We start from the raw sequence: 55,052 nt of genomic DNA on the forward strand, positions 1-55,052 counted from the left end.
AATCATCTTAATTTTATACTTCTTTTTTCAAATCTACAATACGGTAGATTTATTAAGGTTACCCTTTTTTCATCTGAAAAAAATTCAAAAAATGGTTGACAAACATTAGCAAGATTTTTCTTTCACTTTAACCGTTTTTAAAGAACCCTCTCTTCCCACGCCCGTGACCACCCAGAAGATGCAGACTCCTGTGAGGATCAGGCAGTAAAAGGAAGAACAGAAAATCTGAAACGGTGACACAGTGGGCAGATAACTGTGTTTCTGCACCATCTCATTAATGATCGTCACACTTCCCATAACGAATGCGCTGTTAATGGGAATGATGGAGCTGAAGTTCGTCGCATTGGCTGTCAGCAGGATACTCCGTCGTTCCGGAGAAATACTGCTCTCCTGTCCGATCCTGTCCGCTATGTCACCGAACAGCAGGATTGACGGCAGCACACAGCCGGCAAGAAGAATGTTAACTATAACTATTCCTAAAGCCAGAACTGTCTCAGCGCCCCGTTTTGTCTTTGTAAATTTCCCTGACAGGATAATGCTGCAGCATCTTTCCAGCATTCCTCCGTCCACTGCCACTGCGATCAGTCCGTAAAGCAGGATGGTGGACACTGTCACGTCAATAATCCCATAAATACCTTCAAATATAATTCCGTTCAGCCCTGCCGTTTCATAATCAATGCTCACAATATCGGAAAATGTGAACAGACCGGTGATCAGCCCTAATACAAAGCCCGTAATAATTGCAAAAGAAACTCCTTCAAATAAGTTTCCTGTCTTAAAGCAGATACACAGAAGGACCACAACAGGTACCAGCATCCAAAGTCCTCTTGCATCCGAGAACTGGGAAAGCTGTGTCATGTCTCCCACACTGCCCTCCCCGGCACCGAATATTAAGTACAGAACCGTTGTGACCGCTCCCGCAGCCAAAATATAAGGAGTTCTCTGTTTCAAAACAGTCAGAAGCTTGGCCGGTCTTCCCGTTCCCCGTTCATGTTGTATCATCACTGTGGTGTTGATCACCTGTGAACTGGGAGACAGCGCATCCCCGAAAAAGATTCCGCTGATCAGCGCTCCGCTCAGCATAGAGGGACTGGCCCCCAAAAGTATTCCCGGAGGATAAAAAATGGGAATCACCGCAAACAATGCCGCGATCGGAGCACCTGCTCCCATAGAAATCACTGCTGAAGCCAGGAATGCAAAGACCACAAACCCGCTTTTTGTAATTCCAAGCTGAAGGCTCAGCCAGATAAATCCGCCCCCTATATTTCCCGTCATCATAAGCTTGGAAAAAATCCCTATGACCAGGAAAATAAAAATAAGCCTTGAATTTCCGTACTGCGCCAATCCATGCACAACAGAATCCCAGTATTTCCCTTTGTTCCTGCAAAGGAAAAACCCTGTCAGAAGAGAAATCACTGCAGCAAAAATCAGCCCTTTCATTGAATAATAATGTAACCCCACCGAAAATATTCCGCCTATCAGTATGTACAGCACAAAGGGCATCATGGCAAATGCCTGTGTCCCCCAAAAAACCAGCTTGGGTTTTTCTGTTTCCATGCCGCCACCCCCGTTTCCTTTAGATAGTTAAAAGTATAACACACCTGGAAAACAATACCTGTTTGCGCGCCAACACTTACACAATTTTTTTTAAATTCTCACAGTTTTTTTGACATAACCGACAAAAAACCGGCGATATCAGGTTCTTTTATCCTGTTATCATCGGTCTTTAATTTAACAAGAAAATTTTCTGCATCCCATTCCATTCACTGGTATAAATAGACAATTTTATTGTACTTTATTATACATATATATACATTGACATATATTTAAATATGTTATATGATGAAGATAGTATTTATGTAACTATTGTGTACGTATTCAGTTGACTGAATAGGTGCACTATTGTCAAGTAATCTTCTGATCACTGAGATAAGGAGGGGATCTGATGAAGAACATGGAAGGCAGCAGTTACAACGACAAACTGGACAGGCTCGACAGATGCGCCGGTCTAAAGAAGGTTGACCGGGTGCCCATCGGCGCGGCCACCTTGTATTTCCCCGCAAAATACTCGCATATTTCCTACGAAGACATGTATTACGACCAGGAAAAATACAAAAATGCTTCTGTCAGATTTGCAAAAGATTTCAACTGGGACGCAGCATGTATGCTCAGAACTTTTGAAACAGTCACACTTGGCTTATCCCTGGCAGGGACTGATCCGCAAAACGCAGTAAACACAGCAGTAGCCTCTGTTCTAGGAGGCGGATTCGCACACGATATTCTAAAAGACAATTATTCATCACATCCAGGAAGAGAAATTCCCTCAGACACAGAATCCCAGTTCAAAATCAAAAATCCGGTCATGACCTCCGAAGAGTATGATGAGTTTATTGACGACCCCTTCGGTTTTCTGAACCGCAAAGTGGTTCCCAGGGTATATGGTGCTCTTGAAGAACCCGGCAGCTCTCAGTCTATATGTGCGCTCATGAAGTTTGGCATGAAACTCGGAACAGCGCTTGATGACCTGCAGGTATTTACACAGGAAATGAAAACAGCGGACTGTCCGCCATGGTATATGGCCATCTGTCCCAATCCCCTGGACGTGCTGGGGGCATTTCTGCGAGATTTTGATAAAGTCATTCTGGATATCCACCGGGTACCGGACAAAGTCCACAAAGCCTGTGAGGCTCTGCTTCCCATTCTTCTGGCCGTAGGAAAAGCCACAGGTGAAATATCTTATCAGCTCACCGGATCCAGAAGAGTATTTTTCCCTGTCTGGTATAACAGTTTTCTGTCGGAAAAACAATATAGAGAATTTCACTGGCCCTATCTCAAATACCTCTGCGAAGAACTGATCAAAGCCGGGTACACACCCCTCCTGTCCTTACAGGGTACATATGATCATCTGCTGGAAACACTTCTGGAGCTTCCCGCAGGTAAAGCGATTGCCTGGTTCGACAGGACAGACCCGGTCAAAGCCAGAGACATCATAGGAGACCACATGTGCATTGCGGGAGGAATCTCGCCCTCACTGCTGATCGGGGGCAGCGTTCAGGAAATTGACCTGCAGGTCAAGAAACTGCTGATCGAGATGAAAAAAGCCGCCGGCTTTATATTTACTCTGCCGTTTAATGCCATAGGTCCGGCGAAAATTGAAAATGTACTGGCAATGACAGAGGCAGTACACAGATATGGCGGTTATACCCAACCGTGAAAGGAGGTCCATTATGATTGATTTAACATCACTCACAAGTGCAGTCGGCGAACTTGACGAAAAAAAGGTTATGTCCATGCTGCAGGAATTTGTTGCAGGTGCTCCTGAAACAGAGGAAGCAGCCCAGGCCATCACTGCATGTCAGAAAGGCATGGAGAAAGTCGGCCAGCGTTTTGAAACAGGAGAATATTTCGTAGGAGATCTGATATTTGCCGGAGAACTCCTCACAGAGGCAATGGAAGTCTTAAAACCAATAATCGGCTCTGCCGCAAGACAAAAGGTCGGCAAAATTGTATTGGGAACTGTCCAGGGCGATCTGCATAACATTGGCAAAAATATTTTCAAGAGCATGGCGGAAGCAGCCGGATTCACTGTATATGACCTGGGTATCAACGTATCGCCGGAAGTTTTTCTCGACAAGATAAAAGAAGTGCAGCCCGATATTCTAGGTCTCAGCGGTGTCCTCACCATGGCTGTGGAATCTATGAAAAAAACTGTTGACCTTGTAAAAGAAGCCGGACTGAGAGAACATATCAAAATCACGATCGGAGGCGCATGTGCAAGCTATGAAGCCATGCAGGTCTCAGGCGCTGATGCCTGGTCCACCAACGCCGCAGAGACTGTGAACGTATGTCTTGGCTGGGTCGGTCAGCACCAGGAGTGAAATCATATGATAATTATCGGTGAAAAAATAAATGGTTCCATCCCCGGCATCAAACAATATATCACCACTCAAAACAGCCGGCGCATCAGGGAACTGGCCATCAGACAGACCGAAGCAGGTGCGGATTATCTGGATATCTGTGCAGGGACCGCCGCTGCCCATGAAGCCGGAACTCTGAAATGGCTGATTGCCCAAGTGCAGGATGCCGTGGATACTCCTCTGTGCATTGACAGTCCGGACGCAGAGGTTCTGGAAAAAATGCTTACCCTTACAAAGAAACCCGGGCTGCTCAATTCAGCAGCTCTGGAAAAGGGAAAATGTGACCTGCTGTTTCCCCTGATATCAGACACACAGTGGCAGATCATCGTACAGACAACGGATGATGACGGGGTTCCCGAAGATGCAGAAAACCGGATCAAAATTGCAGATGCCATACTTGATAAAGCAGCCAGGTACGGCGTGAAACCGGAACAAATACATATAGATCCTCTGCTCACTGCAATCTCTGCGAATAACCAGTCCATGGTGGTTTTTACAGAGGCCGTCCGGGGTATAAGAAAACTATCTCCGAAGCTTAAGATAACTGCAGCCATCAGCAACCTTTCCTTTGGTATGCCGCTCAGGCAGGTGATCAACCAGCATTTCTACGCAGTGGCCGCTTTTCTGGGGCTGGATTCAGCAATTCTGGACCCATGCAGCCGGGAGCTGTATACATCCAGACTTGTCATGGATGCGCTTCTGGGAAAGGACCGTCTGTGCCGCAGGTTTACCAATGCCTACAGAAAAGGCATGACCGGCCACAAAAAACCCGACTGTTAATATGCAAAACCAACGCCCGCATAAGTATCAGCCCCATAATAAAAGGAGTCCCCAAATGGCAAAACTGTCATTTGAGGACTCCTTCTATTATATTCATTGTCTCAACAATTTACACTGATTTTTCCCGTAAAATACCACACCACTATGGCAGTCCATGAGGGATATCAATTTACTAAAATTCTTATAGTTACCAGGATTTTCAAGGGAATATGGACATATCCCGATAACCGGCATATCCTGTATTGCCTGGTTCAGCCTGGCCTCAAAAGAAAGCAGGGCTTCCGCATTACCGCCTATGCAGTCCATTGCAGGAGAACCGGATGCCCACAGCCGGGTATGCCCCTTTGCAACGGCACTTTCAATGCCGGCGCTCCAGGCCCGGAGTGGTCCTTCTACTCCCTCCTTGCGATACAAAGACTGAAAATCAATCACATTAAGCAGACCTTCTTTTTCCAGCGTCTTCGCATCCAGCCCGTTTCTCTCATACTGCTCACAAACCTTATCCGTCTCCTGCCACCAACATCCTTTCATGATACCGGCCCCCTCACTGAGAGCCCGGCGGAAAAATGAGACTTCAAATTCTGTAATTTCAGAATCTTTCTCTGTAATAAGAAGCAGGTGTTCCTTTTTATTCAGTTTATCCCACAGAGAATTGGATATCTTGCTGCCGCTGCTCATGACAGATTTTAACTGTTCCTCACTGATTCTCCATTCTTTTCCAATCTTAACAGCAGACAGCCTCCCCTGCTTCAGCCATCTGTATATCGTAGTCGTAGTGGTCCTCAGATACGCTGCCACTTCAGTCACCGTCAAGAGTTTCTCCATGATTTCTGCTCCTCCTGTGAAACAAATATATCTGCTTCTATCATATCACAGATGAATTTTCTTGTCGACGACAAAGCTCCCATTGGCAAAGGATAAGCATTCCCGTCCACGCACTCGCTGCATAGACGGAAATCTCTGTATTTTATCTTGGCCAGCGTTCTTTTCTTGCCGGAAACTTCGGGAATTTTCCATGCGGCTCTGCCTGATACCAGTAGGCTACAGTTGCCACATCATCCTGACGCTCAAACAATCCACCATAGTACACGCCAATCTGCTGTATCGTAACTTTAAGATCTTCTTTAAAAAGAATGGGATCTGCGATATGCCATCTGTAGAAGCTTCTCTGCGGCATCTGGTCATCATTATGGTAATCATTATGTATGAATGTGTCATGGCGGGAATAATAAGGATAGCCCAGATAAGGTGTACAGAACATCTGCTCTACTGTCTTTCCTTCTTCCTGCCCGGCAAAACTCCAGGCTCCGCCAAAGTAATCTTCTGTTCCTGTCCCGCAGATTGTAGGATATTCCTTATCTCCGTCAATGTAGAATTTCACTTCACCTTCTCCGTACCAGTAACGTTCCAGCGTAGTCAGTGCCATATATGTACCCACATACTGACCTTTCCCCTGTACATTATCCAGAATCACATAATCTTTTCCCTTCTCCGTAATGTGCTGTCTTTTCCACTGTGCATGGAAATATCCTGCGTCATCTGTAACCTCATCTGTTAGGCAGTAATCCACCTGATAAAAAAATGCAGGAATATCTTCATCACACTGATTTTCCACTGTTATTCTTGCCTTTTTCCTAAAAGGCATAGGAAAATACATATTAAATCCTCGGGTAGGATTTACTGCTATGGGCTGTGAATTCACCTGATACGATACACCGAATCCGCAGCAGAACAAATCCCCCAGAGGACTTTCCACAGACGGAGTCTCCTCGTCATCCCAATACATACGGACTACAAGGTCCCGCAGTACATATCTGTTTCTCTCACTGGTACGGTCCGTCACAGTCATCCAGATATGCTGAATAATGCCCGGACCTATTATCTCAGCCAGTGTCACCGTTTCTCCCGCTGCTATCTCAGGCACACAGGGAGAGCCTTTTCTTGACGGTCCCAGCTCGCTTTCCGCCATACCGCCTTTTCCTTTTTCTCCTGTCCGGTTCTCCCATGTAATTGCACGGGAAGAACCGTTTCTAAGCCTGAAAATATTCTCAAGTTCTCCAAGGATCATATTTTTACCCTTTTCATTATACATACTGAAGCCAAATGTCAATATTTCTGTACCAACAGTCTTGTTCCCTTTGCCCTGATTTCTCCGTATTCTGTAAAAATTCCCACGGAACCGGAAGCAATCTCATAGCATCTGGAAACCAATGCCACATCATTTACATAAACCAGCATGATATTTCCGCTTACCACCAGTTTGACCTTAGCAGAGTTTTCCGTAAATCGAACCGGCCGTTCATCCAGATAATACTGATCTCCGTCTACTCTGTTGTAACGATCCATAAGGATTCTGCCATTCTTTATTTCAAGACGTAACTGACACCATTCTTTAAGATCCGGCTGTGCGTGAATCATAATTCCTACTGCCTCTGTTCCTTCACTCCATGAAAGTTCTGTGTCAAACAGTGCAGTCTCAGGCAGTTCTGACAATTCTGCCCAGGCAAAGCCGTCTGATGCACTTCCTGTAAAGCAGGCATCTTCACCGGAAAACTCGCCCTGGCGTAATGTCAGTTTCAATGGAATTTCTTCCGTAAAAGACTGTTCGATCGTGTCCGGCATCTTCACTCCAAGTGTACCGTCTTCTCGCTGAACCAGTTCGTGAACCAGAATGTTTCCTCCCCAGAGGTGTCTGCCGCTGTCCCTGCAGTTTTCTCGAATAGATTCCCAGCCTACCATGTAGCGTTTCTTTCCGTCTGTCACAGACTTTGCTGCATAATATTCCCTGCCGTCAAACATATCGTCATGCTCCGGTACTCTATAAGGTCCCTGGAAACAATCCGCCACTCTGTATCTCGTTTCCCACCAACGGGAATAATTTGAGAATGTAAGATACCATTTATCTCCCATCTTAAAACAGTCATGACATTCATGTGTAATAAAGGTTCTCGGTGCATATAATGTTTTAAAATGCTCCCATGTATTCATATCTTCTGATACATACACGGCCGTACATCCCGTACGTTTATATGCCCCTTCCTTTTGGGTAGCTGTAATCAGCATGAAAAATTTTCCCAGTTCGTCATTCCGAATCACATGAGGATCTCTCCAGTGAAGGTTTCCATAATACCTAGTATCCGGTCGGAAGAAAAAGTCACGGTCTTTCTCCCAATGTACCATATCTGTACTGCGTGCTCTTAAAATCACCTGCTCATTTTTACCCTCAAGTCCATGATTTCCTTCACAAAAACCGGTATAATGAAAATAAAATATTCCGTCATACTCAAAAACACTGCCTGTGCCGATATGCCAGTCCTGATCATCCGGTGAACCGTTCTGAAGAACCAGTGTCGGTTCTTTGTAGTGTACAAAATCCTCTGTTTCCACTTTATAAACACAGCATTTATAGAGATAAAACAGATGGTACACTCCCTTCCAGAAGAAAGGCATAAAGTCTCCGCACATTTCGCCATGCGGCATTCCCGGATACTGTTTTTCCGGTGTATAAAAAATATTATAGTTTCCTTTCACGATGTCTCCTCCAATTGTAATTTTGTTCGTAACTATTCAGCAGGTCTGCGCATTTACTGCGCTGACCGTAAGAAAACGTTCAGCAGCTCTGCTTTTCTATTCTGCCACATCTGCCAAAGTCTTCTCGTACCATTCATTTACTTCATCTGTAATGGTGTCTCCGCCCATTTCTTTCCATTGTTTTACAAAATCATCAAATGTTTCCGGCTTCTGTGTTCCCATGATGATGTTTACAAAAGTTTCTGACTGCAGCTTGTCCATGGATACCAGATTTGTACTCATGGTCGGTGTAGGTGCACCAAAGAATGCAGACTGAACCAGCTTGTCATTTGCTTTATAATCGTTGATAATCGTGTTCCAGCTTCCTTCCGGTCCGATAAATTTATAGTAGTTCCATCCAAGTGAATTGGAGGCTTTATCCATTCCTCCATCTATGTATGTTTTGATTACATTATAGTATCTTGCTGCTTCCGGATGGATATCTTCTATTTTGCTGTTTCCTTCCAGTGTGTCCTTGATTTCTTTATAATATGTGTTACATTTCTGAATTGCAGGGTCCATTCCGAATGCTGCATATTCAGCAAAGTTGATGCCTGTTTCAGGGTCTACACCAAACGTATTGAGTGTCTCCTCTGTTGAATCAAGGGAATTAATCTTATCCTGGAATACATTTGCGATTTTCACAAGTGCTTCCGGATGTTCACATTTTGCATTCGCTGCATAATAACGGCTGATTCTTACATAAGTAATCGGTTTTGCCGGTTCGTCTGTTGCAGATACAATCGGATAACACTGCCATTCTGCTTCCGGGTTATTTTCGATGTTACTCTTGCATGCTCCCCACGGCATTCCTTCCAGTCCGTAGAACATACCTACTTTTCCGGCCGAAATATCCTCACCGAGTTTGACTGTGTCTTTAACACCGAATTCAGGGTCAATCAGGCCGTCTTCGTACATCTGATTCAACTGCGTCAGTGCATCCTTGATGCCATTATTGATTCCGGAATATGTAATCTTTCCGTCATCTCCTTTTACCCATGCCTTTGCATACGCACCATATGCAGCAAAGAATCCCTCATAACTTCCCGGACTTGCTCCATCCTCAGACACAATCGCCTTCTGGAATCCGATTCCCCAGGTATCATCCTGACCGTTTCCATCCGGGTCATTATAGCGGAAAGCTTTTGCTACTTCAATCAATTCGTCCATTGTCGTCGGCGCCTTAAGCCCCAGATTTTCCAGCCAGTCTGTACGGATCCAAAGAAGGTCACAAGTTCCGTCTGCTGCGGAAAGCTGAGGAAGTCCGTACAGCTTACCATCAACCTTTGCAGATGCAAGCTGTATTCCTCCATCCACCTCAATCGTCTGTTTCAGCAGATCAGACGCATCTTTTTCATAGGAATCTGTAATATCTGCCAGCATTCCGGCATTTGCAAGTTCTGAAAATTCCTCAGGCGGAAGATCCATTAAATCCGGAAGCTCATTGGATGCGATTGCCATCGTAAGTTTCTGTGTATAGTCATCTCCTGCAGCGGCAATCGTGTAATTCAGTTTAATTCCCAAATCATCCTGATAGCAGCGTGTCCAGACATTGTTGTTGATATCATCGTCTCCGACATATTTTTCTGTGCCATTCAATTTGTGCATATAGGTCAGCTCGACCATCCCGTCCTCAGTACTGCCTTCTGAAGCACCTCCCTTTGAAGTACCTTTCGATGAGTCTCCTCCTCCGCAAGCAGCAAGTGAACCTGCCATAGACACTGCCATCATCAGAGCCAAAATTTTTTTCTTTTTCATAAAAAGCCTCCTTATTCTCTTCTTTTTTATATTAAACGTATTCTCCGTTTAACATCGCTTTTTCTTATTCCTTAACGCTTCCCATAACTACACCTGCAACGAAATATTTCTGCAGGAACGGATAAATCATCAGGATTGGTACTGTACACAGGAGAATCAGTGCACCCTTGATCCCTCGTCCTGTCACATCTACAAGGTGTGGATTGAGCATCAGCTGTTCAGATGTAATCTTAGTAATATCAAATTTGAGCACAACTGACTGCAGATATGTCATCAATGGATATTTTTCCGGAAGGTTCATATAGATCAATCCATCAAACCATGCATTCCAGTGATTGACAATCAGAAACAGTGATACGGTTGCCAGGGAAGCTTTTGACAGCGGCAGATAGATTTTCCACATAGTCACAAACCAGTTTGCACCATCCACCAGGGCAGCCTCCTCAATTGCTTTTGGAATACCACGGAAAAAATTCATCATAATCAGTACGCAGAACATAGGGAGTGCTTCCGGCAAAATCAGTGCCCAGAAGGAGTTCACCATATGCATCTTGCTTACTACGAGATATGTAGGAATCAATCCTCCGTTAAAAACCATAGGAACCAGAAAAAACCACGTATAATATTTCCTGCTTCTGAAGATTCTGGGGTTATCCTTTGACAGCGGATAAGCCACAAGGATAATCAATGCCAGATTGATGGCCCATCCAAAGACTACCCTGAGTACAGTGATCGCGAAGGACTGAAAAAACTGCTTGTTCGACAAAATGTACTCATAAGCTGCTGTATTAAAACCTTTCGGCCAGAAGCTAACCGCATTTGCATCCACCATAGACCTTGCACTGAAGGAAATAGCGAACAGATTAATCAGCGGCAGAAGGCAGGACACTGCCAGTATACCGAGAAATATGTAATTCAGTACCATAAAAACTTTTCTTGACGGTGATTCTTTTATCTTCATTTTTCTTTCAGCCTCCTCTAGTTAGAATACCTTATATCCGGCCAGTTTATCTGCCATCTTATATCCCACCATGATGAGGGCAAAAGAGATTGCTGATTTGAATAAACCGACTGCAGTTGCCAAATCAAATTTTGCTTCTATCACACCGATCCGATATACGTAGGTATCTATAATATCTCCGGTAGCATAAACCTGCGGACTGTATAGGTTAAAAACCTGCTCAAATCCCGCCTGAAGCACATTGCCGACACTCAATACCATCATCAGAAGAATCATCGGCAGAATACTTGGAATCGTAACATGCAGAATCTGTTTAAACCGTCCTGCACCATCCATTCTTGCAGCCTCATAATAAGTCGGGTCAATTCCCGTGATCGCCGCCAGGTAAACAATCATTCCCCAGCCAAGCTCTTTCCATACATCAGTAAATACCATAGTATAAGGGAATACGTCTGCATTTCCCAGAAAGAACACCTCTTTCACTCCCATACTGTTCAGAAGATTGTTAACCATTCCTCCCGATGGTGAAAGAATATCAATAAAAATACCCGCCAATGCTGCCCATGAGATAAAATGCGGCAGATAAAGTACCGTCTGTACAGTCTTCTTGTATTTTTTTGCCCTCACTTCGTTAAGCAGCAGTGCAATTACGACAGGAAAAATCAGATTACCTACCATTTTCAAAACTGCAATAAAAACAGTATTCCAGATTACGCTTCCGAATCCCGGAAGTGAAAACAAATATCTGAAATTTTCAAATCCTACCCACTTCTGATCGAACAGCCCCCGCAGCGGTGTGTAATCTTCAAATGCCATACTGATTCCTGCAAACGGCACATACTTGAAAATAATGGTAATAATAACCGCCGGCAGCAGCATTACATGGAACGGCAGTTCCTTCTTAAACCATCCCTTTTTTCTCTTTTTCGTAACAGTTTTCATAGCAGCTCTCCCTTCCTTTTCTTGTTACAGTTTATCAATTCCATGGAAAGGCGTATATAAAACAATTTTTACTTTTACAACAAAAAAGTTAGTATTTTTGTATGATTACATTTTATTTTTCCTGCATTCCTGAGGTGTTATGCCATAATGTTCCTTAAAAATCTTAATAAAATACGCCGGATTCTGATAGCCGCAGACTTCAGCCACTTCATAGATTTTCAACCGTGAATTTTTAATCAGCCGCATTCCAAGCTCTATTCTCTGCTTTTCAATATAATCCCGAATACTGATATGCTCATACTGCTTAAACACTCTTGACAAATAAACCGGATTAAATCCCATTACCTGTCCGATCACTGTCAAAGATAACTCTTCCGAAAGGTGCGAAAGAATATAGGCCTTAATTTTCTCGTTAATTGTAATCTGGGTATTCTGATCTGTAATCTCATGTAACTCTTTCATTACCTGTACAAGCTTCCTAATGTAATCCGCTGCTTCTTTCCATGTCTCAAATGCCCCCGGGTCAAACAGCTCCACCAGCTGAATCCTGGATGCAAGCTCCATACGGATATTTTTTCTGTTGATATACGATACAAGCATATTTCCCAGAGAATAATACAGCTCCAATGCATACATGGAATGACGTCTGGAATTTTCCAGTACCTGAAGAATTTCCTCCTGTACTGTGCAGAAATCTTCAAAGTTTTCCTGAGAAAGTATTTTTTCCAGCAGGCTGATTTTTTCCGTCAAGGCACAAAATATCCGTTCAACCTCCACACTCTCTCCATTGAACTTTTCAGCAGCATCTTCCTTCCTGTTCTCCATTACAACACTATTGTCTTCATTGAGTACCTGCCCCTGCATTTCATACCAGAGATCATTATACTTCCGATTCAATTCTTTCCACAAAACTCCGTTTTCTGCAATTACAAACCGCATCTGAAGACTGAGCTTCTGCTGTATTATCTTCTGTATATCAAGAACTGTCACAAACAGAAGTCCCGAAAGTTCTTCTTCCCCTGTTTCCAGAATCCAGACAAAAGAATCCCTGTACATAACTTTATGGATATATCCGATTTTTTTCTCATCCCATGCCTTGTACAGCATTTGTTCAACTGTTTCCAGAATATTTTCCTGCAGCTTCTGGGATACCTTTTCCTTCAGGCTTCCGATGAGCAGAAGAAGCTGCCCTTTTGCAGGCAGCGGATTCTCCAAATCCGCCATCACTTTGTCAAAATCCTCTGTGGACACAATACTTCCATCCAGTATATGAACCAAAGCCTGCTGTTTAAACACAGGTTCCATATATGTGATTTTATTCTGCGAGCTTTCGTATTCCTCCATAAACAGATTTTCATGTCTAATCAGTTCTGCCATTTTCCTGACTGCCGCAAGAATAGTAGCATCTCCTTCTGTTTTCAGAATATAATCGTCTGCATTCTGTTTGATGGCCGAATATACAAGTTCAAATTCATCATATCCGGACAAAAACAAAACATGCACGTCCGGCTTTATTTTTCTCATTTTTTCTGCCATCTCAATCCCTGTCATTTTCGGCATTTTAACATCACTGACCACCAGATTCGGAAGTCTGTACTCAAAAATCTGAAGTGCCTTCTTGGGATGATAGCAGTTGAACACTTCAAAAATATCTCCCAGCTCCGTTTCAAACAGTTCTTTCATGCTGTCGGATATGAATGGCTCGTCATCTACCACCAGAAGCTTGTATTTTCTGTTTTGCGTTTCCTTTTCCCTCATCTTTTCCCTCATAATCTGACTCTGATTTCCACCTTCAGTCCTCCAAGATTTGATTTTAAAACACGGACGGACTGATCCTCCTTAAAGTACGCGTTTAACCGCAGATTAATATTCACTAATGCTGTAATATTTTCTTCTTTTTCCGGCTCCTGAAGCTTTTGCCTGATGCGGCAAAGCTCTTCTTCATGTATATTTCCTGAATTTTCCACAGAGATCACCAGATGTTCCCCTTCTTCATGGTATCCCACCCGCAGGATGATTTTCTCATCGTCATCCATTTCGTCAATCACATACTTGAATACATTTTCAAGCAGAGGCTGTATCACAAGTCTCGGAACCATGATATAATTATATTTTTCAGGGAGTTCCTGAAAATCAATGCTGATGAGTCCCCTGTAACGATAACCCTGTATCACTGCATAGGCTCTCGCATGACTAACCTCATCAGACAGTCTTTTATCATCTCCCGAATCTCTGTTAATATATTTAAAAAAGTGCCCGAGGTTTTCACACAGGTATAGGCTGCTCTCTCGGTCACCGCTCTTAATCATACGATAAAGCAGAAAGTAACTGTTGTACATAAAATGAGGATTAATCTGTGCCTGAAGATGCTTGAAATTAGCCTTATTGACAAGAATCTGCTGTTTCAGTTCTTTTGAAACCAGACTGTCTATGCGTTCCGCCATATAATTAAACTTCCTGTAAAGATCCGAAAACACACCGTCCTTGTTGGTAAGCGGAATACGGTAGGACAGATTTGATTTTTCAATCTCCCCGAACGCTTTCACAAGCAGTACCTCCAGCGGGTGGAGAATATAACGAAAACCCAGCAGCATAACAAGTACAATATTCAGAATACTGATTCCGATAAATACCAGAATACTGTTCTTCATATTTTTCTGCAAAAGCTGCAGCAAACTCTGGTCCTGAAGATAATATATCTTGAAAAAGCTTCCCTCCTCCTCATAGGAATCCACAAAGTACTGATTATCTCCTATTGCCATGTTCCTGCTGTCTTGAAGTTCCGTAAGCGGCGGCAGCTTTTCTGTTCCGTCTGTAAAATATAGTTCGGAACAGTCCATGTTTGTCATTAGAAGAATATCCTGGGGTGACATTTTTGCAAAATTCAGTTCCTTCATGATTCGTTTCGTATCCACTTCCATTACAAAGACTCCGAGCACATTCCCCTGTTCCCAATAATCTTCAATATAATCTTTCTTCAGAACTTCCACCATATAAGCTCTGTCATCTGTCACTAAAAATACTTTTCCTGTCTGACGCTCTGTAATAAACTGGCGAAACTCTTCTGAATCATCATCATGGTAACCAAAACGGTCTATTTTCAGATTTTTATCCGGAAAATACAGTGTGCTGGACAGCGTAAGTTCATTCATATTATCCAGTTCCATACACCGTTCTTTTATGGCATCAAAAAGTTTTCCCCTTTCAAAGCTGTTCACCATGTCATACTTGCAATAGAGTTCCAGAACCACATCATCCCCTATTACCATCTCCGACATTCTCTTCAATTTTGTAAAGGACTCGTTCATATTTCTTGCCAGATATTCAATCCTGTCCTTTTTTTCTTTTTTGTTTAAATTTGTATAGTGATCTTTTTCTGTTTGGTAAATATAGATATTAAAAGCAACGCTGATAGCTGCAAATCCCAGAACCAGAACAAGCAGCCACCGAAACAGATATTTGCCGAATGCCCGTTTGTGACCTTTCTTTTTTTTCATCTTACTCCTATCTGCATATTATTTCTGCCTGGTTTATGATCTGATTTACCTGTTCCCTCGAAACCAGAAATTCTGCTTTTTTGTCCCTGCTGAGCAGGTAATTTGCATCATCATATGGATAGTAGGCAATCTCAATATCCATCAGACCTTCCTGATTCCGTTTGTATTTCAGTGATAAAACAGGTTTTTCTGAATTCAGGACCTTCTCTGCCTGTTCCCGGTCCGCTTCTTTTGTGATCAGGACAGAGATCAATGAGGAATATAGCTTTGTAAATTGATCTTTGTCTGCTTTTTTTCCTTCTTTCATAAATTCCTGGTCATTGCTGCTGTCTGTCTTTATCTCAAAGACAGCCTTTGTGTCTCCCGTGTCTATTTCAAGTGTATCTATAGTTGTCAGATAGACGAGATTTGCGATTCCCATAATGAAATCATATGGTTCAACACCGGTCAGCACTTCCAGCATCTCTTTATCAACCTTGTATACATTCCCGGAATAATCCGCACGGACATAAGAATTACCTTCCTCATCCTCTTCCCCTATCTGAATCTTCACGCTCCCTGTATCCGAAAATTCTTCTTCCACCCAATCGCCTGAATCAATGAATCTTTCTTCCTCTGCCTTTTCCAGATAGCCCCATGCTGCATAATTATCCAAAAATGTATAAATGTCGGAAACATTGACAAGCTGCTTTGTATGATATGGTGCAGTCACCTGCCACTCACTGAAATCCACCTGATTTTCTGATGCTTCTTTACTGATTTCAAACACTTTCTCCCCGTTTTTCACAACTGCTATCCTTGTCATGGTTTTGCGGTTTCCCACCGGAAAACGCTTTCCATCCTGCGGCAGTTCAAGAACAGCATTCTTAGTGGTTTTTTCCGTCTCAGTATCCCGTTCTTCTTCTGCCCCCTCATTTTCCTGCACAACTGTTTTCTCTTCCGCTGTTTCTTTCTGGCTTTTCTCAATTTTTACAGATTTATCACTTTTCCCACATCCTGCAAATGCGACAGCAGCAGCCATAATTACCGCTGCTCCTGCCAGTAGCATCCATCTTCCGTTTTTCTTTTTCATAGCCGTGCCTCCCAAATTCTTTTCTTCACGTTATTTTAACAGCTTAAGTATATCTCATATATATAAAGAACTATACTTCCATACAAAAATCTTCACTCGAACCACCTCCCAGTCTGCAGTGTTTGCTGCCGCATGTATCTCTTTCTGATTTCTTCTGGAAATGATATCAGAATGCCGGTAGAGTGGGTATGGTTTCCCGCCTGGATCTTGAATTGCATCGACTCTCACTTACGCGCATAAAAAAAGCCGCCCTGCTCTGGTAAAGCAGACGGCCTATAACTCCATGATTATTATAAATTCAAGACAAAAAACCCCGAAAATGCCTGAAACAAAGGCATTTCCGGGGTCCTTATATAAATCAGATTATTTAAGTGTAACTTTAGCGCCTTCGCCCTCAAGTTTAGTTTTGATCTCCTCAGCCTCAGCTTTGGAAGCAGCCTCTTTAAGAACTTTCGGAGCACCGTCAACAACTTCTTTAGCTTCTTTTAAGCCTAAGCCGGTAACTTCACGAACAACTTTGATAACTTTAACTTTGTTAGGACCAACCTCTGTCAGTTCTACGTCAAACTCATCTTTCTCTTCTGCTGCTGCTGCACCATCACCTGCTGCTGCAACTACAACGCCTGCTGCTGCGGATACACCGAATTCTTCTTCGCAAGCTTTTACTAATTCATTTAACTCTAATACAGATAACTCTTTGATAGCTTCAATAAACTCAGCTGTTGTTAATTTTGCCATTTTTATTTACCTCCAATTTTTTGTTTTATTTTCGTTTGATTGTACGTCTGACTTTGTCAGCGTATTAAATTACTCTGCTGCTGCTCCACCCTGCTGTTCAGCAATCTGGTTAAGCACACGAGCGAAGTTTGTGATAGGAGACTGGATACTTCCAAGCAGTTTTCCAAGCAGTTCTTCTCTTGAAGGAACTTTGGAAAGTGCCTCGATTCCTGCCTTGTCGTAGTAAGCGTCTTCAACAACACCTGCTACTAATTCCAGAGTCGGAACATCCTTTGCGTATTTTGCAAGGATTCTTGCCGGAGCAGTTGCATCTTCCATACATACTGCCAAAGCGTTTGTTCCCTCTAAATGCTGGCATAATTCTTCACAAGGAGTTCCTTTGAAAGCAAAGTTCATCATTGTGTTTTTGTATACTTTGTAAGTAACACCAGCTTCTCTTAATTCCTTACGCATTTTTGTATCCTGCTCAACAGTGATACCTTTGTAGCTTACTAACACTACAGATGCGGCATCTTTAATACTGCTGGCAATCTCGTCTACGACCGGTTTTTTGAGTTCTACTTTTGCCATGAATTAGTGCACCTCCTTATTTTTTTAGGCTGCGCTGCTCATATATCGAAAGGTACTTCAACGATTAGTACGAAAAAAACCTCTCTGCATAGACAGAGAGGCTTCATCAATCCTAATAATTGCAAGAATGAATCTTTCCTCGGCAGGCGTTTTGTCCTTATGCCTAACGGCACCTGCTGTCTTCGGCAGCTATTCCTGTATTAAAATACCATGCAGGACAAGTATTGTCAAGCATTTTTTCAACTTTTTTCATCTGTATCCTCATGTATCCTTCTCCATGAGAACTTCTTTTGCTGCTGCTTCCAATTTGCTGTCTTTTTTCTTTACCTCTGCTTTTTGTACTTCTGTCCGGATTTCCTGTTTTGCCGCTTCTGTTTTGATCTGGCTCTCCAGTACACCTTTTACATCCTTCAGCGGCAGATATCCGTCCTCCTCCCTCTCAAGGCATTTCATGACCAGCATATTCTGCCCGGCTGCAAAAGGCTCACTTATCTCACCTGCCTGCATGCCGGCTGCCAGCATCCAGCGCAGACCGTACACGCCGCTTTTTCCCTCCTGGGTATCAAGGGAATTCATCTCCAGCTCATAAAAGCTGATATCAGGGAATGTTTCTGCCAGCTCTTCCTTCTCCATGCCGCTCTCCATAGCTTCGGCCGCATGCCGGAGTATTTCTGTGTTCTCTGCCTTTGTCTCTGCTGCCAGCACATTCACTTTATTTTCATACCGATAGCTTTCCAGGTTCTCATTGTATGCGGATTCCAGTTCCTTATCTGTGATAGTATGCTCTTTTTTCAGCGCCTCCGTCAGTTCTGATTCCAGTTCTGTATAGAAATACTGATAATAAGCTTCTTCCGTATAGGTGATAAGTCCATAGTTCACCTCACCGGAAGCTTCCTTCCGGCTGCGGGATGCATTCTCCTGCTCCATGGACTCCTTCAGCGATTCATAATCTGCATCTGCCCGGATTCCCCTGGCCTCTGCCATGGATGCGATCACCTTGTCCCGTATCAGTTCCTCCTCTGCAAGACCCATGATCTCTTCTAAAGGTGTACTGCCATCTATCCTGCCGGTCCAGAAGTCCTTCCTGTTTGCCTCCTCTGTGGAATACCCGCTTTTCACCTGTGCCCGGAGTCTCTGCAGTATGAGCTGGTACTCTTCCCGTACAACGTCCTGACCGTTTACTTCCATCACGGTACGCATCTCTTCCGGCTTCTGAAATCTGATATAGATGATCAGACCTGCCAGCAGCAATAGAACCACTCCGAAAACAGCATTCACAATATATTTTTTCCGCATCTGTCGCTCCTGAAAATGGGAGCTGCCGAAACAGCCCCCATACATGTCTTTTAAATTCTGTATCTTAGTTTCTGTATTTCCGTTTCTTTCCGAAAATCACCACTGCTCCTCCTGATAATACCAGAAGTCCGGCCATAAGTGCAAGCGGTGTTTCATCGCCTGTCTTGGCACCGGAAGATTTTTTATTTCCGTTTGTTGTGGTGGTATTCTTCTTTTTGGTGGCGGGAGTGCTGGTTTTCTTCAGGTTCCTGACTGCCTTCTCCAAAGCCGCCTGCGCCTTGTCTACCTGAGACTGTGTTGCATCCTCATCCTCCAATACCGTCTTCGCTGCCTCCAGTGCCTTTTGGAAGTTCTTCCAGCTTGTGCTTGTATAACTTCCCTGCTTGTCATCTTTATGCTTATCATAGAGTTTCTGCAGTTCTGTCTTATCAGCCTTTTTGGAATCCGTCTTCTCCTTCAGTCCCTTCACTGCGCTTTCAAGAGATGCGGCTGCCTCATTGATCTCTTTCTGGGTTGCAGACTCATCTTTCAGGACCTTATCCGCCTTTTTCAGGGCAGCGGTAAATGTTTTCCAGGACTCATCCGTATAATTGCCCTGCTTGTCATCCTTGTGGGCCTTATAGAGTTTTTCCAGAGCGGTTTTGTCGGCTTTGATCTCCGGATTTTCCTCAAGAGCCGCGATCGCAGATTTCAGGGCTTTCTCTGCATCGTTCACTGTATCCTGGTCCACATCATTGTCCAGAGCATTCTTTGCACCTTTCAGTGCGTCTGTAAATGCCTTCCAGCTTGCGTCCGTATAATTGCCCTGCTTGTCATCCTTGTGGGCTTTATAGAGTTTTTCCAGAGCCGTTTTGTCAACTTTGACCTCCGGATTTTCCTCAAGAGCTGCAAAAGCATCTTCCAGCGCTTTCTTAGCGTCATTTACTGCTTCCTGGTCCACATCACTGTTTAAAGCTTCCTCGGCTGCTGTCAGCGCGTCTGTAAACACCTTCCAGCTTGCATCCGTATAATTGCCCTGCTTTTTATCCTTGTAGGCATCATATACTTTCTGCAGTTCTTTTTTGTCTACAGCCGGAGCCGGTTCGTATTTCTCCAATGCATGAAACGCCTCTGTCAATGTATCTGCTGCTGCCTTGATGGAATCTTTTGTGGCATTTGCATTTACTTTCTCCAGTCTGGCAGCCAGAACCGCATTCCGGTACGCCTTCCAGGAGGCTTCTGTGTAATAGGACTCTTCCTCTGCAGGAGTAAGGGCCAGAGCTGTATCAATGGCGGTTGTATCCAGCTCTTCTTTTGCTATTGTATATCTCTCGTACAGGGAAACATCATCCAGCAGGACAGACGCCGCGTCACTGTTGACGCTGAGGCTTATCTTATTGTATTCCTTTGTGGTAAATGCAAGTTTTACCTTTCTCCATCCTTTATCGGAAGCTTCTGACTCGGATTTGGCATTTCCAAGCTTGATGTCACCTGTATGAGTAACATTGTTATGATGTTTTGCCTCAATAGCAACTTTGTCAACATCGGAATCATTGCATTTTATCCAGGCTTCACATATATAATCTGTATCAGCCTTAACCGGAACTTCTCCGATTTCCGAGTACGCTGTACCCTGACTGGTCTTGTCCACCTTAAGACTCTGTTCACCACTGTGGGCATCCTCTTTTGTGACCCCTACACGGCTCTGCCATGCTCCCCAGTCGGTTTTTTCTCTCTCAAAGCCTGCATTATCTTTATCAGGATTATACTCTTTCAGGATATTGTCTGCTGAATCCGGAGTATTTTCTTTTATGTCAACCTTCTTTATCATGTCTTTCACTGCATTTTCCAGCTTCGCTGCATAGCTGTCGATCATATCCTGTGTCACAACAGGGCGTGCAAGTACCGTCTTCGCAGCTTCCAGAGCCTTCTGCATTGCGGTAAAACTGCCGGATTCAAAATCAGCTTCCCGGTATGCTTCTGCCATGGCTGTCAGGGCTTCCAGATATGTCTTGTCCACTTCCGGCCGCTCTGCTTCGCTTTCACCCTGGTATTCAAATGCACCCATATCCAAAACTGCTGTTCCGCTTTCTCCCGTATAAGGAGCGGGATTGCCCTCATAGTCCTTATTTTCAATGGTGATCTGTGTCGGTACCAGTTCATCTGCTACTTCCGGCATAGATTCCTGGGGAACCGGCATATAATCCATACCTGCATCAATACAGGGTGAGGTGGATTTAAGCTTGAATCCATCCGGACTTCCCAGGGTCACCGTATTGTCGGAAAAACTTCCTTCTGTATAGTTTGTCGGATCTGTAAACTGAGGATCTGCGATGACAGCACCCTGGTCCTCATCTACCGGATATATATCCGCAATACTTCCGTATACACAGTTATTGGCATAGGTGACACCGTCGTTATTTACGAATTCATCACTGTCGCCGCAGAAGATATTGTTGTAAATATCGGTTCCGCTGGACGGAGGAGTTCCCCATGATGCCTGCTCTACTGCATTTATCTTGTACCCATGGTTCCAGTACATGGTATTGTTGTAGAACTGGTTGCCGATACTTCCGTATTCACCGATACGCAGAATGCGGGCGCCGTTAAACAGGCCGTCGTTTACACTGACATTGTATCTTGCAACTGCATTGACCGTGTAGTTCGGTCCCGGACAGGACATCCAGAAGCCGCCTTTGTTGTCATGGCTGTAATTGTACTGATACATAACATTCTGGTTGCCGTAGTCAAAATCAAATGCCATGCCATCCTGATAACTCTCCGTATGGGCCGCCTCATTGTACTGCATGGTCACATTATTGCAGTCCCACATCCAAATAGCCGCATGCGCAGGGTTTCTGCTGTAATCCCAGTCCTCGCTGGCGCTTTTCACGATCAGGTTCTTCTCTGCAATGCCGCCGTCTGCATTGATCAGGACGATGCCGTCACCGGCTACATCATAGACATAGTTCTCTGCCACATATACATTTGGCCATCCGACCCATCTTCCTTTTCCGGCTTCCTGTGAACCGCTGCCGCCGACTAATACTCTGGATGCCCAGGAGCTTTCCATATAAATAGCCTCATGGCAGACATTTTCCACCTTATTGCCAACGATAGTCAGGTCTGTAAAACTGGATTCAACCACATCTCCGGTCACCAGGGCAATCACGCCGCCTGAGCCTTTCTGAGCACCGCCCTGCATGTAGCCGTTGACATCATGTACATAGTTATTTTTCACAACAACACCCGGCAGATCCCCTGCATCGTGGTTTTCCACAAGGATACCAGTGAGCAGATACCGGCTCTGTTTCTTATTGGCATTGTCTTTTACCAGGTCTGCCTCATCCGTCTCCCAGTTGGTCACTTCCAGGTTCTGGACTGTGATGTAACTGGAATTGTAAATGTGGACTGCTGCCACATCCTGCTTCGGTGCGTTCTTATTGGTCTGCCACGGATTACCGCTGCCGTTGATGACCGGATCTGCACCCTCGCCGTATCTGTCCACATATACGGGGTTCTCCGGAGTTCCTGCCGCCTCCTGCAGTTTAAGCTGCTCACCGTTCCATGTGCAGCCTGCTTTTAAAAGGAGTTTTCCCCCTGCCTGGAGACGGAGTCTCTTTACGTTCGCAAAGGTCTTCCATGCCTGCTCCGGTGAGGTTCCGGTATTGGAGTCATCCCCGCCAGCCGCATCAATATAGAAGGAATCGCTGCTTATGATCGGGGTATCCTCGTCCGGGATATCAGGAGTGTCAGGATTGTCCGTCTTTACGAGCCTGATATTTCTGGCCTTGGCAGTTCCTTTTGTCAGCCAGACACTGATATTCTTTGAAGTTTCCCCTGCCGGCATCTGGAATTTAACAGAAATGGCCTCCCACTCATTTGTCTTTGTATTTTCCGCAAAAGACTTATCTGTCTTGTCTGTCCCTGGTTTCTTCTGGGCTATGGAAATGGCATTTGCAGTGTCCGCATACACCTCTCCGCTCAATTCATACCAGGCCCCCGGTTCCAGGCCGTTTACATCCCGGTTAATACCATTGGCTTCTTTGCCGGCATCAAATGCACTGTAGTTAACGCCATCCTCCTGCCCAATGGTGATCACTGCAGTATTCGGCCATTTTCCCCAGCCGTTTAACCCATCTGAGAAGTCACCGTTTGTCAGAAGATTGGTCTCCTCCTGTGACCCCTGCTGTTTCTCCAGGCTGCTGACAGTGTTCACCAGCTCTGCTGTAATGGCGTCCACTTCATCCTGGCCTTTCTGGGCTGCTTCATAGGAATTGGCATCTAAAAATGTCTTTGCCTCGTCTGTCTTGCTCTGAAGCGCTGCAAGAGATTCCGGTGTATAGATATCTGTCTGTCCCAGCTTCTCTTCCGCATCGGTGACTGCTGCATTCAGGTCAGACAGATTCGGTGCTTCATACAGTTTTACATCATCTGCAAAAGCATCGCCCGCATTTGCGTTCAGCCAGGTATACACATTTGGTTTCCGGGCGCCTTCCCACATGGTAAAACGCACAGCAACTTTAACCCATTGGTTCACTTCGCTCTGTGACTGTACGGCAAACTGCGGGTCACTGCCTTTTCCCTCATCCTCATGAAATCCTATAGAATAAGAACCCGGAACAGTCTGGTAAATCTGTGCTGTAAGCCAATAATCCTTTCCCGGTGTCAGTGCAATATCCTGTGTCACCTGTGAGCCGTTGCCCCTTGCATTTTCTTTCAGACAGAAGCTGCCCTCCGCAGGCTGGATAACATCGCTGCCAACCCGCTCCATGATGGCCCCTCCGTCCTGGCACCAGCCGTTTCTTATCCATCCGTTTAAATCTTCTTCTTCAAATCCTCCATTTACAAGCAGGCCTGCTGCAGGTTCTGCTTTGACCGGCACAGCTATTGTTATATTCCCCATAATCATAGCTGCTGCCATCAGAATGGAAACTCCTGATTTCCATTTTTTCATCATTTTGACCTATTCCTCCTTCAATTTGAGTTTTTGTTTATTCACTTCTTAAAGTAGGCATCCCTCCTCTGCATCCTTTTACCGTCATTTGCACTGCTAACGGGGAAATTTATCCCATTTTTTATATAGTATCACAAGGAATGTATCTGTTTTTTTCAAATTCAACCATATTTTTAACAAATTCAACCATCTTTACTAAAATTTTATCCAATCCTTCTTTTATTAGAGTTAAACTTTTACGACCGTACACATAAACTAAAAGAAAAGGCCATTTTTATGAGTATACATGTTGTTTCCCAAGGCGAAACCATCGCCGACATCGCCGCAGAATACGGCGTATCCCCAAACCGTCTTTCCTTTGACAACCAGTTAAGCGAGCAGGACCATCTGGTGGCAGGCCAGGCTCTGCTTGTACTTCAGCCTGATGTGATCCACGAGACCGCCCGGGGAGAAACCATTCCCTCTATTGCAGCCCGGTATGGTGTCCATCCCCTGCAGATTGTGCGGAACAACCCCTTCCTCACCAGCCAGCCTTTTCTCAGACAAGGACAATATCTGGTCATCCTTTACCGGGGACAGTCTGACAGACCTCTGACGGCTGACGGATATGCTTATCCTTTTATCAATAAGAGGCTTCTGGGGGAGACGCTGCCCTACCTGGGATATCTGTCGATTTTCTCCTACGGTTTTACTGAATCCGGGGAACTGATCCCCATTGATGATGAGCCTCTTCTTGAGGCCGCAAGGGTATACGGAACAAAAAGTGTATTTGTGCTGACGCCTTTTTCGGAGGCAGGGACTTTTAACAGCAATCTTGTCACGGTCGCTGCTCAAAATATGGAGGTCCAGGAAAATCTTATAGATAATATACAGAGAACCGTACAGAGCAAGGGATATTCAGAAGTAGATGTAGATTTTGAATATATAAGGGCAGAGGACCGCCTTGCCCATGTGGAATTTGTCCGCAGACTGACACAGAGAATGAACGCCATCGGCATTACCGTCTCCGTGGCCCTGGCCCCGAAAGTATCCGCAGATCAGCCGGGGCTGCTATATGAAGGAGTGGATTACAGGCTTCTGGGGGAAGCTGCCAACTCGGTACTGCTTATGACGTATGAATGGGGATACACATAGCCCCATTCAAGATAATGGTAATATGGTATAATATGTTTTGCCCCTGGTTTGTTTCCAGGGGCATTTTTTCTTATATTTGTTGACACACAGAACATATATTCGTATAATGAAATCACGCAAACATTTGTTCTGTTTTTTTTGAGAGGTGATGCATATGAAAAATATAATTTATGAGAATCACGACGCTTATCTTTTATATCAGGCTGCTATTGATCGTAACCCTGGTCTGCAGGCACATGGTAGTATATCCGTACAATATGCCCTCTTTTTATATTATAAGGCATATCCTGAGGAACGCCCTATGGGATACCGATACAAACATCATGCCTCCGCATAATATTTTGGGTATGTCGAAAAACGTCTTACTATTCCTCTTGCACCATATTTGTGGGAATAATATAATAATATTATAGAAGTGTAGTGTATAAGAAATGCGCGGAACGGCCGGCACTGTAATGGTGTTGGTCGTTTTTCGTATGAGCATATGTCCTGCCACACAGAGGCTCATACGGGCAGTACGGTGCCAGCGCCGGATTACTTCACCGGGGCGTGATTTTGTCGATGGGTGACCGGCCTGTGCTGCATCCATAGGCAGGCATGGTAGCATTACAGGTACTTGTGGCTTGCAAGCCGATGGGCCGCCAGGGGAGTTGCACCCCTGGTTCGCTGTCCGGCCCTTTTATTACTTTGCGCAGTATGTGTGATTGATAGGGTTACACTCCGCATAGCAGCAATACTGTGTAATGTTTGGTCGCTCTCCCCCTTTAATATAGAGGCAGTGTTCCATGTTGTCATACTGGGCACGATTTTCAGCATATTCAAGCATTTCCCTTAATTCATCTAAACCAATCCTAAGACCATATTCTGTATATTCCATATAATCCTCTCTTTCTCCCGACATTTTCCTGGCGGGGCGGAAATAATAATATTTACCATGTACACGCTGTGCCTAATTTAAGTGTTTCATTGTGTTCATATCCCCCACCATCAATCCGTGTCCTCTTTGCTTTCAACGGCTCGAATAACTCAAACCCATCAATATTAAGTTCCTCCCATCCCCACTTATTGTTATATCCCACCAACTTTCCATTTTCACGGTGAATCCTGTGAAACATCCGATATGCAATTTGCACGTCTCTCACTTTATCAATTTCAGTTTCTACAGAATATACACAATCATTCTTTTCTAAATACTCCACACATTCACTAAAGAATGGACTTTCAAATAAAATCTGCTGTACTCCAAATTTTTCTGTATCTCCTTTGACAATCCATCCGCCACAGTTATTTGCTTTTATACTATAATTATCAATCTTCATTTTTCTTTCCCCCTTAATCTTATTTATGGTGTATGTTGTTTTCGTTACCTTTATCTTGATTTAATTATAAACCAAATATGGTTTATTGTCAATAGGTTTTTAAACTTTTTTTGGATTATTTTATTGACATTAAAACAGGATGGTTTTACAATATAAGAAAAGGAGGTATTCCGTATGCTTGTTTATAAAATCAATGTTATTGATACCTTGAAAGAATCAGGCTACAACAGCACGCGTATATTAAAAGAAAACATATTGAGTCAGTCTGCAATGCAAAAATTAAGAAAAGGGGATATGGTCGGAATTAAAACACTTGAACAATTATGTGAGTTACTGGACATGCAACCTGGGAACATAATTAAATATGTAGAAGGAGAAAATAAACCAAAATAAGTTTAGATTATATCTTGACATTAAACCAAAAATAGTTTATAATAAAGATAGTTAAGGCAAGTAACTTAACGAATATCAGAAAGGAGTACATATGGAAGATATGACAAGAGATGAATTTAAAACAATCATGGAAATGGTCAGGATGATAGTTGAGGGAAGTAAAGATAAAGAAGAGGCTCTAAAGAAAATCGACAGTCTTACGATACTGAAAGATAACGAAAAAAATAAGTCCGAATAGGACTTAACAGAACCCAAGGGAGGGCGGGCTTGCCACCGCTCCCCCAGCAACTAAATTATAGCAAATTAGATTTTAAATTACAAGGGGGATACAAAATGAAAAAATTTACAGGATATATAAACTATGGTGTTTTATCTGCAGAGAAAAGACAGGTATGGACAGCAAATGCTCCTCACGCCACTGCTACATGCAGTGACAAGGTAGAGATTGAGGTTCCAGAAGGATGGGATATGTTTGAGACAAACGGCGGCGATGTGATGTTCACCTCACCGTGGGGATGGGATTATCTCCCTGATGAAATCCTTGCAGGAAATGAAAATCCTTACTTCATAGTCGTCGACAAAGACGGCAACGAAAAGCGAGTGTCCCTTAAATATAATAAGATTTAAAAAAAGCCCCGGTTCTCCGCCGGGGCTTTACAGCGTTTTACAGTTGACACTCTGTGTGGTTAACAGTTACTTCAGCGCTCCTGTTTTATCAGTGTAGCACATCTTTCCGGACTTGTCCACATAGTAGATTTTTCCGCCAGTACGGACCAAGTTATCTGACACCATAGCACCATTGGCTTTCAGGTAATACCAATTCTTTTTCCATTCAATCCATCCTGTTTTCATCCATCCCGCAGAATCAAAGAAGAACCATACTCCGCCGATCTTCTCCCAATCGTTTTTTACATATCCGCCGTCTGCATGGCGGTACCACCAGCGGCCATCACGGACCTGTATCCAATTATTCTTTTTCAGGTATGCATCTACGGCTACCCTTGTCTTCTCGCCTGCGCATCCATCAGGATTCACACCCACAAGGCGCTGCACCCGGATAGTCTGTGTCTCTGTGTCCTGTCCAAACTCTCCGTCCACGTTTACTCCACTGCCAAATATGTTCAGTTTTTTCTGCCATTCTGTCACTTCTGCTCCGGTATCTCCTCTGGACAGCCAATCTTTTGTATCTCCAGATGGAGTATTACCTGACATTACACTTCCTGTAATTCCGGCAACAATAGCATTCGCCATCTTTTCTGCAGTATATTTCCCGGCATCTTCTGCGCTGTCACAGAAACAACATTCCACCAGGAGCGCCGGACTTGCTGTATGCCGTAACACATAAAGGCTGGAGTTTGTCTTTACACCTCTTTTGGTGTATCCCAGCTCCCCGATTCTGTCTACAATCCTCTGGGCGTAAGGCTCTGCCGCCGTGCCCCAGTTATATATAAACACCTCTGTGCCGTGAGCCTGGCCATTGTAGCAATTAAAATGAATGGATACATCCAGATCAACTGCATGGGCATTACATTTTTCCACAATAGCTGCAAGGTTTCCGCTTACACTTCCGGAATTTTCATCTGTACAGTCATAGACTGTATGGCCTGCTGCCTGCAACTTACGAATCACCAGGTCTTTCACCTTCCGGTCTTCCGTTGTTTCAGAAAATACCCCAGCCGCTCCTGGAACCTTAAAGTTATGTCCTGCATGTACATTGATTCTCATTCCTTCTTCCTCACTTTCCACATTTAAAATATTCCGATGTATCTTCAAGATTTTTTCTCCGTATCCTTTACCTGCCGCCCACCCTGTGTGATTCGGATTTTCTTGTATTCCCAGCCACTCCACATATTCTGCCATTCCACGCTTCACGAAATGAAAACGCGGGTCTACACATCCCTGTTTAAGCGGTTGGTTACAAGCATAGGCTTTTAGGTGCTGGACCTGTGCGCGGATTCCCAATTGTGGGCTGGGAAAATTGTTACCTTTCTCTCCATTTTTCGTCACACCCATTCCGCAAAAATTATTCTGCCTCAGGCTGACTGCAGATCCGGCGAAGGTAAAATTTCCTGTCTCCAAACATGATTGCGCAAATGCTATATCTCCTTTTACTCCCTCTGCTTCACCCTCAGTCAGATATAGCGGTATCATATCCAGTACGGTCTGTTCTACACCTGGATTTTTACTCTTGATATATTTTTGCATCTGCTTCACGGATGCAGATGCCCTGCCCATTATCAATACGCCCATATTGCTCCTTTCATAAAAAGAGAGCGATTACTCGCCCTCTTCTCCTGGTCCATTTTCTGCTTTTTTCTTTCCGTCTTTATCAACCAAATTTCGCAGCATTTCATAAAGGCCCGTACTTGCCAAACCTGAAGTCATACCGCTTATAATCACCTCTGCATTAATGCCACTGCTCATGTTGATAAGTATTGCAATAATGGTGCCCATCGTAAGAGTGGCAAGTGGGATGTACCTATTTTTGATCCCCGGTATCGCGGTCTTAATCACATACCCCACCAGAAGGCAGATACCTAATATTACCGGATTGATATAATCCATCAAAAAATTTAAGTCCATGTTCATCTCTCCTTTTTCTCTAAAATAGTGATTCGTGTTTCGTGGTCATGCAGTTTATCATCCTGCTCTTCATTATGTTTCCACAGCCTTTCATGGGATTTGCTATTTCTGGCTGTCAGTTCATCCATTCCCTCATCCAGCATGTTTAACCGGTCAATTAACCGGGTGATTGATGTGTTGAGCTTTACTATTGGCGTCCCTATGGATATTGCAAAGGCTACAAGAGCGACAATAACACCAAATACTTCCCATTCTGTCACATGTAAGTTCCTCGCTTTCATGATTTTTTGTATAAAAATAAGACCGTCTCCGGTCTTGATCTGATTTCCATTCAAATCACCTTCTTTCTGTGTGCAAAACTCCGCTTTAGGAGGTTTCGGCATTCAGACAGGAAAAACCAGAATAATCCCGATACCAAATGAACAAACCTCTGTTCATGTAACTTTTCCAAAGGCTTTTAAAGAAGCCCCGGAAGTATTTCTTACCGCAAGATCATCTGTTTCCGGGAAAGCATTACTGGGATATGGAACAATGGATACATCAAAAACAGGTTTTGACATATACGTGCTACGCATAAATGACACATATACAGATATGTCATGGGTTGCAATTGGGCCTCTGTAAAAAATTTATTTTGCTGGTCCTATTGCAACCCACATAATTGTACTGGTTGTTGTTCCACTACGCGTAAGGTAAATATTACATCCACTTTTGGTTACATCGGATGCTGACGTTCCTGTTATAGCTGTTCCTGGTGCTGAGCTGGCAGGACAGGTAATAACAACCGGTGCCGATGCAAATTCACGACTAAACGTGATTGCTTTTGCAGTTGGTGTATTCACTTTAGGCGTGATATCCACTTTACCTATAAGAATTTGAAAACCTCCTAAAGCGGAGTTTAGTTCACGATTTATCATTTCTTTTACTACAGATGCAGCTGCCCTTTTTGTTACCGGCGATCCAGTAGACGGTGTAGTCTCTATAATAAAATCATCTGTTGTATTTATGGTTGTTGCTGCTTCTAACTGTTTTATTTTCTTTCCTGTTATTTCTGCCATTTTAAATTCCTCCCTATTCGCTTATGACTATTAATTTCTCATTGTCTGCTGCAACTATCGGTTCCCCTGCCGCAGTTTCCAGGTTCCAATCTTCCCGCGGTACATATTCCAGCACATTCCCGGCAGCATCCAATAACGCACTTCCGGCAGCCTCTTCTATCGGATGTACTATATTTTCCACCGTGACCGATATAATAAAGGTACCCGACACTGTGACAGTCTGGGGTGTAAGCTGCACGTCTGTTATCCTGAAATTTATCAATGCCATTACTTCACCTTCACTTCCACAACCTCCACCAGTGTTTCCATTCCTATCTGATATGTGTATTTTAAAAGATAGGTCCCGGCCTGCGGCGGCGTTATCACAGCCCTTAATATGTGTTTCTCAATATCCGCTTTCCCGGTCCCTACAATATCCCCGGTATATTTCTCTGCCAGCTTGTAATCTGCTGACAGGATATTAAAAGGCTCACCGTGGATATTATGTATTCCAATTTGGATTATCCGGGTCTCCCCTATGTCAATCTCACATCTCAGGGCCATACTCTAACACCTCCCGTTACATATCGGTTGCACTAATTCCGCGTAATAAGCTGACGGCAACAGCTCCACCCTATACGGGCACGGAACGAGATGCGCGCAAAGACTTGACGGGTCAAACGTGAGGAGCCACCTTGTCGTAAAGCAGTAATTCCCTGCCTCGTCCCAGGCCGTCAGCTCTACTATATACGTCCCGTCAATGTCAGCGGGGACAGTGGTTTCCCACATGTCCCCATCTCCCCGCACAAAAATCATATTGTTACCGTCAACTTTCCCCTCTAAGCGCGTCACCATATCAGTCTGTCACGGTTACGCTGATCACAAATGTCTTACCAGCATCAACCGGATTCGGTGTGATTGTTACCTCTGTAATAGACGGCGGTGTCGTATCCAGAGTAACCGTCCTGGTAACAGTGGTCTGTTTACCAGCCTTATCTGTAGCAACTACTGTAATCGTGTTGGAACCTGCCGCCAGGGTCAACGCTTTGCTGAATGTTCCATCGTCGTTCACTGTCACAGCCTCAGCCGCTCCGCTATTCAGCTTAATGGTCACTGTACACGGGCTGGATGTGACATCATTTGTCGTACCGGATACGGTGCAGGCTGCCTTATTTGTGATCAGTCCATTTGCAGGATTGGTAATGCTCAGTGTCGGCGGTACGGTATCAATCTTAAAGGTTACGGATTTCTGCGCAGCCGCATTTCCGTCGTAGTCGCTCGCATCCACCTTGATCGTGTGGCTGCCGTCCGAAAGGGCTGTGGTCGGCTTATATGTACATTCATATCCGCCTGAAACTTCATTTTTTGTAATTCCCGCTGTGATAGCAGCACCACTGTCAATTGTGATCTTAATGGTATCCGGGTTCACGCCAGAATCGTTGTCCGTCACTTTAAATTTGATCTCAGGTGTATTGTTTGCAAGATATGCACCCGCTGTCGGCGCTGTGATCGTGATGACCGGCGCTACCTTCTCTTTTACAACCAACCGAAGCTTACTTCCCAGCGTCGCGTCTGATGCATCCTTTGTGGCTACATTCCCTGCTTCATCGGTTGCTTTAACCGTTACTGGATAGTAATGCCCTGACTGTTTGTAGCTGGACAAACTGGGGGCTGTTATGGTTGCCTCCCATTTTCCTGTGGTGCTGTTTTTTGTGAGCGTTGTTGTTTGGCCGTTAATTGTGGCCTGTATTGTCTTTACTGCCATGCTATCCCTCCACCATGATCGTTTTAGCTATTGCATCTTTGATATCTGTGATATCCTGGTTGACTTGTTCCACATTCATATTTTTTAATTTCTCATAAACTGCATTGGCATTTGTAGTTGCTTTTTCTGCATTTCCTGCCTCTTCGGTTGCCAGAACTGCCGCATCATTCGCATTCCCTGCTGCGGTAACTGCTTTCTCTGCCTCTGTATTTGCCCTTTCTGCTGCTGTATCAGCATTGCCGGATGAAGTATTCGCTGCCTCCGCCGCGCTCTCTGCTTTCTTTGCCGCCTCTTCCGCCGCACTCCTCGCAGTGTTCGCCGCATTGATCGCTGCAAGTGCTTCTTTTATGGTCTGTTCCAGGATCGTAAATTCGTCTTTACTTTCAATTCCTGTCGCATCAACTTTTGATTCCTTTACATCTAACCGGAACAAAAAGCTTGTCACCTTTTCATTCCCCCTGTAAAGCTGTATTTGGCCCAGGCTGACTCCCGTCTCTGCTATCATCTGCGTAGTTGCTTTTACCGTTACAGCATTATCCTGTATAGCTGCATTGCTATAGCAGGAAAAACCACTGGGTTTTTTAATATAAACCTTTGCCGACATATCATTTGTCAGGGTAATATCCTCTGCATTAAAAACAAATTCTCTTCCGGAATCTCCCTGCACTGTTTCTATTCTGGCCTGTATCCCATCCCGCAGGAAGTATACCGGTATGATATGCTGTATCATCCCTTCACCTTCTTTCAATGTATCCCCGGTATCCACCTTACAAGATAGACACCTTTCGGTGGCGGCGGTGTCACTCCCTGCAGGTATCTGCGCACCTCCACCAGTTTCCCGCTGTGCGTATATGCGCTGGCTGTTTTTACTCGCGGTCCTATTCCCGAACCATGGCCTACAAACTGGTCATTTCCCAGATACATCTCTACATGCGTAGATGCATTTGGGTCATCGCTGTTACCCCAGAATACCAGGTCCCCACGCTTTGCCCCGGAAATCTGCTGCATGTCCAAAGAAAACACATCCTCATAATTCGGATTGTGCCACACCAGGTCCCCATGCTCCATCTGGTCCCCGGTCCATGTTCCAATCTGGATACCTGCCCCGCGCTCAAATGCTTTCCACATCAGCGAAGAACAATCGCTATATCCTGTAGGCTCATCAAATACGCGTTCCCTCAGTGCTCCATCCTGGGAATAGGTATTCTTTCCAACGCGGCTAAGTACAAGCTGTACAACATCCTCAATCTTGCTCTCTCCGTATGTGAGATTTTCAAACCAGTACCGGGCATTCTGTTTTCGCTCTTCCAGTTCCGGTACTCCTGGTCTCTCATAATTCCGCATGAACGCCTCTGCCAGATATTCCGGTGATTGTGTTGATCTTGTGAATTCGGAAAAAGAGAAATTAAAAGAGGAAGTGGCAATCCATTGCTGGTTGTTTGCCACTTCCCATAAAATACATTCCAATTGTCCTTTAAAATATGCTATCGGATTACCGGTATTGTTTCCCCATGGATATCCTCTGGCATCCGCCCATGATGTATATTCCGTTGCCGGTGTCCACTGTACCAAACCGTATCCGCCTGACATATTGCCGTAAATAAGGGATTCCCATAATCCGGGGTTCATCGTTGATTCCCGCTGCATATTTCCTAATATCGCCGCAACCGCATTCTGCGTCCACCCGTTACTTATCAGGTAATCCGCGATATACTGTGCGTTGTCTGTCATTTGCGACCGCTCCAGATATGCATTGCTGATTATCAGTGCCATCTTCTGTCCTCCTAAAATTCATTTCCGTCTTTATCTCTTCCGCCTGACAGCCAACCTCTTGAAAAATCCAGATAAGTCCCATCCGAAAATTCCGCCCTTCCGCTCTTAGCTCCCTGGACGTATGTTCCACTGTCCTTTATCCCTGTCTTTCCAAATCTCCAGGCGTTCATGATATTATCTTCAAATTGTATTGAAAATGAATTACTTTTAGGTCCCATTGTGATATATGGGGTTACCACCCGCAAGTCTCCAGTTGCTTCGTCCAGTGTTGCCCCGCCGCTTATCCTAAAAACTCTAACCTTTTTACCGTTAAAATCGGATAAAAGGCTTATTGCCCCCGGTGTGATACTCACGTACAATCCATATCCGTCTCTTTTTGACTCTATCTCTCCCTTTAAATGGGCATTGTTCATTGAGACTTCCCCGGTATCCAGGTTGATATAGAACCCTTCCCCAGTCTCCTCGTTGTAGTTTCTGGATGCTAGAAGGCCTGCTACGATACAGTCTGCGATGAACCCATATCCTGTCCCAAATGTCCTCCAGTCCCAGTCCTTTCCATCTGCGGTACGCTCCGACGCGATCATAAACCCTTTTGTTCCAATACACATAGCGCCAAAGTCCGGGCTTTCCGGGTCCAGGTCCTCACAGATCATTGCTACAACCTCTGCCTTTTTTGCTCTTGTACTCTGTGCTCGCAGTTGTGTTATAGCAGCATTCATGATTCCTATGATTTTTTCGCCTTTCAGCCCGCCACTTTCTGTGATCGCTTTTGCCGCCGCCTGCATGACCAGAGACATCTTGTCAAAATAATTTGATTCAATATCACCTATATGAAGAGATCTGATTCTCTGTTTGATGCAGTCATATGTCAGGCTTGTCACCCGACCCTTTGTCACGATGTCCAGTTTTTTGTTCTCACACTCTATGCTGTCACCTAAATTTATTTTTACAAGGTCCTTAAAGTCTTCATACTCCATTGTGTTTTCCAGTGGTATGAAATCCACATCGTAGGATACTTCCGGCCTATCCACGCCGTCTTTAAAGTCCTGTTTCGCCCGCTCTATAAGGGCAGTTCTCAACTCTTCCAGGGTTTCATAGCCTTTTTCCTCTTCTCCCGTACAGTCTTCCTGTAGTTTCAGTTCACTGTACTGTATAACCTTTGTATACACAATGGGGTACTTTTTGATGTTCGGACTATCCACCCATGGGCTGTCCCCGTCCAGCATATATCCGTTATATGCCTCCGGGATGATGCGGGTTATCACGTTGTCAAAATCAACATGCTCCTTAATCCCCTGCAGATTGTATCCAAAAGCAACCCTTGCCCCGTAATCCCCTCCGGCGCGGCCGTTAATAATCACATGATAATTGTTATATACAGGTTCTCCGCCCCATCGGTTTATAAAACTGTTATCATCATCTCCATTAATCGCCTGCAAGAGGTTCATTTTTATGAAATAAGCTGTCCGGGAACTCCTTATATCGGATTCCGCTGTGTACTGCGTGCCTTGGGTAAGTATCTGCAGTGCTTCATTTCCTGTCTTGTTTGTGGGGCGTTTATCAAGTATTGGGACCTCTTTCCCGCAGTCGTAAAAAATGGGGTATGCCTTTGCAGTCACCCCCGAATCTGACTTTTCATGTTCGTAGATTCTGAACAGTTGCCCGTCCCCTATGTTGGTATCCGCCTTTATAACGGCCCCTGATCTGATCAGGTTCACGTTGCTATCTGGTGGATTTTCAAGTGTCAGTTCCCAGGTCCCTTTCAGGATCTCTTCCACATCACAGGATATTGGCTGCAGGACTGCATCTCCATTGCTGTCGTATTTTTTATTGTCTGCATTATATATCTGTATCATAGTGACCTCCATCTCGGCGTTATATAAAAATCAAAATCACTCCCGGTCATAATCTCATTTTTCCCTGGTACAAAGTAAAGCTTAGTGTAATCCCCTGTGACCTTTTGATTCATTTTTACGCCATCTTGCCTATACGCCGCCTGCAGCTCTGTGTCAATGATCAACTCCCCCTGCACATTGGCGTACATCCAATTTCCATTTACAGAAAAAGAACATATTCCATTTCCCACAATCCTATATAAGGGGTGACATGTATCAAGAGCATTTAGAGTGGTCGTTGACATGCAGGTAGATAATACCCGATTCCCGGCTGCGTCCATTATCGGATTCCCGGCTGCCGTGGAAAGGAATACTGGGGAAAGTTCCTGTTTTCTTTCAACAGTCCCTGCATTTAGATACATATAAGGTGCACATAAAAAAGTAGCGTTGAACCTTCCCAGTTCATACGCTACTCTTTCATTTGATTCCAGCCTTACAAAATATACAAAATAATAATAATCTGTATCGTCCGATAATTTCAACTTAGCATTTTTCGCAGACAGCCACCGTTTTGCGCACCGCCACATTTCTACCCAACGGTCAGGCGTTTCCATGTAATTAAACTCAATTTTAATTTCTATTTGGTTGTAACGCATCTTGTCCTCATGGAGTACACCATCTCTTCCTGGTATAATTATGGTTTCCATATCATAGTCTGGTGCTGGAATGTCCGGTCTTTTTACAACATACATTCCTATGCTTTCGGCACTTGCTCCTGCATATTCTATATCATATCCATATGTCATTTTCCTATCACCGCCATTCTGCTTCTCTGTTTCCCTCCTATATACCGTTCTGCGTTTTTATATATTTCCTTTCCATCCAGTTTCACAATCGTAGTGTGATATATTGGCTGATTTATGTTTGCGCTATATGTCATCGTCCCGCTATCCATGCTAAGTGTATCCTGCATATTTCCTGCCATACTCCCAATAGCCTTCATAAGTTCCGGCTGGCTCTTCTTAATTCCGCTCACCATAAGCTCGATCATATCCGGCATCCATTCTGGGGCACTTGTTAATGGGCCTTCATCAGGTACGGAAAAATGTAAGAATGATTTTATCTTATCGGCTACGCCTTTGACTGCATCCTTTATTCCTGAAATTTTTGATTTTATACCGTCAATCAAGCCCTGAATAAAATCTTTTCCCCACTCTATCGCTTTTCCTGGAAGTGAAGTAATATAATCCGTTGCATTCTCAAATCCTACCACTACTGTATCTTTTATTTCAGACACTTTTGTTTTAATACCTGATACTATATTTCTGAATCCTTCAATAGCCCCTTCTTTTATCTCCCGTACTTTACCTGTAACTGTCTCCTTTATGGATGAAAATGTACTGCTTATTTTTTCTCCTAATTCACTGAAAAACTTCTTGATTGATTCTATTACATTGGAAACCTTTTCTTTTAAGTCCGCCATTAATGCAGTAACATTATTACGAAATTCTTCATTCGTATTCCAGAGATGCATGAATGTTGTGATCAGCAGAGTGATCAACGTAATGACAGCGCCTATCGGGTTTGCAGCTATAGCACCGGACAAAGCCTTTACGCCTCCTGTTAACCCTGGTAAAACTGTTGATAATTGAGTCGTTCCACTCAACACGCCTAAAAGACCCGTTCCTATTTTTGTAATCTTCCATGCAGCGAATGCCAATCCCACACCTTCCAAAGCACCAATGATTATATCTTTATTGTCTATGAGAAATGTCCCAAATTCTATTATCTTTGGTACTACAGTATCAGCCAAATAGGTGAATGCACTCTCTATTCCTGTGCTGACTTTTGAAAAGTCAACATTTTCAGTCAGTTCCAGCAGTTTTTCCAAGATTTTATTAATTCCCTCATGCACGGCATTTGAGACTGGTGTTACACGCTCTGACATTTCTGCCATCGCACTGTCAAAATCGGCCGCAGCCTGATTTGCAGCCACTAAATCTGCATTTTGGTCCTGCCACGCTTTCCCAGCTTCCATTAACCCTTGATTTGCAAGTTCCTGCATGATTAGGTTTGTTCTTTCTGATTGAGAGGAACATGCGGCCAATTTTTCATTAAATGTATCTTCATTTGTCCCTGCCCAGTTCAGCACATCAGCAAATGTTCCTGTAACCGTCCCTACTTTTGCAGTCTCATTTATCGCTTCTGCAAGCCCGTCTATGGGTATGGAATCTCCATATGAAGCCCAGGCACCTATTGTCCCATTAATGAGTGTTGTTAATTCTTCCTGGTTTAACCCTAATGCCTGCAGGTTTGCAGTAGTTGTGGCTGCTGTCTGATCATCCGCCAGCACACCATATAGCGTTTTATAACTCTGCGTTGTTTCTTCTGCAGAATATCCGGCCTTTTCACTTGAAACATCCAAGCTTGACATGATTTTCCTGTATTCTTTTGTTTCCTCCACAATATTTGATATTGCAGAGGCGATTGATTTTATCCCTTCCACAATCCCATGTCCGATAACGCTTGCTTTCAGGTTGTCCCCAAATGCACTGCTTTCTCTTCCAGCATCTTCTGCGGCCTCTGCAACGTCCCTCATTCCGCTCTCTGTATCACGCAACCCTTTGTCCATCTCATCCAGCGCTTCATTGTTCTGCTTCAATTCTGTTTCTAATTTATTTAATTCTGTTTCAGAACGATTTACCACCTGCTGCCACTTCAATGCTTCCGTAGAACCTTCACCGAACTTCTTTGTTGCCTCTGAAAGCGCCTTTTTTGCAGCTTCCAGTTTTTTATTCTGTGCGTCGATTGAGCTGTTTAACACTTTATTTTTAGAAATCAATGCTTCCTGCCCGTTTGCATTGTCCGCAAATTCCGAAGTGACTTTCTGCATCTCTGTGCCCAGTGTCTTTAACTCCGTATTGATATTGTTTAACTGTTTTCGGAACTCTGATTCTCCGTCCAATCCAATCCGCGGCCCGATATCATATGCCATTCCCTCACCTCAAATTTGGTATATACCTGTCTTCTCTATGTACTGCTTCTCTCGCTGCCCCACTGATGATTTGAGATACACTGATTAAATCTATGAACTCCCCTATTGGCATGCAAGAATATTCCAATACTGGCATTCCAAGTTTCCTCCCCCAATAATCAAGCCACGCAAAGCTTATTTGCTCTGCGCGGCTTCTATGTTTTTTACCGCATCCTCTGTGGGTTCTGTTTCTATTTCCTGATTACTCGATGCAGCTATACAAATCGCTATCGCCCTAACGACATCCTGCAGACCTTCAAGATTTGTGATACCTATTTCTATAGCCTCTGCCGAAATAGGTATCCATTTTCCATCTTTATCGACCGGAGAATCATCGGGTATGGGCATATCTTTTTCAAAATAATTTTTATATGCACATCCCTGTGCGATAAAAAGTTCCGTCATCCAAACGAGCATATCAATATTCTCTACGGTAACATCATCATCTGTAAACGCATCCAGGATCTTCATTCCACCATATTTCGCTGCAATTGCTTTCTGTGCTCCTAAAGAAAATGATAATGGATAATTTTTTCCAGCAATTTTTAAATAACTCAGCATCATGCACCCTCCCATGTCTTCCCACATTTCCACATCAGGTATTCAATAGCTTCCGATTCTTTTTCAAACCATGCATCCTGCATCCATGGGTGTTTGTTTTCCTCGTCCACGGCATCTGACCGCATAATTTTGCCAGTAATGCTTTTTGTCTGCCACTCTACACTCTCGCCACGTGTAGTTGCAGCTTCCTCCGGCACATTAAAATACACTTTCGGGAAAAAAACTGCCCTGTATTTGTCTGTGTCTTCTATCTGGTGTTCCTCAATGATTCCAAATCCTAAATACGGTGTTTTTAAATCGTCATCGAATGTCGATTCTGTAGTCTGGATTTTTGCTGCCGTAGGCCCAAATTCTATTTCTTTTGTCTTCACTCCAAGGATTTTTTGCGATATCTCTTGCGGCAAATCTGTAGTTCCCAGTGTCAATTCCCCACTCTGGAAACTTCCTTTTGCATTTTCTACAATTTTGTTATCTCCATGTAATGGGTTATCATCACTCACTTCCCATGACACCCCATATTCAACCGCGTGATCTGCCACAAATGGCTCTTTGTATTTTACTACTCCATCTGTGTTCTCATATACTCCGCAAACCGGAATTGAAAGCCCTTTAACTGCCATTTTTAAACTCCTCCTTTATTTCTTTCTCTGCTCTGGTTGCCATCGACTCTATAGCTGTATTCCTTGCCTTTGCCACACTTTTTCTCACTATTGGATTTTTCTTTCTGAATGATGTCCCATTCTCCACCGAGCGCATCAGTAATTGGTTTGGAACTCCTTTGGGATACTTACGTGTCCGCATCTTACTGTATCCGTCCCAGCCTAACTTTGTACTTATATATCCCTGCTTAAATTCCTGTATGGGTGCAAGTCCCATACTGTCAATAAGGTCTCCTTTCTGTACCCTTGACACCCCTGTTATCGGCGCTTCTGGTGTCCCAAATAATGGCAGTCCGTTTTTTCCTTCCTCTACAGGCAGTTCTTTAAGCCCTGCCTTTACTGCATCTGCAATAACCGCCCCACCATCATAAACCACTCTTTTCATGACACTGTCTGCATTTTTTGACAGCGTCTTTATTTTTTTTGCATATTCATCCAGTCCCTTTATCTGCAGTACCGCCATTAACTCACCTCAAAGATCCACTGGTAATGGATATATTGTGTTTCATCTTCATATTCTACAGTCCCCAACCTGAACGCTATCCGGTTCCGCTGCATTGTGTCCTGTATCCCTGCTGCCCATTCATCATTTTCATTCTTTGTGAACAAGTCTATAGTACCCTGAATGGCCTGTGACAATTTTCTGTTGTCACCATGCAGTCCCGACGCTTCTGCATCTTCTGAATACACGATATAGCGTTCCCCTTTATTTCCGGCTTCATAGTGATACACTTCTTTTGTCACTTCTAAGAGTGCATTCTTAACCCTTTCCACCGCAAGAAAATTCAGCATATTTTTCACCCAGCCTTTCCAGCGATATCCTTGTTATCTGCAGACCGTTTTCATCATCTGCATGTTGTACAAGCGTACATCTGTACTGACATCCATCAATGATGCATACATCATCCCCATGGATATCGCGGTCACGCCATATATGTACTACCTCTGCTACTTTCTCTTTTGCCTGCAGTGCAGTATAATGCCTTTGTATTCCTACTGTTTCATAACCGAAATAATGAGAACTTTTATATATCAGCCCATCCCTGGGTTTTTCCCCCGGAGCTGCAATATTTTTTACTGCATATATTTTTATGATCCCATCGTCAAATGTCACTTGTTTTCCCTTTCTGGCTCATAAGCATATTATTAAGTTCATATCTCAGATGGCGTGGCATACTCGTTTCATTGCTTGCACGCCTCCTAAAAAGATAAGCAGCATAGTGGATTGCCACCATGCTGCTTCCTAAGCTTTCGTCTAATTTAATCCCTTCCTCTTTTATCTTGTCCTCTGCAAGTTCCAATAATTTTGTCAGGTATTCATCATGCAGATCATGCATAATCTGCAAATCCATTTTTAAAATATCCAACTGTTGCCCTCTTTGCATGACCTTCCTCCCTGTTTATATTACGGTGTTTCTGTATTCGCTTTGTCATCCGGAAATGTTGCGGTCATCCCCGGTGCTGCCCCTGCTATATTCATGATCGCGAAAGCCTCCGCAATAATCGGTTTGCCGTCATATCTTGCGGTTCCTTTAAATAATGTCTGGTCTTCCAGGAACTTCACATGTTCAGACTGCCCAATCTGGATACCCTTTCTCTGTACTGTTTTATAGTTCTTCATATATCCGAATGCAATGTCTCCATCAGCCATAAATTCCAGCTCTTCCAGAGCTCCCCCAATCACCGGCATTGTGTCAGACATGCCTGATACGATAGCTGCAGCCATATTACTTCCCATAGCCTCAACAACAAGGTCCACATGCGTAGATTTGTTCATAATCCACACCAGTCCTTCTTTGCTGTAATCATTCGCAATTTTTTTCGTTGCTTTTACAATTTCCTTAAAAAGATTAACCCCGCTTTTTCCGGTGATTGTAATGACATTACTTTCGTGAAGGTCTTTCCACTCCCGCTCCGTTGCCGAATATCCTTCCGGCTTTGCTTCCTGCGCCAGCCGTGTCACAAATCCGAGGGGCATTTTTGCGCCTTTTCCGTAAACAATCGCTTTATCTGCTGCCTTCGCAATAGATACACCCAGCGAATTAATGACCTTCCCTGTCAAATCTATATCATTGTCCTCCAGGATAGCATTGCATACTTTAAAAAAACCTCCCACTTTAAATCCATCCATCTCTACATCTGTGAACCCAAGTGACAGTTCATTCAGTGTTCCGCACTGCTCTGTCCATACCCCCTCCGGTTCTGCCCCTGACACTACCATTCTGGATGTTCCTGTCAGTATCTCCATGTCAGTATATTTCAGCAGTTTGGATGCACCGTATGTAATCTGCTGCAGCATTGGCAGCATCACTTCCGGAATGATCAGTTCTGTGTTCCCGATCGAACGCTTATTAGTCACCATACTTCTGATTCCGGTAACAAACTCCTTTACATCAGAACGGTTAAAGAACTCATGCCTTTCCTGCATGTTCATATCCTCAAATTTCTTTCTTTCCATCATGGTTGTTTTACCTTCCTCTCTTTCTCTGATTTCTGCTGCAGGCGGTGTGCTTCTTTTCTCTTCCTCTTTAATCTCGCCTTCGATTTTCTTAATCTCTTCTTCCAGATCTTTCACAGATTTATCATGTTCCTCTTTCTCTTCCTGGAATATCTCAGACTGTGATTCAATTTCCTTTCTGTCATCCTCCGGTGTATCCTCTGTCATTTCATTGATTGCCTCTTCCAGTTCCTTTTCCCGCTTCTGGAAATCCGCATCTTTTCCCCTCAGCTCTCCAAGTTCTTTTTTCACTTTATCAAGACGACTCCTAAGTAATAATGCTTTTAATGCCATTATCTTTCTCCCTTCAATTTTTCTATCATTCTTTTTTTCCATGCCTCAATACTGCGTTTTTTAATTGTTTCCGCCTGCTGCTTTCTTGCACTTACGGCGGTTTCCGTATATGCAGGAAAAGTTACAACTGACACCTCATACAGTTTTACTTTTTTGATTGTCCAGTGTACTTCTGTGCCCCTGTCTTCAAATTCTTCGTCCAGGATATCAAAACCAAAACTGCACTGGTCCACATCTCCGCGCCTTACTCTCTCGTACAGGTTCATGGCGTCCACGTCGTTTTTATTGATCCTGACTTCTCCCCATAGCCCACGGCTGTCAACTTTCAGTGTTAATGTATTTACTTTTGTCCTTCCCAGTACGAGCCGTGTCTCATGGTCGATCAGGCAGCGGATATCATCTGACAGTGTTCCGTCAAAGGCGGTTTCCGCCACGCTCTCCGTAGCACCCGGCCAGATTTCATAGTCCGAATTAAAAACTGCAAAATATCCTGAAATATAGATATTCTCTGATTCTTCCCTTGTCTCAAATTTCACTGGCATTCCCCTGACCTGACGCATGCTTATTTCACTCACCTTTATCACCTCCCTGTTCCAATTTCTTTTGATCCCCTATCATCCCCTGCGGAATGTAGTTCTCTAATATTATCAGTCCGTCCAGTCCATCCTTTGGTGACAGCCCAATCCAATCCCTGACTTCATTTCCTGACATGATCCCTCTGGTATACATATTTGCCCCCACATTCGATAATGTGTTTATGTCATATGCGTATAAGGAACGCAGATTGAACTTAAAATACCAGTCCGGGCTTAACAGCAGCTTTCTTGTAAACTCCTGTTCAATCGCATTACAAATGGTCCGTATCCTGGTATTAATAAAATTGTTCCACTCTTTTTCATCGAAAGTCCCTTCTCCTACCAAAAAAGAAGGTATGTCCAAAATTGCTGCTACAGTACGTTTATCCAGCCTTACCGAATCAGGAAGTGCTATATCATTCAGGGAGAGCGGCCTTACTTCCTTGATATCAAATTGCTCTGCCGGAATCATCCATGGCTCCCCTGATTCAGACGTTTCAATGTAGCTTTCTAATAAAGCCTTTCTTCCTTCTTTGTTGGAAAACTCTTCTGTCAACGCATCGACTTTTACCACCATAGACGGTTTCCATTTGCTTTCCATAAATCCTTTTTTAGTTTTTTCGGCCTGTTTCAAACTGTCTGCAACTGCTTTTAAAGTGGTACGGTATCCCGTTCCTTTCCATGGGCGATAGGTATCCGGGTTAATGACAAAATGCAGGATGTTATCAGGATCGTACTCCATGCCCTCATAATATATCTTGTACCCGTAATCATCCGGTATGAATGAAACGCTTCCCGGTCTTGCCGGTATCAAGTCTTTTAAATAACCATTCTCTGTTGTAGGGAACACGATGCTGTTCCCGTCCCCATCCAGGAGCATAGACTTTACTACAGCGGAAATGAATGTTTTTCTTGTCATATACCTGTTTGGGTATATGTCCACCTTTTTCGCAAGTTCATTCTTTATCCTGATATCGCCCTTGTCTGTGTTTGCCATCAGATAAATTGTCATACTTGATATCAGATCACAGATTTTGTTTACCCCTGACATAACCTCTGGGTTGTCGGTCAGTCTGGTATACCCATTGCAGCATAAAGTGTCATACGCCTCCATGCTGCATAAAAAAGTATTCCCTTTTGGCTCCGCCCTGGTCTGCTTCTTCTTTTTCTTTGACATGATCCCCTCCTATGAAAACCATTCACTTGCTTTCTGCGATTTTTCTATGTCTATCAGCATTTGCTTTGCTGCTATCACATCCGCGTCAAACAAATCTATCCGTAGTTTTTGTTCTACTTTTTCAAAGCGTACAAAGTCATCACTATCCTCTATGGCTTTGACATTTCCTATACAATACTCATAGGCACGGTTATGACAGTAGTAAAACTTCTGCTCTTTGTATTTATTTTCTATTTCACGGAATGCCTCTGTCTTTTCTACATAACGCTGTGACTGGTCACGCATTCTGAACCCAGCTTTTTTCATTTTGAGTACAAATTCCCGGCTGTATCTCCGGTCATATCCTACCCACTTTATCTTGAATCCCATCTTTTTCATTGCTATGAACCATTTCACCGGTTCTTCATAGTCAATTACATTTCCGTTACACATCGTTAACCAATCCTTTTCCTGCCACCAGAAAAACGGTATGTTATCTTCTTCTGCCTTTACGTTTGCGACTGCAATAGGCATAAAAGCATGTGTAATCGCAATGTCTACATCTTTATATCTCCCATGCAGCGCAGTCCCAGTCAGATCATGCATGAGGGATAAGTCCGCTCCTCCATACCATGTTACCGGCAGCTTTGAAAGTTCTTCCATTGTCCAGTTATACTTTTCATCGGACGCTTGCACAACTGCCATATCAAAGTAGGTGTCTACCGCACTGGTAAATACATTCAATGATTTTGCAAAGAAATCCTTTCTCTGCTGTGGGTCATTCTGGGCCTGCACAGCATCCGTTATCATATCTTCTGGCCTTATTGACTCCCCATATGCCGGGTTTGCCATTTCATGCACTTCTGGGTTCAGATAATCAATATACTCATTCCCGTCTTCACCTTTTTGTGGGTCTGCCTCACAGATAAATATAAAATATTGTTCATCTTCTACTTGTCCGTCTAATACCTTTTTACAGTATTTCACTCTGTTTGCCAGGAATCCGTTAGGATCATCCCCTGCCGTCGATATCCCTATCATTAATTTATTGGAATAAGCTTTCATTGCCTCCTTAAAAAGGTTATACTGCTTTGGTTTTTTAAAGGCGTGCATTTCATCCGCGATCGCTACGTTGCAGTTAAATGAATCCTGTGAATCCGGGTTCGCCGCCAAAGCATTAAGCACGAACAACCCTTCTCCGATCTCTGCACTGATGGAATGTTCATTATTGTTATCTATGATCCGGAACCTTTCCTCCTCCCCCATATTCACAATGTTGTATTTTATGAAGTTAAATGTCTCAAGTGTCTGCTTCTGTGCTGCTGCTACCACATAGATCTTTGATCCCGACATCCGGTATAAAAGTCCAAGCGCATACGCCAGTGCCCCAGCAAAACTGGTCTTAACATTTTTTCGTGGTATGAAGATAAGGCATTCATGGAAACGGTTTATTATCGTCCCTTTCAACTTAAATCCAAGAAGGTTGTATACGATAAATTTATGGAACGGCATCAAAAAAAACGGCGTTCCTCTTAAAGGTGTGCCGTCTCTCATTTCTCCCTGTTGATGACATAGGGTCCTTTCAATAATATTGATGCAAAATTCTGCATCATGCGGATTAAACTCATATGCAGGGTTTTCCAGGTCCTTCAGGAATCTTTCACATCCCAAAACACGATACTTATTCGCCCGTATCTTTCCTGAAACAATACCTGATGCATAGTCCATCACTGTATCCCAGTTCTTATGTTTCTTCATCCGCATGTACGAGCGCCTTTTCCAGTGCGCTGCCTTTCTGCTTATCAAGCCCTTTTGCTTTTATCATTTTCAAACCTTTCGGTGTAAGTCCGAATATGTTTTCCATATCTATCAGTTCTTTCCGCATAGTTTCAATGGACAGGTATAGGGCCGTCTTTCTCTGATTTGTTGCTCCTGATTTATTTGTATACTCCTCTGTTATTCTGCAGCCTTCCTCATACCACTGTTCATTCAGGATATCAAACTGTAACCTAAGTTCTGCATAACGCTTTATGGGGGCCTCAAACTCACTTCTATACGTTCCCAGCTTCTCCATATTTGCTTTTGTTTCCTTGTATATCTCATTCTTTTTTCTGGTAACGCTTGCTTTTTTCATGGTCCCTTCCCCCTTTTTCATTTTCTTCCCGGAGATGGAAAAAGCTAACCCTCCCCAGTAGACGAGATTTCAAATCAGGTATCCAGGCCAGGGGGGATATCATTTCCCAAAATTATATTTACAGTCTGGATGTTAATACTACAGCCATATGGCAACATTGCTTCTTGGCTCTCCGATAAAGCAGGAACCGGTTTTGCATCGGCCTGCCACCTCAAATCATCTATATATTTCTCCAATCGGTTTATATCATCTATCCTCTGCATTTCTCCATGTTTTATTGCACTGTCTTTTAACGATTCTAACAATTCTTTCATATCTTCCTCCATTCATCATGTGGCTTGATCAACCGCTGCAGCATCAAACCTTCCTTTGTCAGTTCCCCTGTCTTCCGGTTCTCTAGCCTATTATGTGTGGCCTGGCTGACTGAGATCAGGTTCCAGTCGCACCATTCATATTCTGGATATTCTTCCGCTGGATAGATATGATGCACCGTATTTGCTGCTGCAGTCCTACCAAACATAGCCGCCACTCTGTCCTTATACTTATCCAGTTTTAATATCTTCTCTCTTTTCTTTTTCCATTTCGCTGATTGATAATCCATTCTTGTCTCCCTGATCAAATTTATGAATCGGCGTAACTGTTTGAGCTATATGCCCATAATAAAAGCGCCCAGCCAGTTATCTGACCAGACGCTCTCTATTGCTTACCCCGGGTGATAATCCCGGAGGCTACACAGCACTCAGTGCACATTATGCTGCTGTACTCCCTGCCTCTCCGGTGACCCGGCGGCAGATAAGCGAAGCGGACGCATCCGGAATCGAACCGGAACCCAGGGCGCGACCCTGCCCATCTTCCATTGATGGTATGCTCCACACATTGCACCGCTGTAACGGTGCTGCTATCCCAGACCTAGAACACGCAGTTTAAAGTATATACACTGCTGACCTACCCCGGACACCAGGGAATCTTATGCTCTCTATAAACTGCTTACACTTCCAGAGCGCTACCCGTAATTGCCGGACTACTGCAATCACCGGCCAGTCTCATCTGTTACGGATAAAGTTTTTTGCAGCTTTATAGCATTGCAGGACTTCAAGCTGTACAGAAATATGTTCTTCCGCTTTTGGTATCAGAACCCCCTCACAACTCCACCCAGGGACGTCTCCCATGTTCTTTACTCCACACCCGTTTTCTTGTCGCTGGTACCGCGGCAATGATACAGACGTTTTGCTTTATACTTATCACTGCCCGGCTCTTATGTCCGTGGCAGCCAAGAGGTTAATGTACTACGGTTCCCCCAGCGGTCGGGTTCGCCTCACTTATAAAATTATATTAAGGAGTGGCGGTCTTTGTGGCTCTACCACAAGGCGCCGCCTGGCCTGATTCAGCCACCGGGCCATGACACCCGGCAGCCTAATAACAAAGAGGATATATGAAAGATAAAGCAATGAACCCATTGGCTCTATTGTTATTATACATGTGCTTTCTGTGCTTTTTGTGCGTTTTTCAAATAATCATCTATTCTTCTGCTTATCCGGCTTCGATCTAAGTGCAGACGCTTTGCGACTTTGGTTTGTGAAGGTTTGACTTCTCCATCAATAAAATACATCTGAAAGATTCTACGTGTTGTACTATCTCTGATTTCACCCACAAATTCCTCTACTTCTTTACACTCCTTTTCCAGCCTCTCCTTGCGCTTAATGTCTCTATCCTGCAGCCTTTCATATCTTTCATAATCAAAACCCATTACCCCTTCTGGGACCGGATACCCTTTCCTGTAATTCAGGATCGTGTCAACACTTATCATAGATTCACTTTTCCAGCGATTTCTCAGGATATATTCCAGTTCTTTTATTTCTTGTCTTTTACTCCTATATGATATCAGCATTTCTTTTGTCATTTTCAATGGCATCACCTCCATGTATCCGTGTCCTGCTGCCACCAGAACATTAATAAATCTCTTCTATTTCCTTCATGATTTTCCCATCCTTCCAATTCCTTTATTTTTTCCTACAGAGTAGTTTCATGGTGTTCCCATCCTTCTAATCCCTTTATTTTTTCCTGAAGAGTAATTTCAGGATATTCTTTTTTTGGGTATCTCTGGTATGTTGCACTGCAGGCACGTCCAGCAACATACAAGTCGTAATACTCCCAAGCCAGCTCAATGTCAATATCCTTGCCTTTTCCAGTCAGGGTAATTTTACTCTTGTCATCGTATTCAATCCTTATTTTCCACATGATTCATCCTCCCAATCTATCCTCTGACCACAATACGGACAATACTTACCTCTCGTACTCGGTCTTAAAACATTTTCGCATTTCGGGCAGACATACCTGTAATAACTGTGATCGCCTATCGACTTATCCCACTCTTTAATAACAGGAGCCGCAACCTCTTTTTTGAGAGCACTTATGACCTCTTCAGTATGGCTGCGGCCATTCCATGCTGCTATTTCCTCTTCTTCCGTTTTCTTTCTTCCTGTTTTTGCCCCGCAGTGGCAGCATATAATCTGATACCGCTTTCCTCTCTTTGTTGGTATCTCTGCAGTAAATTTTTCTTCACACCCGCAAAACGGGAAAGGCTTTAAATCACTTTTCATACATATCTGTCCTCCTATATAGTTATCCCACTGGATTCTTTGGATTTCTTTCCGGCAACTCCCGTAGCGGGCACCATTCTGGCTTACTCCTTAAATCCTCTATATATTTTTGTTTCGCCATACATCTGTACTTAACTGGTTCTGTTGCTTTTGAAAACCAGAAATTACATTTACTGCACTTCTCCGGCATATCCATAATTAACATTGCTTTGCTCATTCAGCACCTCCAATCCTTTCTCTGTATGCTCTCATATAATTTCGCATATACCACCGTTCGCAATCTTTGCAATAGCTATTCCGGCGGTTCTGCTTTTTCATCAGCCGGAACTCTGCTTCCTCTTTTCTGGCTCGGCATATGCTACACATTCTCATCTTGTTAATCCCCATTACCGTTCTTAAGCAACCACTGGAAAACCAGACGGTTTGCCATATGCGTAAATCCTATAATGTCCGTATCATCATCACCAGTTATCGAAGCATACAAGAGATGTACTGCTATAATCATTGCGGTAAAGTCATCTGTAAGGTTCTCCTCTTCCAGTTCTATTTTTGGCATTTCAGCGCCTTCTCTTTCATCTGCATCTAAATATAAGTCTCTCAATGCTGTCACAAACTTTTCTATTCTTTTATCAAATTCTTTTTTGTTCATTTTTATTCCTTTCACAATTCTTTTATCTTTTCACCACAGTTTCATCACATTTTCCCGGTATAGTAATACTCAACAAAGGGCGATAACCTTTTTCATATAGACTTTTCTTTTTCATACTGCCGGGCCTGCTGACCCGGCCCTCCTTTTTTATAGGCTCTTCCAGGCAATTACTTGCCCGTCCTTAATAATTTTTGATGTGTCATAGTTATACCAAACTGCGTTATCCTCCGCATAATATGCAATTATCTCACTCCCATCCTGCAGCAACGCCTTTACATTCACACTGCATTGTTTATATCCTGGATTTCGGAGCGGCATGTCATATGATACACTTACCCACTCGCTCATCATGGCAGCATCCTCCACACTCTATACACTCCGTACAATCTTCCCACATCTCGCAATCCTCATATTCGCAATCCGCATCCGTGTAGCTACAGATACCACACTGATCATGTACACACTCAAAATCATTGCACATAAGTATCTCCTCTAAATATTAATTCTCTATATCGTGAAATTCCTCACAAACATCTGTATATTCTGTTTCCAGCCCGTATGCCTCTGAGTCTTCGCAGGAACATATCCAATCATCCTTGCCTGGTATATGCCATACACAGTTCCCACATTTTTCTCTATTTTCCATTTCTAATTCTCCATTATCCTGTGTAATCCTCAAACCTCGGCGTTGTCTCAAACACCGCCCTCATATTGCACCACCTTTGTAGTTTTCTGGTTATATGCCCTCTGGACAATTTGTTCTTGTCGTACACCATGACGTACGGCCAGTACCCCATGTCCCTAAGAGTGTATATCCTCTCTAAATCCTCCTCATGAGTGCTGTTGTAATTAGTGAGGACATATACACCCATCTTTCGTTTGTCCCACCCAGTAATCTCCTTAAAAGCTCTAAACTGTGGAATAATCTTGTCTCTATCACTGTAATTATCCCACGCAAAATGCACCTGCTTGATTTTCATGTGCTTCAGCATCTCGACCTTGTCATCGGTCATCACCCGGATGTCTAACCCCTGCGAGAAGTCCACCCACGCCTTACTGTCAATAAGCTGTTGGAATAGTCCCTGCCATTCCCTGCATGCCGTTATATTTGGGTCAAGAAGAACTATATTCTTCTGCCCCCGCCAGAACTCCGACAAATCTGCAACCTTGCGGCTGGTTCTCCCCTCCTTGCCTCCCACAATGCAGAATCCACATCCCCTCGGGCATCCCCTGGTTAAGAATCCATAGGCTGTATCATTGGTGTATTGTGGGTACAGGCTGTAATCAGGGTAAATATGCCCGATTTCATCCGGCAGCTCCGCGCCTCCGTCCGGGTAATAGTAACCTGTACCGCCCCGGATAATTTCCTTTGCGTTTACCGGATGTGGATAATCCGGCGAAAACGAAAACACTTTACTCATATATACCCTGTCTGGAATGTCGTACCAGCCTGTGAGGGGATTATACCATTCGACTTGATCGCCGTTCTGCTTATGCCATGTGGATAGTTTCATGATAGACAAATTCGGGAAATTATGCCCGTCAACATCTATTAATCCTATTTTCATGGCATCACCTCCGGGAAATCCAATAAATTCATCTGTCCCTCATCCACATCTCTATTGTTAAGCAAAAGAGTTTCCCATGACCGGCGCATCGGTATATCCGGCTCGCCAAGCCATCCCCATGCATGTTCATATCGTTCTGTGAGCACTTTTGCATATTCTGCTGCATCTTTCGCTGTATAGAACAATGATTTCCCGATCTTGTTTAATGGATATCTATACGGCGTATTGTAACCGTCTGAATCTTTTCCAGTGAGGCATACCTCTGTGTATCCCATCGTGTAAAATCCAGTTACCACAGCATTGCATACAACGTATTCTAATATTGGTCCTGCGTGATTTTTTATATAATATAGGTGCTCATTCACATGGTACATCTGTGTTCCTATTACTGGCCTTTCCCTTTTCATTTTTTCTCCTTATATCTTTTTGGTAACGGCATCCATGCAAGAACCCTTTCTTTTGCGCCGCAATATGTACCCCACATCAGTTTTCCTGATTCATTTGTTAAATAGTCAACATCCCTGAACGTCCCTTCTCCGAAATCATTCACCGCTACAAGGACATCTGTATTAATATCTGGGAGGCTTTCTTCTATTGGTATCCACTCCTGGAACACTTTCTTTTCTATGATCTCCTCAGGTGTAAGCCCTGTGTCCTCATATTTTTTCAGTGCCCAGTATAATGTCATTGCCTCTTCTTTTACCGCTCTTGCATCAATAACTGCCCTTCTCTTCCCTCCGTCTATATATGTATCTGGAACTGTCAATCTCTCCATATCTATTCCTTCCCTTCTGGCAGGTATTGTGGGAATGCAAAAATATCCATCTGTTCCCACGTACATTCCTGCTGCCGCTCCGCCTTTCCTTTTGGCAGATACGGAAAATCAAAGAAATCACATGCAATCCACTGTGGATTCCACTGCCTTGTCCCTCCGGCCTCCCTGTAAAGACTGCAGTAAAATCTTTTGCCCTCCTTGATCAAATTGTCACACTCCGCACAGAGATACTGATGGTTTGTGCCCCCGGAGCGCTTATACATCTCGCTTATTGCTCTCATAACTATTTCCTCCTATCTGTTCCCTTCCAAAATGTGAATTTGTATGAACGAATGCACCTGCTGCCACAAATCCCAACATTTCACCTGTTTTCCATTGTATTTCTTGCCACCTGCTGCCACCCATGAGTTCAGCCAACCGTTCTTAATTGCTGCTTCTATGTATGCCGGTGCCGACAGCTCCAATATGACCGGTTCCCTCATAGCCTTCAGTCCGGCGATCAGCGCTTTCAGTTCCACGGCCTCCCTGGTGTCTCCATGCTCTTTCTCTGCTTTCTTCACGGATTTGTGCTGATTTCCTTTGCTATCCACATAAAGTAGGTTCGCCGTGGCAGATTTTCCACAAATCCGTATACTTATCCTCACTCTTTTCATAGTTTTACCCCTTAGTTAAAAGGCAGGTTTTCATCTATGCCATCTGCCATTCTTTTGCTCTCAGCAAATTCCTGACTTTCCACCACAATATCAGTGGTGTATACCTTATTTCCCTCACGATTTACATAGCTGCCTGTCTGTATCCTCCCGCAGACTGCAACCTTTGTTCCCTGGCGGAAGTATTTCCCTGCAAATTCAGCCTGCCTTCCAAAAGCTACGCACCGGATGAAGTCTGCGGTTGCTTCTCCTTCTTTTTTTCTGGCCCGGTCGACAGCGAGCGTGTACCTTGTGATCATCATGGAGTCATCTCCCTGTGAATATCTTGTATCTGGTTCCCTGGTCAATCTCCCGATCAAAATTACTTTATTCATTTTTTCGTACCATACCTTTCATGGAGCTTGTCCCACTCTGCAAGCAGTTTCGGCGGATAACACCCCTCTTTTTTATCTACTCTGTAATCTATACCCCACTTTTTCATGTAATCCCGCACAGTTGTAGGGCTTGTCCCCACAACCTTTGATATCTGCAGTGCGCTTTTACCGGCCAATGCAAGCCTGCGCATCTCCTGTATCTGTTCCTCGCTTAGTCTCTGCCCTAATTTCATATTCTGCCTCCTATAAAAAATCCTCATGGAAAATCTTCATGAACTCCTCATGCGAATGTTCCATTTCATACGCCTGCTGGCACATCCTTTTCAGGATCTTGTCATAATTTTTATTTTCATGCACAGCTTCTTTTCCGGCATTATGGTGCCTCATGCATAAGTTCACTTTGAATCCATGGGCTTCACTTATCTGTCTCCGCCCATTACCATAAAAGATATGGTGATCATGTACCGGTTTCTCCCCGTAATCACTGTCCAGCAACATACAAAGAAAACACTGCTTACAGGTCTGGTCCTGCATGATACTTTTCCCGTGTTTCTTCTTTTTCTTCGCTTTCCCTGGTTTTGGATACATTAACCCGCTCATATCCAGCTCTCCACGATTTCCGGTTCATCCCCAGGCGCACGCTGAAAGAATTTGCTGAACCCATTTTCTATGATTTCCTGCCTACACTCCTCTACAGTACGTCTGATCACGCACAATGAAGTTGACCTTCCTGATCTCCGGTCGAATATTCTGATCACACATCCTTCCGGGCAGGCTGACGGATGGCTATAGATCACTGCCATTGGACACGGCACTACCTCCCTATCAAGCTCTCCCAGACTGTCAATGATTTTATAAGCTGTCAATCTTTGCATCTCTTCCTCCCTTTCCGTTCCGGCTGCAGGCGGAACATGGTGTAATGTCTGTATTTTTTACCAGTGATCGGGTTAATCCCCTCAACCATGGATTCCTTGTCTATATACCACCCTTTAGGTGCTTTTGCTTCTCTCCACTTCCTGCCGCGCCATTTCTTCACTTTTGGTTTTGGCTCAACAAGGTTCCTGGACCGCGTATACCTTTTCAGGGTTTCCAGCTCCCATTCTTCAAGCGGTTTCGTGATGTATTCGGCAAGGTCCTTATATCCTCCCGCCTCATACAGAGGCTTGTAATTGATATGGCCCTTTTCCCAACACTCTGAAAGTATGGTATCTGTTCCATATCCTTCACCGCTGATCCGGTTCAGCAAGATATGGATGTGTGGACCGCCTTTCTCTCCGATCGCCATGCGCAGGATATATTTAAGCTCCTTTCCATGCCTCCTGTATTCCTGCCTCAGCTTTCTGATGGTCTTTGACATATCCTTTCTCATTTCTTCTGCAGATGGGCGTTTCCCTTTTTGGTATGTCACTGTTGCCCATGTATCATTTCTTCCAAAATTCTCTTTTATAAGGCGGCGCACCTTTTTCTCCCGGTTCTTCTGGTTTTGCCTCTCTATTTCCTCCTGTGTGGCCTTCCGCCGTTTCACCCGCGGCATCCCTGGTGCCCCGTATCTACCGGTATGCCCTTCCTCAACCTCAATGCTGTCATGGAAATACCACGTCTTTTTTATCCTCACGCTCTCACCTCTGTTCCAAGTCTAATATGCTTATC

General features: G+C 43.9%; 66 protein-coding genes, 2 pseudogenes and 1 other annotated feature. Of the genes and pseudogenes, 8 read left to right on the forward strand and 60 right to left on the reverse strand.

Translation table 11 applies throughout. The features are described 5' to 3' along the window. Positions 1-105: 105 nt before the first annotated feature. Positions 106-1,557 (reverse strand): hypothetical protein, encoded by a 1,452-nt coding sequence (locus MUB35_RS25600; RefSeq protein ID WP_244807032.1) that lies wholly within the window; start codon positions 1,555-1,557, stop codon positions 106-108. Between the two features lie 388 nt (positions 1,558-1,945). Here MUB35_RS25600 and MUB35_RS25605 point away from each other — a divergent pair, with 388 nt between their 5' ends. Genes MUB35_RS25605 through MUB35_RS25615 form a run of 3 tightly spaced genes read left to right on the forward strand, consistent with a single transcriptional unit; the run spans position 1,946 to position 4,697 of the window. Further along, positions 1,946-3,214, forward strand: a complete 1,269-nt coding sequence (locus MUB35_RS25605; RefSeq protein WP_244807033.1) for a uroporphyrinogen decarboxylase family protein — start codon at positions 1,946-1,948, stop codon at positions 3,212-3,214. 13 nt (positions 3,215-3,227) lie between these two features. After that, the gene (locus tag MUB35_RS25610; protein WP_244807034.1) at positions 3,228-3,878 is read left to right on the forward strand and encodes a cobalamin B12-binding domain-containing protein; all 651 of its coding nucleotides are present in this window, start codon (positions 3,228-3,230) and stop codon (positions 3,876-3,878) included. Between the two features lie 6 nt (positions 3,879-3,884). Then, positions 3,885-4,697, forward strand: coding sequence for a dihydropteroate synthase (locus tag MUB35_RS25615; protein ID WP_244807035.1), 813 nt, complete (start codon positions 3,885-3,887; stop codon positions 4,695-4,697). 93 nt (positions 4,698-4,790) lie between these two features. Here MUB35_RS25615 and MUB35_RS25620 read toward each other — a convergent pair whose 3' ends face one another. The 13 genes from MUB35_RS25620 to MUB35_RS25680 all read right to left on the reverse strand — a co-directional run bounded on the left by MUB35_RS25620 (position 4,791) and on the right by MUB35_RS25680 (position 24,040). Beyond that, complete coding sequence (locus MUB35_RS25620) at positions 4,791-5,522, reverse strand: MEDS domain-containing protein (RefSeq protein WP_244807036.1); 732 nt, start codon at positions 5,520-5,522, stop codon at positions 4,791-4,793. 142 nt (positions 5,523-5,664) lie between these two features. Next, positions 5,665-6,765 carry a glycoside hydrolase family 172 protein gene (locus MUB35_RS25625; RefSeq protein WP_244807037.1) on the reverse strand — a complete coding sequence of 367 codons (1,101 nt, stop codon included), beginning with the start codon at positions 6,763-6,765 and terminating at the stop codon, positions 5,665-5,667. Between the two features lie 38 nt (positions 6,766-6,803). After that, entirely contained in the window at positions 6,804-8,228 is a 1,425-nt protein-coding gene (locus MUB35_RS25630; RefSeq protein ID WP_148391857.1) for a glycoside hydrolase family 32 protein, read from the reverse strand. Positions 8,229-8,324: 96 nt separating this feature from the next. Continuing rightward, on the reverse strand, positions 8,325-10,025 hold the full coding sequence (locus tag MUB35_RS25635) for an extracellular solute-binding protein (protein WP_244807038.1): 1,701 nt from the start codon (positions 10,023-10,025) through the stop codon (positions 8,325-8,327). 64 nt (positions 10,026-10,089) lie between these two features. After that, positions 10,090-10,986, reverse strand: coding sequence for a carbohydrate ABC transporter permease (locus MUB35_RS25640; protein ID WP_033139960.1), 897 nt, complete (start codon positions 10,984-10,986; stop codon positions 10,090-10,092). 21 nt (positions 10,987-11,007) lie between these two features. Then, positions 11,008-11,928, reverse strand: coding sequence for an ABC transporter permease (locus MUB35_RS25645; RefSeq protein ID WP_052099062.1), 921 nt, complete (start codon positions 11,926-11,928; stop codon positions 11,008-11,010). A 105-nt stretch (positions 11,929-12,033) separates the two neighbouring features. After that, positions 12,034-13,686 carry a response regulator transcription factor gene (locus MUB35_RS25650; RefSeq protein ID WP_197064082.1) on the reverse strand — a complete coding sequence of 551 codons (1,653 nt, stop codon included), beginning with the start codon at positions 13,684-13,686 and terminating at the stop codon, positions 12,034-12,036. A gap of 8 nt (positions 13,687-13,694) precedes the next feature. Continuing rightward, the gene (locus MUB35_RS25655; RefSeq protein WP_244807039.1) at positions 13,695-15,425 is read right to left on the reverse strand and encodes a sensor histidine kinase; all 1,731 of its coding nucleotides are present in this window, start codon (positions 15,423-15,425) and stop codon (positions 13,695-13,697) included. A gap of 7 nt (positions 15,426-15,432) precedes the next feature. Further along, positions 15,433-16,497: a hypothetical protein gene (locus tag MUB35_RS25660; protein WP_244807040.1), complete on the reverse strand. Its 1,065-nt coding sequence runs from the start codon at positions 16,495-16,497 to the stop codon at positions 15,433-15,435. 363 nt (positions 16,498-16,860) lie between these two features. Then, complete coding sequence (gene rplL, locus MUB35_RS25665) at positions 16,861-17,235, reverse strand: 50S ribosomal protein L7/L12 (protein ID WP_018596966.1); 375 nt, start codon at positions 17,233-17,235, stop codon at positions 16,861-16,863. A gap of 69 nt (positions 17,236-17,304) precedes the next feature. Continuing rightward, entirely contained in the window at positions 17,305-17,805 is a 501-nt protein-coding gene (gene rplJ / locus MUB35_RS25670) for a 50S ribosomal protein L10 (RefSeq protein ID WP_033139964.1), read from the reverse strand. Between the two features lie 63 nt (positions 17,806-17,868). After that, positions 17,869-18,009 (reverse strand) — a sequence feature (ribosomal protein L10 leader region). A gap of 57 nt (positions 18,010-18,066) precedes the next feature. Continuing rightward, positions 18,067-19,101 carry a peptidyl-prolyl cis-trans isomerase gene (locus tag MUB35_RS25675; protein ID WP_244807041.1) on the reverse strand — a complete coding sequence of 345 codons (1,035 nt, stop codon included), beginning with the start codon at positions 19,099-19,101 and terminating at the stop codon, positions 18,067-18,069. A gap of 64 nt (positions 19,102-19,165) precedes the next feature. Beyond that, positions 19,166-24,040, reverse strand: a complete 4,875-nt coding sequence (locus MUB35_RS25680; protein WP_244807042.1) for a carbohydrate binding domain-containing protein — start codon at positions 24,038-24,040, stop codon at positions 19,166-19,168. Positions 24,041-24,313: 273 nt separating this feature from the next. Here MUB35_RS25680 and MUB35_RS25685 point away from each other — a divergent pair, with 273 nt between their 5' ends. Both MUB35_RS25685 and MUB35_RS25690 read left to right on the forward strand, forming a co-directional pair. Next, positions 24,314-25,171: a LysM peptidoglycan-binding domain-containing protein gene (locus MUB35_RS25685; protein ID WP_118743587.1), complete on the forward strand. Its 858-nt coding sequence runs from the start codon at positions 24,314-24,316 to the stop codon at positions 25,169-25,171. Positions 25,172-25,325: 154 nt separating this feature from the next. Continuing rightward, positions 25,326-25,508, forward strand: coding sequence for a hypothetical protein (locus tag MUB35_RS25690; protein ID WP_244807043.1), 183 nt, complete (start codon positions 25,326-25,328; stop codon positions 25,506-25,508). Positions 25,509-25,853: 345 nt separating this feature from the next. Here MUB35_RS25690 and MUB35_RS25695 read toward each other — a convergent pair whose 3' ends face one another. Both MUB35_RS25695 and MUB35_RS25700 read right to left on the reverse strand, forming a co-directional pair. Further along, complete coding sequence (locus MUB35_RS25695) at positions 25,854-26,048, reverse strand: hypothetical protein (RefSeq protein WP_244807044.1); 195 nt, start codon at positions 26,046-26,048, stop codon at positions 25,854-25,856. Between the two features lie 52 nt (positions 26,049-26,100). Beyond that, positions 26,101-26,490: a hypothetical protein gene (locus MUB35_RS25700; protein ID WP_244807045.1), complete on the reverse strand. Its 390-nt coding sequence runs from the start codon at positions 26,488-26,490 to the stop codon at positions 26,101-26,103. A 174-nt stretch (positions 26,491-26,664) separates the two neighbouring features. Here MUB35_RS25700 and MUB35_RS25705 point away from each other — a divergent pair, with 174 nt between their 5' ends. The 3 genes from MUB35_RS25705 to MUB35_RS25715 all read left to right on the forward strand — a co-directional run bounded on the left by MUB35_RS25705 (position 26,665) and on the right by MUB35_RS25715 (position 27,510). Then, complete coding sequence (locus tag MUB35_RS25705) at positions 26,665-26,883, forward strand: helix-turn-helix domain-containing protein (RefSeq protein ID WP_244807046.1); 219 nt, start codon at positions 26,665-26,667, stop codon at positions 26,881-26,883. 91 nt (positions 26,884-26,974) lie between these two features. Then, the gene (locus MUB35_RS25710) at positions 26,975-27,121 is read left to right on the forward strand and encodes a hypothetical protein (protein ID WP_244807047.1); all 147 of its coding nucleotides are present in this window, start codon (positions 26,975-26,977) and stop codon (positions 27,119-27,121) included. A 95-nt stretch (positions 27,122-27,216) separates the two neighbouring features. After that, entirely contained in the window at positions 27,217-27,510 is a 294-nt protein-coding gene (locus MUB35_RS25715) for a hypothetical protein (protein WP_244807048.1), read from the forward strand. Between the two features lie 66 nt (positions 27,511-27,576). Here MUB35_RS25715 and MUB35_RS25720 read toward each other — a convergent pair whose 3' ends face one another. The 44 genes and pseudogenes from MUB35_RS25720 to MUB35_RS25925 form a co-directional block, all read right to left on the reverse strand. After that, positions 27,577-28,608, reverse strand: coding sequence for an N-acetylmuramoyl-L-alanine amidase (locus tag MUB35_RS25720; RefSeq protein WP_334303737.1), 1,032 nt, complete (start codon positions 28,606-28,608; stop codon positions 27,577-27,579). A 9-nt stretch (positions 28,609-28,617) separates the two neighbouring features. Next, positions 28,618-29,121: pseudogene (locus MUB35_RS30940) on the reverse strand (glucosaminidase domain-containing protein); the annotation flags it as partial. 39 nt (positions 29,122-29,160) lie between these two features. After that, positions 29,161-29,466, reverse strand: a complete 306-nt coding sequence (locus MUB35_RS25725; protein ID WP_244807050.1) for a phage holin family protein — start codon at positions 29,464-29,466, stop codon at positions 29,161-29,163. 2 nt (positions 29,467-29,468) lie between these two features. Then, entirely contained in the window at positions 29,469-29,801 is a 333-nt protein-coding gene (locus tag MUB35_RS25730; RefSeq protein ID WP_244807051.1) for a hypothetical protein, read from the reverse strand. Between the two features lie 294 nt (positions 29,802-30,095). Continuing rightward, the gene (locus MUB35_RS25735; protein ID WP_244807052.1) at positions 30,096-30,524 is read right to left on the reverse strand and encodes a hypothetical protein; all 429 of its coding nucleotides are present in this window, start codon (positions 30,522-30,524) and stop codon (positions 30,096-30,098) included. A gap of 13 nt (positions 30,525-30,537) precedes the next feature. Next, on the reverse strand, positions 30,538-30,792 hold the full coding sequence (locus MUB35_RS25740) for a hypothetical protein (RefSeq protein WP_244807053.1): 255 nt from the start codon (positions 30,790-30,792) through the stop codon (positions 30,538-30,540). Further along, positions 30,792-31,067, reverse strand: coding sequence for a hypothetical protein (locus MUB35_RS25745; RefSeq protein WP_244807054.1), 276 nt, complete (start codon positions 31,065-31,067; stop codon positions 30,792-30,794). Before MUB35_RS25745 ends, MUB35_RS25740 begins: the two co-directional genes overlap by 1 nt. 3 nt (positions 31,068-31,070) lie before the next feature. Further along, a complete protein-coding gene (locus tag MUB35_RS30945; RefSeq protein WP_255786280.1) occupies positions 31,071-31,358 on the reverse strand; it encodes a PF13754 domain-containing protein in 288 nt (95 codons plus the stop codon). Position 31,359: 1 nt separating this feature from the next. Next, positions 31,360-32,268 (reverse strand): Ig-like domain-containing protein, encoded by a 909-nt coding sequence (locus MUB35_RS25755; RefSeq protein WP_244807055.1) that lies wholly within the window; start codon positions 32,266-32,268, stop codon positions 31,360-31,362. Between the two features lies 1 nt (position 32,269). Beyond that, a complete protein-coding gene (locus MUB35_RS25760) occupies positions 32,270-32,998 on the reverse strand; it encodes a hypothetical protein (RefSeq protein ID WP_244807056.1) in 729 nt (242 codons plus the stop codon). A 14-nt stretch (positions 32,999-33,012) separates the two neighbouring features. Next, entirely contained in the window at positions 33,013-34,041 is a 1,029-nt protein-coding gene (locus MUB35_RS25765; protein WP_244807057.1) for a phage tail tip lysozyme, read from the reverse strand. An 11-nt stretch (positions 34,042-34,052) separates the two neighbouring features. Further along, the gene (locus tag MUB35_RS25770; RefSeq protein WP_244807058.1) at positions 34,053-35,897 is read right to left on the reverse strand and encodes a phage tail spike protein; all 1,845 of its coding nucleotides are present in this window, start codon (positions 35,895-35,897) and stop codon (positions 34,053-34,055) included. Beyond that, the gene (locus MUB35_RS25775) at positions 35,894-36,682 is read right to left on the reverse strand and encodes a distal tail protein Dit (RefSeq protein ID WP_244807059.1); all 789 of its coding nucleotides are present in this window, start codon (positions 36,680-36,682) and stop codon (positions 35,894-35,896) included. Before MUB35_RS25775 ends, MUB35_RS25770 begins: the two co-directional genes overlap by 4 nt. Beyond that, the gene (locus MUB35_RS25780) at positions 36,679-38,871 is read right to left on the reverse strand and encodes a phage tail protein (protein WP_244807060.1); all 2,193 of its coding nucleotides are present in this window, start codon (positions 38,869-38,871) and stop codon (positions 36,679-36,681) included. The genes MUB35_RS25775 and MUB35_RS25780 overlap by 4 nt, the downstream gene beginning before the upstream one ends. Before the next feature lie 4 nt (positions 38,872-38,875). Further along, positions 38,876-39,007: a hypothetical protein gene (locus MUB35_RS30550; protein ID WP_255786283.1), complete on the reverse strand. Its 132-nt coding sequence runs from the start codon at positions 39,005-39,007 to the stop codon at positions 38,876-38,878. Positions 39,008-39,045: 38 nt separating this feature from the next. Continuing rightward, complete coding sequence (locus MUB35_RS25785) at positions 39,046-39,474, reverse strand: hypothetical protein (RefSeq protein ID WP_244807061.1); 429 nt, start codon at positions 39,472-39,474, stop codon at positions 39,046-39,048. Further along, positions 39,471-40,091 (reverse strand): hypothetical protein, encoded by a 621-nt coding sequence (locus MUB35_RS25790; protein ID WP_244807062.1) that lies wholly within the window; start codon positions 40,089-40,091, stop codon positions 39,471-39,473. The genes MUB35_RS25785 and MUB35_RS25790 overlap by 4 nt, the downstream gene beginning before the upstream one ends. After that, complete coding sequence (locus MUB35_RS25795) at positions 40,081-40,515, reverse strand: hypothetical protein (RefSeq protein WP_244807063.1); 435 nt, start codon at positions 40,513-40,515, stop codon at positions 40,081-40,083. The genes MUB35_RS25790 and MUB35_RS25795 overlap by 11 nt, the downstream gene beginning before the upstream one ends. 77 nt (positions 40,516-40,592) lie before the next feature. Beyond that, positions 40,593-40,922 (reverse strand): hypothetical protein, encoded by a 330-nt coding sequence (locus MUB35_RS25800; RefSeq protein WP_244807064.1) that lies wholly within the window; start codon positions 40,920-40,922, stop codon positions 40,593-40,595. Beyond that, positions 40,891-41,244: a head-tail adaptor protein gene (locus MUB35_RS25805; RefSeq protein ID WP_244807065.1), complete on the reverse strand. Its 354-nt coding sequence runs from the start codon at positions 41,242-41,244 to the stop codon at positions 40,891-40,893. The genes MUB35_RS25800 and MUB35_RS25805 overlap by 32 nt, the downstream gene beginning before the upstream one ends. Further along, positions 41,234-41,515, reverse strand: coding sequence for a hypothetical protein (locus tag MUB35_RS25810; RefSeq protein ID WP_244807066.1), 282 nt, complete (start codon positions 41,513-41,515; stop codon positions 41,234-41,236). The genes MUB35_RS25805 and MUB35_RS25810 overlap by 11 nt, the downstream gene beginning before the upstream one ends. A gap of 20 nt (positions 41,516-41,535) precedes the next feature. After that, positions 41,536-42,921 carry a phage major capsid protein gene (locus tag MUB35_RS25815; protein ID WP_244807067.1) on the reverse strand — a complete coding sequence of 462 codons (1,386 nt, stop codon included), beginning with the start codon at positions 42,919-42,921 and terminating at the stop codon, positions 41,536-41,538. Next, the gene (locus tag MUB35_RS25820) at positions 42,921-43,496 is read right to left on the reverse strand and encodes an HK97 family phage prohead protease (protein WP_331477643.1); all 576 of its coding nucleotides are present in this window, start codon (positions 43,494-43,496) and stop codon (positions 42,921-42,923) included. Before MUB35_RS25820 ends, MUB35_RS25815 begins: the two co-directional genes overlap by 1 nt. Next, complete coding sequence (locus MUB35_RS25825; RefSeq protein WP_244807068.1) at positions 43,489-44,673, reverse strand: phage portal protein; 1,185 nt, start codon at positions 44,671-44,673, stop codon at positions 43,489-43,491. The genes MUB35_RS25820 and MUB35_RS25825 overlap by 8 nt, the downstream gene beginning before the upstream one ends. A 9-nt stretch (positions 44,674-44,682) precedes the next feature. Further along, entirely contained in the window at positions 44,683-46,416 is a 1,734-nt protein-coding gene (locus MUB35_RS25830) for a terminase large subunit (protein WP_331477644.1), read from the reverse strand. Then, positions 46,397-46,786: a P27 family phage terminase small subunit gene (locus MUB35_RS25835; protein WP_244807069.1), complete on the reverse strand. Its 390-nt coding sequence runs from the start codon at positions 46,784-46,786 to the stop codon at positions 46,397-46,399. The genes MUB35_RS25830 and MUB35_RS25835 overlap by 20 nt, the downstream gene beginning before the upstream one ends. A 74-nt stretch (positions 46,787-46,860) precedes the next feature. After that, positions 46,861-47,100: a hypothetical protein gene (locus tag MUB35_RS25840; RefSeq protein WP_244807070.1), complete on the reverse strand. Its 240-nt coding sequence runs from the start codon at positions 47,098-47,100 to the stop codon at positions 46,861-46,863. Further along, positions 47,097-47,387 (reverse strand): hypothetical protein, encoded by a 291-nt coding sequence (locus MUB35_RS25845; RefSeq protein ID WP_244807071.1) that lies wholly within the window; start codon positions 47,385-47,387, stop codon positions 47,097-47,099. Before MUB35_RS25845 ends, MUB35_RS25840 begins: the two co-directional genes overlap by 4 nt. An 870-nt stretch (positions 47,388-48,257) precedes the next feature. Next, positions 48,258-48,698 (reverse strand): hypothetical protein, encoded by a 441-nt coding sequence (locus MUB35_RS25850; protein WP_244807105.1) that lies wholly within the window; start codon positions 48,696-48,698, stop codon positions 48,258-48,260. Positions 48,699-48,796: 98 nt separating this feature from the next. After that, a complete protein-coding gene (locus MUB35_RS25855) occupies positions 48,797-49,024 on the reverse strand; it encodes a hypothetical protein (RefSeq protein WP_244807072.1) in 228 nt (75 codons plus the stop codon). Next, a complete protein-coding gene (locus MUB35_RS25860; protein WP_244807073.1) occupies positions 49,012-49,386 on the reverse strand; it encodes a Lar family restriction alleviation protein in 375 nt (124 codons plus the stop codon). Before MUB35_RS25860 ends, MUB35_RS25855 begins: the two co-directional genes overlap by 13 nt. Before the next feature lie 22 nt (positions 49,387-49,408). Then, entirely contained in the window at positions 49,409-49,603 is a 195-nt protein-coding gene (locus tag MUB35_RS25865; RefSeq protein WP_118743755.1) for a hypothetical protein, read from the reverse strand. A 159-nt stretch (positions 49,604-49,762) separates the two neighbouring features. Next, positions 49,763-50,035 (reverse strand): hypothetical protein, encoded by a 273-nt coding sequence (locus MUB35_RS25870; protein WP_244807074.1) that lies wholly within the window; start codon positions 50,033-50,035, stop codon positions 49,763-49,765. Between the two features lie 147 nt (positions 50,036-50,182). Beyond that, positions 50,183-50,386: a hypothetical protein gene (locus tag MUB35_RS25875; protein WP_244807075.1), complete on the reverse strand. Its 204-nt coding sequence runs from the start codon at positions 50,384-50,386 to the stop codon at positions 50,183-50,185. Between the two features lie 308 nt (positions 50,387-50,694). Further along, on the reverse strand, positions 50,695-51,603 hold the full coding sequence (locus MUB35_RS25880; protein ID WP_244807076.1) for a radical SAM protein: 909 nt from the start codon (positions 51,601-51,603) through the stop codon (positions 50,695-50,697). Beyond that, the gene (locus MUB35_RS25885; protein ID WP_244807077.1) at positions 51,600-52,010 is read right to left on the reverse strand and encodes a hypothetical protein; all 411 of its coding nucleotides are present in this window, start codon (positions 52,008-52,010) and stop codon (positions 51,600-51,602) included. The genes MUB35_RS25880 and MUB35_RS25885 overlap by 4 nt, the downstream gene beginning before the upstream one ends. Then, a complete protein-coding gene (locus MUB35_RS25890; protein ID WP_244807078.1) occupies positions 52,007-52,378 on the reverse strand; it encodes a DUF551 domain-containing protein in 372 nt (123 codons plus the stop codon). The genes MUB35_RS25885 and MUB35_RS25890 overlap by 4 nt, the downstream gene beginning before the upstream one ends. A 2-nt stretch (positions 52,379-52,380) precedes the next feature. Further along, on the reverse strand, positions 52,381-52,659 hold the full coding sequence (locus MUB35_RS25895; RefSeq protein WP_244807079.1) for a hypothetical protein: 279 nt from the start codon (positions 52,657-52,659) through the stop codon (positions 52,381-52,383). A gap of 12 nt (positions 52,660-52,671) precedes the next feature. Continuing rightward, the gene (locus tag MUB35_RS25900) at positions 52,672-53,031 is read right to left on the reverse strand and encodes a hypothetical protein (RefSeq protein ID WP_244807080.1); all 360 of its coding nucleotides are present in this window, start codon (positions 53,029-53,031) and stop codon (positions 52,672-52,674) included. A 53-nt stretch (positions 53,032-53,084) separates the two neighbouring features. Next, positions 53,085-53,402, reverse strand: a pseudogene (locus tag MUB35_RS25905) (single-stranded DNA-binding protein); the annotation flags it as partial. Further along, positions 53,399-53,635 (reverse strand): hypothetical protein, encoded by a 237-nt coding sequence (locus MUB35_RS25910; RefSeq protein ID WP_244807081.1) that lies wholly within the window; start codon positions 53,633-53,635, stop codon positions 53,399-53,401. The gene MUB35_RS25910 and the pseudogene MUB35_RS25905, both read right to left, overlap by 4 nt. Before the next feature lie 10 nt (positions 53,636-53,645). Next, positions 53,646-54,002 (reverse strand): hypothetical protein, encoded by a 357-nt coding sequence (locus MUB35_RS25915; protein ID WP_244807082.1) that lies wholly within the window; start codon positions 54,000-54,002, stop codon positions 53,646-53,648. After that, a complete protein-coding gene (locus MUB35_RS25920) occupies positions 53,999-54,277 on the reverse strand; it encodes a hypothetical protein (RefSeq protein ID WP_244807083.1) in 279 nt (92 codons plus the stop codon). The genes MUB35_RS25915 and MUB35_RS25920 overlap by 4 nt, the downstream gene beginning before the upstream one ends. Then, on the reverse strand, positions 54,265-55,017 hold the full coding sequence (locus tag MUB35_RS25925) for a rolling circle replication-associated protein (RefSeq protein ID WP_244807084.1): 753 nt from the start codon (positions 55,015-55,017) through the stop codon (positions 54,265-54,267). The genes MUB35_RS25920 and MUB35_RS25925 overlap by 13 nt, the downstream gene beginning before the upstream one ends. Positions 55,018-55,052: the final 35 nt, after the last annotated feature.

This window comes from Blautia sp. NSJ-175 (assembly GCF_022867815.1).
Taxonomy (GTDB): Bacteria; Bacillota; Clostridia; order Lachnospirales; family Lachnospiraceae; genus Blautia; species Blautia celeris.

Excerpts from the sequence above, each read along its gene's own strand:
- MUB35_RS25880 (WP_244807076.1), bottom strand. The coding sequence starts at position 51,603 with ATGAAAATAGGATTAATAGATGTTGACGGGCATAATTTCCCGAATTTG.
- MUB35_RS25645 (WP_052099062.1), bottom strand. The coding sequence starts at position 11,928 with ATGAAAACTGTTACGAAAAAGAGAAAAAAGGGATGGTTTAAGAAGGAA.
- MUB35_RS25700 (WP_244807045.1), bottom strand. The coding sequence starts at position 26,490 with ATGAAGATTGATAATTATAGTATAAAAGCAAATAACTGTGGCGGATGG.
- MUB35_RS25800 (WP_244807064.1), bottom strand. The coding sequence starts at position 40,922 with ATGCTGAATTTTCTTGCGGTGGAAAGGGTTAAGAATGCACTCTTAGAA.
- MUB35_RS25815 (WP_244807067.1), bottom strand. The coding sequence starts at position 42,921 with ATGGCATTAAAAGCATTATTACTTAGGAGTCGTCTTGATAAAGTGAAA.
- MUB35_RS25785 (WP_244807061.1), bottom strand. The coding sequence starts at position 39,474 with ATGATGCTGAGTTATTTAAAAATTGCTGGAAAAAATTATCCATTATCA.
- MUB35_RS25715 (WP_244807048.1), top strand. The coding sequence starts at position 27,217 with ATGAAAAAATTTACAGGATATATAAACTATGGTGTTTTATCTGCAGAG.
- MUB35_RS25755 (WP_244807055.1), bottom strand. The coding sequence starts at position 32,268 with ATGGCAGTAAAGACAATACAGGCCACAATTAACGGCCAAACAACAACG.
- MUB35_RS25810 (WP_244807066.1), bottom strand. The coding sequence starts at position 41,515 with ATGCAAAGAGGGCAACAGTTGGATATTTTAAAAATGGATTTGCAGATT.
- MUB35_RS25835 (WP_244807069.1), bottom strand. The coding sequence starts at position 46,786 with ATGAAAAAAGCAAGCGTTACCAGAAAAAAGAATGAGATATACAAGGAA.
- MUB35_RS25675 (WP_244807041.1), bottom strand. The coding sequence starts at position 19,101 with ATGCGGAAAAAATATATTGTGAATGCTGTTTTCGGAGTGGTTCTATTG.
- MUB35_RS25740 (WP_244807053.1), bottom strand. The coding sequence starts at position 30,792 with ATGGCATTGATAAATTTCAGGATAACAGACGTGCAGCTTACACCCCAG.
- MUB35_RS25610 (WP_244807034.1), top strand. The coding sequence starts at position 3,228 with ATGATTGATTTAACATCACTCACAAGTGCAGTCGGCGAACTTGACGAA.
- MUB35_RS25885 (WP_244807077.1), bottom strand. The coding sequence starts at position 52,010 with ATGAAAAGGGAAAGGCCAGTAATAGGAACACAGATGTACCATGTGAAT.
- MUB35_RS25920 (WP_244807083.1), bottom strand. The coding sequence starts at position 54,277 with ATGCAAAGATTGACAGCTTATAAAATCATTGACAGTCTGGGAGAGCTT.
- MUB35_RS25605 (WP_244807033.1), top strand. The coding sequence starts at position 1,946 with ATGAAGAACATGGAAGGCAGCAGTTACAACGACAAACTGGACAGGCTC.
- MUB35_RS25770 (WP_244807058.1), bottom strand. The coding sequence starts at position 35,897 with ATGATACAGATATATAATGCAGACAATAAAAAATACGACAGCAATGGA.
- MUB35_RS25890 (WP_244807078.1), bottom strand. The coding sequence starts at position 52,378 with ATGGAGAGATTGACAGTTCCAGATACATATATAGACGGAGGGAAGAGA.
- MUB35_RS25850 (WP_244807105.1), bottom strand. The coding sequence starts at position 48,698 with ATGCCATTGAAAATGACAAAAGAAATGCTGATATCATATAGGAGTAAA.
- MUB35_RS25655 (WP_244807039.1), bottom strand. The coding sequence starts at position 15,425 with ATGAAAAAAAAGAAAGGTCACAAACGGGCATTCGGCAAATATCTGTTT.
- MUB35_RS25895 (WP_244807079.1), bottom strand. The coding sequence starts at position 52,659 with ATGAGAGCAATAAGCGAGATGTATAAGCGCTCCGGGGGCACAAACCAT.
- MUB35_RS25705 (WP_244807046.1), top strand. The coding sequence starts at position 26,665 with ATGCTTGTTTATAAAATCAATGTTATTGATACCTTGAAAGAATCAGGC.
- MUB35_RS25710 (WP_244807047.1), top strand. The coding sequence starts at position 26,975 with ATGGAAGATATGACAAGAGATGAATTTAAAACAATCATGGAAATGGTC.
- MUB35_RS25660 (WP_244807040.1), bottom strand. The coding sequence starts at position 16,497 with ATGAAAAAGAAAAACGGAAGATGGATGCTACTGGCAGGAGCAGCGGTA.
- MUB35_RS25860 (WP_244807073.1), bottom strand. The coding sequence starts at position 49,386 with ATGAAAAGTGATTTAAAGCCTTTCCCGTTTTGCGGGTGTGAAGAAAAA.
- MUB35_RS25900 (WP_244807080.1), bottom strand. The coding sequence starts at position 53,031 with ATGAAAAGAGTGAGGATAAGTATACGGATTTGTGGAAAATCTGCCACG.
- MUB35_RS25635 (WP_244807038.1), bottom strand. The coding sequence starts at position 10,025 with ATGAAAAAGAAAAAAATTTTGGCTCTGATGATGGCAGTGTCTATGGCA.
- rplL (WP_018596966.1), bottom strand. The coding sequence starts at position 17,235 with ATGGCAAAATTAACAACAGCTGAGTTTATTGAAGCTATCAAAGAGTTA.
- MUB35_RS25600 (WP_244807032.1), bottom strand. The coding sequence starts at position 1,557 with ATGGAAACAGAAAAACCCAAGCTGGTTTTTTGGGGGACACAGGCATTT.
- MUB35_RS25840 (WP_244807070.1), bottom strand. The coding sequence starts at position 47,100 with ATGAAAGAATTGTTAGAATCGTTAAAAGACAGTGCAATAAAACATGGA.
- MUB35_RS30945 (WP_255786280.1), bottom strand. The coding sequence starts at position 31,358 with ATGGTGACGCGCTTAGAGGGGAAAGTTGACGGTAACAATATGATTTTT.
- MUB35_RS25615 (WP_244807035.1), top strand. The coding sequence starts at position 3,885 with ATGATAATTATCGGTGAAAAAATAAATGGTTCCATCCCCGGCATCAAA.
- MUB35_RS25875 (WP_244807075.1), bottom strand. The coding sequence starts at position 50,386 with ATGATGAGCGAGTGGGTAAGTGTATCATATGACATGCCGCTCCGAAAT.
- MUB35_RS25625 (WP_244807037.1), bottom strand. The coding sequence starts at position 6,765 with ATGATCCTTGGAGAACTTGAGAATATTTTCAGGCTTAGAAACGGTTCT.
- MUB35_RS25765 (WP_244807057.1), bottom strand. The coding sequence starts at position 34,041 with ATGGCACTGATAATCAGCAATGCATATCTGGAGCGGTCGCAAATGACA.
- MUB35_RS25845 (WP_244807071.1), bottom strand. The coding sequence starts at position 47,387 with ATGGATTATCAATCAGCGAAATGGAAAAAGAAAAGAGAGAAGATATTA.
- MUB35_RS25680 (WP_244807042.1), bottom strand. The coding sequence starts at position 24,040 with ATGATGAAAAAATGGAAATCAGGAGTTTCCATTCTGATGGCAGCAGCT.
- MUB35_RS25640 (WP_033139960.1), bottom strand. The coding sequence starts at position 10,986 with ATGAAGATAAAAGAATCACCGTCAAGAAAAGTTTTTATGGTACTGAAT.
- MUB35_RS25685 (WP_118743587.1), top strand. The coding sequence starts at position 24,314 with ATGAGTATACATGTTGTTTCCCAAGGCGAAACCATCGCCGACATCGCC.
- MUB35_RS25910 (WP_244807081.1), bottom strand. The coding sequence starts at position 53,635 with ATGAAATTAGGGCAGAGACTAAGCGAGGAACAGATACAGGAGATGCGC.
- MUB35_RS25825 (WP_244807068.1), bottom strand. The coding sequence starts at position 44,673 with ATGTCAAAGAAAAAGAAGAAGCAGACCAGGGCGGAGCCAAAAGGGAAT.
- MUB35_RS30550 (WP_255786283.1), bottom strand. The coding sequence starts at position 39,007 with ATGCCAGTATTGGAATATTCTTGCATGCCAATAGGGGAGTTCATAGAT.
- MUB35_RS25775 (WP_244807059.1), bottom strand. The coding sequence starts at position 36,682 with ATGACATATGGATATGATATAGAATATGCAGGAGCAAGTGCCGAAAGC.
- MUB35_RS25695 (WP_244807044.1), bottom strand. The coding sequence starts at position 26,048 with ATGGAATATACAGAATATGGTCTTAGGATTGGTTTAGATGAATTAAGG.
- MUB35_RS25720 (WP_334303737.1), bottom strand. The coding sequence starts at position 28,608 with ATGAGAATCAATGTACATGCAGGACATAACTTTAAGGTTCCAGGAGCG.
- rplJ (WP_033139964.1), bottom strand. The coding sequence starts at position 17,805 with ATGGCAAAAGTAGAACTCAAAAAACCGGTCGTAGACGAGATTGCCAGC.
- MUB35_RS25870 (WP_244807074.1), bottom strand. The coding sequence starts at position 50,035 with ATGAACAAAAAAGAATTTGATAAAAGAATAGAAAAGTTTGTGACAGCA.
- MUB35_RS25795 (WP_244807063.1), bottom strand. The coding sequence starts at position 40,515 with ATGAAAAGAGTGGTTTATGATGGTGGGGCGGTTATTGCAGATGCAGTA.
- MUB35_RS25780 (WP_244807060.1), bottom strand. The coding sequence starts at position 38,871 with ATGGCATATGATATCGGGCCGCGGATTGGATTGGACGGAGAATCAGAG.
- MUB35_RS25855 (WP_244807072.1), bottom strand. The coding sequence starts at position 49,024 with ATGTGGAAAATAAGGATTGAATACGATGACAAGAGTAAAATTACCCTG.
- MUB35_RS25650 (WP_197064082.1), bottom strand. The coding sequence starts at position 13,686 with ATGAGGGAAAAGGAAACGCAAAACAGAAAATACAAGCTTCTGGTGGTA.
- MUB35_RS25915 (WP_244807082.1), bottom strand. The coding sequence starts at position 54,002 with ATGAGCGGGTTAATGTATCCAAAACCAGGGAAAGCGAAGAAAAAGAAG.
- MUB35_RS25760 (WP_244807056.1), bottom strand. The coding sequence starts at position 32,998 with ATGATACAGCATATCATACCGGTATACTTCCTGCGGGATGGGATACAG.
- MUB35_RS25690 (WP_244807043.1), top strand. The coding sequence starts at position 25,326 with ATGAAAAATATAATTTATGAGAATCACGACGCTTATCTTTTATATCAG.
- MUB35_RS25830 (WP_331477644.1), bottom strand. The coding sequence starts at position 46,416 with ATGCGGATGAAGAAACATAAGAACTGGGATACAGTGATGGACTATGCA.
- MUB35_RS25735 (WP_244807052.1), bottom strand. The coding sequence starts at position 30,524 with ATGGCAGAAATAACAGGAAAGAAAATAAAACAGTTAGAAGCAGCAACA.
- MUB35_RS25865 (WP_118743755.1), bottom strand. The coding sequence starts at position 49,603 with ATGAGCAAAGCAATGTTAATTATGGATATGCCGGAGAAGTGCAGTAAA.
- MUB35_RS25790 (WP_244807062.1), bottom strand. The coding sequence starts at position 40,091 with ATGGCAGTTAAAGGGCTTTCAATTCCGGTTTGCGGAGTATATGAGAAC.
- MUB35_RS25745 (WP_244807054.1), bottom strand. The coding sequence starts at position 31,067 with ATGGCCCTGAGATGTGAGATTGACATAGGGGAGACCCGGATAATCCAA.
- MUB35_RS25725 (WP_244807050.1), bottom strand. The coding sequence starts at position 29,466 with ATGGACTTAAATTTTTTGATGGATTATATCAATCCGGTAATATTAGGT.
- MUB35_RS25620 (WP_244807036.1), bottom strand. The coding sequence starts at position 5,522 with ATGGAGAAACTCTTGACGGTGACTGAAGTGGCAGCGTATCTGAGGACC.